This window comes from Rhodococcus sp. (in: high G+C Gram-positive bacteria), from assembly GCF_049299235.1.
Lineage (GTDB): Bacteria > Actinomycetota > Actinomycetes > Mycobacteriales > Mycobacteriaceae > Rhodococcus.
Map to the genome: position 1 here is coordinate 1 of NZ_JBAQXC010000311.1, position 48,631 is coordinate 48,631.

A 48,631-nucleotide genomic window follows, 5' to 3' on the forward strand; every position below is an offset into this window, starting at 1 on the left:
GCCCTCACCGATCCGACCGGATTCGTCGACACGGGCGCCGCCGAACAGGCCGCCCGCCCACCCACCGAACTGCTCGCCGACTGGCGCGAGCACCGCCGCGGCCGCGCCGCCGCACTCGCCGCCGTCCCGGCCGGCACCAAGATCCTCTGGTACGGCCCGCCGATGGGCGCGGCGGCGATGGCGACGGCCCGGCTGATGGAGACCTGGGCGCACGGCGGCGACGTCGCCGCGGCACTCGGCGTCACCCGCAAACCCACCGCGCGACTGCGTCATATCGCGCATCTCGGCGTCCGTACCCGCGACTTCGCCTTCACCGTGCACGATCGCACCCCCCCGGCCGAGCCGTTCCGGATCCGGCTCGACGCCCCCGACGGCACAATCTGGGAATGGGGACCGGCGGACGCGGCCCAGTCCGTCGCCGGACCGGCACTCGACTTCTGTCGCCTCGTCACCCAGCGGGTGCACCGAGCGGACACGGCGCTCGTCGCCACCGGGCATGACGCCGACGAGTGGCTCGGCCTGGCTCAGGCGTTTGCGGGTCCGCCCGGTACCGGCCGCGGCAACGAAGCAACCCGATGAACGCGCCGGTGCGGATCGGCAACTGCTCGGGCTTCTACGGTGATCGGTTCTCGGCGATGCGCGAGATGCTCGACGGCGGCGAACTCGACTACCTCACCGGCGACTATCTCGCCGAACTGACGATGCTCATCCTCGGGCGCGACCGGCTGAAGGACCCGAATCTCGGCTACGCCAAGACGTTCCTGCGCCAGGCCGAGGACTGTCTCGGTCTCGCCGTCGACAAGGGTGTCCGGATCGTCACCAACGCCGGTGGCCTGAACCCGGCGGGATTGACGACCGCACTGCGCGAACTCGCCCGGCGCGTCGGCGTCGACGCGACGATCGCGCACGTCGAAGGTGACGACCTCATCGGGTGCATCGACGACTTCGGTGCCGGCGACCTCGGTGCCGCAGCCGATCCGGCACCACTGACCGCGAATGCCTACCTCGGGGCCTGGGGGATCGTGCGGTGTCTCGATGCCGGCGCCGACATCGTCGTGACCGGACGTGTCACCGACGCCTCCGTCATCGTCGGGCCCGCAGCCGCGCACTTCGGCTGGGCCCGAGACGATCTCGATGCGCTCGCCGGCGCGGTCGTCGCGGGCCACGTCATCGAGTGCGGCACCCAGGCCACCGGCGGCAACTACGCCTTCTTCACCGAGATCGACGACCTGGACCGGCCCGGCTTTCCGATCGCGGAGATCGCCGCCGACGGGTCGTCGACCATCACCAAACATCCCGGTACCGGGGGAGCGGTCACCGTCGGGACCGTCACCGCGCAACTGCTCTACGAGGTGACCGGTGGTCGCTACGCCGGCCCGGACGTCACCGCGCGCCTCGACACCGCCCGGCTCACCCGGACCGGACCCGACCGGGTCCACATCGGTGGGGTGCGCGGCGAAGCCCCACCGTCGACCCTCAAGGTCTGCCTCAACACGCTCGCCGGATTCCGCAACGAAGCGGTGTTCGTGCTCACCGGTCTCGACATCGATGCCAAAGCGGCCCTCGCCCGGCGGCAGATGGACCAGAACCTGCCGGTCCGTCCCGCCGAACTCGACTGGACCCTGGCCCGCACGGACCATCCGGACGCCGACACCGAAGAAGCGGCGAGCGCCCTGCTGCGATGCACCGCGCGCGACCGCGACCCACATGTTGTCGGCCGAGCATTCTCTTCCGTCGCAGTCGAATTCGCACTAGCGAGCTATCCGGGATTTTCGCTCACCGCACCACCGGGCAACGGCAGCCCGTATGGTGTGTACACCGCGGGCCGGGTGGATGCGGCACTCGTCCCGCACACCGCGGTACTGCCCGACGGAACCCCGGTGGCGATCGACCCGGTGACGCCGACCCGTCCCCTCGAACCGCTCTCGGAACCCGAACTGCCGGAACCCCTTCCGGATGGTCCGATCCGGCGTGTCCCACTCGGTACCATCGCCGGTGCGCGCAGCGGCGACAAGGGCGGCGACGCCAACATCGGAGTGTGGGTCCGCACCGACGAGCAGTGGCGCTGGCTCGTCCACACACTCACCGTTGCCGCCGTGCAGGACCTGCTACCGGAGACGCGGCCACTGACCGTCACCCGGCATGTGCTGCCACACCTGCGTGCGGTGAACTTCGTCGTCGAGGGCATCCTCGGTCGCGGCGTCGCTTCGGGAGCTCGATTCGATCCGCAGGCCAAAGGGCTCGGTGAATGGCTGCGTTCCCGGCACCTCGACATTCCCGAATCCCTGCTGGAGGCCACTTCGTGAGCATCTGGACCACCCCCGAACGCATCGCGTTGCGCGACACCGTCACCGGGTTCGTGCAACGAGACATCCTGCCGTCTCTCACGGACTGGGAGCGTGACGGGGAATTGCCCCGGGACCTGCACAAGAAGGCTGCGGCGCTGGGCTTGCTCGGGGCCGGATTCCCCGAAACGGTCGGCGGGTCCGGTGGCGATGCGGCCGATGTCCTGACGATCTGTGAGGCCTTCCACGAGGCCGGTGGGTCCGGCGGCGCGTTTGCGTCGCTGCTCACGTGCGGCATCGCACTTCCGCATCTGATCGCCGCGGGTGATCCCGAACAGATACGCACCTGGGTCGCACCGACTCTTGCGGGTGATCTCATCGGCTCGCTGGCGATCACCGAACCCGGTGGCGGCTCCGACGTCGGGCACCTGACGACCCGCGCGGTCCGCGACGGTGACCACTACATCGTCAACGGCGCCAAGACGTACATCACCTCCGGATGCCGCGCCGATTTCGTCGTGATCGCCGTTCGCACCGGCGCGAGCGGTGCCGGCGGGATTTCGTTGATGGTGATCGACAAGGGCACAACGGGATTCACTGTCTCCCGCAAGCTCGACAAGATGGGCTGGCGTGCCTCCGACACGGCGGAACTGTCCTTCGTCGATGCGCGCGTCCCCGCCGCGAACCTGATCGGTGCCGAGAACACCGGGTTCGCGCAGATCGCCACGGCCTTCGTCTCGGAGCGTATCGGTCTGGCCGCGCAGGCCTATTCCGGTGCGCAGCGCTGCCTCGACCTGACCGTCGCCTGGTGTCGCGACCGCGAAACGTTCGGCCGGCCCCTCATCGCCCGGCAGTCCGTGCAGCGCACCCTCGCCGAGATGGCCCGCCGAACCGACGTGGCCCGCGTGTACTCGCGGCGCGTCGTCGAACGTGTCCTCGACGGCGACGGTGATCTCCTTGCCGAAGTGTGTTTCGCCAAGAACACTGCCGTCGAAGCCGGAGAATGGGTCGCGAACCAGGCCGTGCAGATGTTCGGGGGTCTCGGCTACATGACCGAATCCGAGGTGGAGCGTCAGTATCGTGACATGCGCATCCTCGGTATCGGCGGCGGCACCTCCGAGATTCTCATCGAACTCGCCGCGAAACGATTGGGGTACACCGGATGAGCATCCTGACCACCCGAATCGACCCGGCCTCGTCCGGCTACACCGACGCGGCCGACGCCATGACCGTCAAACTCGCCGAACTCGACACCGAACACGCGAAGGCGCTCGCCGGTGGCGGCGGCAAGTACGTCGAGCGGCACCATGCGCGCGGAAAACTGTTGCCGCGCGAACGAATCGAACTTCTTCTCGACCCGGACTCGCCGTTCCTGGAGTTGTCCCCGCTCGCCGCGTGGGGCACCGAATTCCCGGTGGGCGCGAGTGTCGTCACCGGGATCGGTGTCGTCGAGGGTGTCGAATGTGTCGTCGTCGCCAGCGACCCGACGGTCCGGGGCGGCACCAGCAACCCGTGGACGCTTCGTAAAACGCTACGTGCCAACGATATCGCCGTGCAGAACCGGCTTCCGCTGATCTCCCTCGTCGAATCGGGCGGTGCCGACCTGCCGACCCAGAAGGAAGTGTTCATTCCGGGCGGCCGGTTGTTCCGCGACCTCACACGCCTGTCCGCGGCCGGCATCCCCACCATCGCGCTGGTATTCGGGAACTCCACCGCGGGCGGCGCCTACGTCCCCGGCCTGTCCGACCACGTCGTCATGATCGAACAACGATCCAAGGTGTTCCTCGCCGGTCCACCGCTGGTGAAGATGGCCACCGGCGAGGAATCCGACGACGAGACCCTCGGTGGTGCCGACATGCACGCGCGCACTTCGGGTCTCGCCGATCATCTCGCCGTCGACGAGCGCGATGCACTGCGTATCGGGCGGGACATCGTCCGGCGGCTGAACTGGCGGAAGAAGGGTCCGGCCCCGAGTCCGGTCGTCCGGGAACCACGCCACGATCCCGAGGAACTGATCGGCATCGTCCCGGAGGATCTGCGCAGGCCGTTCGATCCGCGCGAGGTCATCGCCCGGATCGTCGACGACTCCGACTTCGACGAATTCAAACCCCTGTACGGCTCTTCGCTCGTGACCGGGTGGGCACAGGTGCACGGCTTTCCCATCGGCATTCTCGCCAACGCCCGTGGAGTGCTGTTCAACGAAGAATCGCAGAAGGCCACCCAATTCATCCAGCTCGCGAACCGCGCGAGCACACCACTGTTGTTCCTGCACAACACCACCGGATACATGGTGGGACGTGAGTACGAGGAACGCGGCATGATCAAGCACGGTGCGATGATGATCAACGCGGTGTCCAACTCGACGGTCCCGCACATCTCGATCCTGCTCGGCGCATCCTACGGCGCCGGCCACTACGGCATGTGTGGACGCGCCTACGACCCGCGCTTCCTGTTCGCCTGGCCGAGCGCGAAATCCGCGGTGATGGGCGGCGCCCAACTCGCCGGGGTCGTCTCGATCGTGGGCAGGGCCGCCGCCGAGGCACGCGGCCAGGCGTTCGATGAGGCCGCCGACGACGCGATGCGCGCCGCGATCGAACAGCAGATCGAAGCCGAATCGCTCCCGATGTTCCTGTCCGGGCGCCTCTACGACGACGGCGTCATCGACCCGAGGGACACCCGAACGGTGGTGGGAATGTGCCTGTCGGCAGTTGCCACCGCCCCGATCGACGGCGCCGAGGGCTTCGGCGTCTTCCGGATGTGAGGCCGCGATGACCGTCGAGACCGTCCTCGTCGCGAACCGCGGCGAGATCGCCCGCCGCATCTTCGCGACGTGTCGCCGTACCGGCATCGCCACCGTCGCGGTGTACTCCGACGCCGACGCACACAGCCCGCATGTCCAGGACGCCGACGTGGCGGTGCGGTTGCCCGGTCACACCCCCTCCGACACCTATCTGCGGGGCGATCTCATCGTCGCCGCCGCGATCATCGCAGGCGCCGACGCGGTGCATCCGGGATACGGATTTCTTTCGGAGAACGCGGAATTCGCACAGCAAGTCCAAGATTCGGGGCTGACCTGGATCGGTCCGCCACCCACGTCGATCGCACAGATGGGATCGAAGGTCGAGGCCAAGAAGATCATGGCAGCGGCAGGGGTCCCGATACTCACCGAACTCGATCCGGTCGCGGTCACCGCCGCGGACCTGCCGGTTCTCGTCAAGGCGTCCGCCGGAGGCGGCGGACGCGGCATGCGGATCGTGCGCGACCTCGCCGACCTCGACGACGAACTGGCCGCCGCGCGGCGTGAAGCACAGTCCGCGTTCGGTGACCCCACCGTGTTCTGCGAGCGCTATCTCGAGTCCGGCCGGCACATCGAGGTGCAGGTGCTCGCCGACCGGCACGGCACTGTCTGGGCGGTCGGGGAACGCGAATGTTCCATCCAGCGTCGGCATCAGAAGGTCGTCGAGGAAGCCCCGTCGCCTCTCGTCGAGGCCGTGCCCGGGATGCGGGAACGCCTGGTCGAGGCGGCGCGACTCGCGGCCTCGTCGATCGGCTACGAAGGCGCCGGCACCGTCGAGTTCCTCGCCACCGGCGACCGGACGGGCGACTTCTACTTCCTCGAGATGAACACCCGCCTGCAGGTCGAGCATCCGGTCACCGAATGCACCACCGGACTCGACCTCGTCGACCTGCAACTGCACATTGCAGCCGGAGGCAGACTCGATCCCGAACCACCGGCCGTCCAGGGGCATTCGATCGAGGTGCGGCTCTACGCGGAAGATCCCGCCCGCGGATGGCAGCCGCAATCCGGTACGGTGCACCGGCTCGCACTGCCCGCCACACCCGCCGAATTCGCGGTGCTGCGCGAAACCGGGGTGCGGCTGGACTCGGGTGTCACCGACGGCACCGACATCGGTGTGCACTACGACCCGATGCTGGCGAAGGTCATCTCGTACGCACCGACTCGCGCGGTCGCGACACGACTGCTCGCCGCCACCCTTTCGGCGACCGACGTGCACGGTCTGCGTACCAACCGCGACCTGCTGGTCAACGTGCTGCGGCATCCCGCATTCGTCGCCGGGGACACCGACACCGCGTTCTTCGACACGCACGGCCTGGACGTGCTGTCGGCGCCGCTGGCGGACCGGCAGGCGGAGGCGATATCGGCGGTGGCCGCTGCCCTCGCCGACGTCGCGCACCGCCGCGCCACCGCCTCCGTGAACGTGGGCCTGCCGAGCGGCTGGCGGAACCTGCCGTCCGGGCCGCAGATCAAGACGTACAGCGGCGATCACGGTGAGCACGAGGTTCGCTACCGGTTCGGCCGCACCGGTCTGGTCGTCGAGGGCCACCACGATGTCGTCCTGATCGACCTGCGTCCCGGCGCGGTGGTCCTCGAACTCGGCGGGCTGCGCCGCGAATTCCGGGTCGCACGCTACGACGACCCGGCGCGCGACGATGCCGTGTACATCGATTCGGGACTCGGACCGGTCCGGTTGCGTGAGGTTCCGCGCTTCACCGATCCGTCCACCCAGGTCGCCGCCGGGTCGCTGCTTGCGCCGATGCCGGGCGCGGTGATCCGCGTCGGCGTCGAGGTCGGCGACACCGTCACCACCGGGCAGCCGATCCTGTGGCTCGACGCGATGAAGATGGAACACACGATCACAGCACCCGCCTCGGGAGTGCTCACCGAACTCAACGTCGACGTCGGCGCGCAGGTCGCCGTCGGTGCGCTCCTGGCGGTCGTGGCCGAGACGGACCCGAACACTCCGGACGGAGACCAAGGATGAGTGTCATCGAAACCGACGAACAGCAGCAGCTTCGGTCCGCGGTCGCGGCGCTCGCCGAACGGTACAACTACATCGACTACGTGCTGCCGAAGGCTCGTCGTCGTGAACCGCTCACCGAATTATGGAGTGAAGCAGCGAAACTCGGGTTTCTGGGGGTGAACCTGCCGGAGGAGTACGGCGGAGGCGGCGCCGGCATCTACGAGCTGGCACTCGTCCAGGAAGAACTCGCCGCCAAAGGCTGTGGACTGCTGCTGGTGGTCGTGTCACCCGCGATCTGCGGCACGATCATCGCCGGATACGGCACCGACGAGCAGAAACAACGGTGGCTGCCCGGCATCGCGGACGGTTCGACCATCATGGCATTCGGGATCACCGAGGCAGACGCGGGCTCGAACTCGCACCGGATCTCCACCGTCGCCAAGCGGGACGGTGACGACTGGATCCTGCACGGCAGCAAGATCTTCATCTCGGGGGTCGACCAGGCCGACGCGGTACTCGTCGTGGCCCGCACCGAGGACGCGAAAACCGGGAAACTGAGGCCCGCCCTGTTCATCGTGCCCACCGGCACACCCGGCTTCGTCACGACACCGATGGACATGGACATCGTCGAACCCGACCGGCAGTTCACGCTGTTCCTCGACGACGTGCGACTACCCAGCGGTGCACTGGTCGGTGAACCGGAAGCGGCTCTGATGCAATTGTTCGCCGGGCTCAACCCGGAACGCATTCTCGGTGCGGCGATGGCGGTCGGACTCGGGCGCTACGCCCTCGACGTTGCCGTCCGCTACGCCGGGGAACGCACCGTGTGGAAGGAACCGATCGGCACCCACCAAGGAATCGCACATCCCTTGGCGCAGTGCAAGATCGAACTCGAACTCGCCAAGCTGATGATGCAGAAGGCTGCCGTCCTGTACGACGCCGGCGACCACGCCGGTGCCGCGGAAGCGGCGAACATGGCGAAGTACGCCGGCGCCGAAGCCAGCATCCGGTCGCTCGACCAGGCGATCCAGACCCACGGCGGCGCCGGCCTCACCGAGGAGTACGGGCTCGCGGCGCTGCTCGGCACCGCGCGCATCGCGCGCATCGCCCCGGTGAGCAGAGAGATGATCCTCAACTTCGTGGCCCAGCATTCGCTGGGTCTGCCGCGGTCCTACTGAGGAGGCCACGTGACCGATCCGGAACGCTCCGAGTCGCCGGTTCGCTACCGGGTGGCGCGCGGCGCCGCGACACTCACCCTCGATTCGCCACCGAACCGCAATGCGTTGTCCGCTCGCATGCTCGACGAGTTGCGCAGTGCACTGGACCGTGCCGCTTCCGATCCCGAGGTTCGCGCGGTCGTCCTCACCCACACCGGCGGAACATTCTGCGCCGGTGCGGACCTCGGGGAGGCATCGGACAACCCGGCCGCGGTCGCCGCGGAGCGGACCCGTGAGATGGCGGCGCTGTTGCGCGCGATCCTGGAACTGCCGAAACCGGTCGTCGCCATGATCGACGGCCACGTGCGGGCCGGGGGGATGGGTTTGGTCGGCGCATGCGACATCGTCGTCGCCGGACCGAGCTCGACATTCGCGCTGACCGAGGCACGGCTCGGCCTCGCAGCCTCGATCGTCTCGCTGACGGTATTGCCCCGGCTCACTCCACGTGCGGCAGGCCGCTACTTTCTCACCGCGGAGCGTTTCGGCCCCGACGACGCTGTCGCGATCGGGCTGGCGACGACGCAGGCCGTCGACCCCGCTGCGACAGTGCGCGAGATCCTCGACGACCTGTCCGGTTGCTCACCCCAGGGCCTGGCCGAATCGAAGCGCCTCACCACGATGCGGATGCTCGCCGACTTCGACCGTTACGGTGACGAATTGGCCGCCCAGTCCGCGCGCCTGTTCGGTTCCGAGGAGGCCGTCGAGGGCATCACCGCGTTCCTGCAGCGACGGCCCCCGTCGTGGGCGCGGATGTGAATCGGCCGGTGCCGTGCTTTTGATCGAGCGGGCTGCGGTGAGGAACAGTGCATGCATGAATACTGGGCCGGCCGACGACCGCCGACGCCGCGCGGAGCAGGAACGCAGCCGCACCACCCGCACGACCATCCTCGATGCGGCCGTCGAGGTGCTCGTCGCGCACGGCTATTCGCTGACGACCACCGTGCGCATCCAGCAGGCCGCCGGTGTGTCCCGCGGGCGGCTGCTGCACCACTACCCGAACCGTGATCTGCTGCTCGTCGCCGCCGTCCACCACCTCGCCGCGCGCGGGGTGCGTGACGTCGACCGGGACCGGCACTGGCCACCGGAGCCTGCCGAACGGATCGCGGTGGCCGTCGACCTGATGTGGCAGCATTTCCGTCAACCCTATTTCTGGGCGTCGATGGAACTGTGGCTGGCTGCGCGTTCGCACGAGGATCTGCGCGCCGAACTGCTCCCGCTGGAGCGGGCACTCGGCGGCATGATCAAGGAACAGACAGACCGGTTCTTCGGGCCCGATCTGACGGCTCACCGGCTTTATGCCGAGATCCGCGACCTCGTGTACACCAGCATGCGCGGTGTCGCCCTCGGCTACGCGATCGATCCGCGCGACGCCGAGACCGATGTCTACCTCCCCGTGTGGCGCCACCAGTTCGAGCAGGTGCTGCTCGAACATGACTGACGGGAACCGTTCGTCAGACTGCCGTTCGTCATACCGCAGTGCGCGCGGCCAGTGCGTCCGTGAACGTCCGGTTCAGCGCCCACCGCAGATGCTCGAGTGCCGGTTGCGGCAGCGTCTGCTGGTAGCCGTACAGGATGAACAGACCCATCCGAGCGAAATTCTCGGCGTCGCTGTCCGTCCCGAGGAGTCCGGTGACCGCTTCGCGAACGACCTCGAAACGCTGGTCGTCGACCACCTTCTGCACGGTTCGGACCTCGGTGTCGCTGTGTGCCCATGCCCGGATTGCGGATTCGGCGCGATGCGGCAGTCCGCACGCGAACTCGATGAGCAGTTCGAGGCGCTGATCGGACTGGCGGACCAGCCGTGCCGCGTCGACGAGTTGCAGGGTGCGTCGGTGGAGCCAGTGCTGCAGAAATTCGGTCTTGAACTGCCCCCAACTCTCGAAATAGTTGTAGAACGAACCCGTCGTGACGGACAGATGCCGACACAACGGTGCCTGTTTCAGGCCACCGTGGTCGTCCGTGGACAGAATTTCGATGGCGGCGTCGAAATAGTCTTCGCGCCGGACCGGTGTTGCCACGATGAGACCTCCCCTTCTCGGTCGTGTCGAATTCGAGTGTACGAAAAACTGCGCCGCATCCCCGGTGCCGTGTCCTGCGGTGCCATCATGGGCCTGCCGCAGGTCGCCGAAGGAGTGCCGTGGTGACGACAGGCTGCGACGGACACCGAAGCTGAGACGGGCACCGCAGCTGCGACGGACACCGAAGCTGAGACGGACACGGAAGGGGCGGCAGTGACGCGCGAGCCGAAGCAGGACCGCAGTCGCGCGACGCGCAGACGGCTGCTCGAGGCGAGCATCGACTGTCTTTCCGAACTCGGGTGGGGCGCGACCACCGTCGGGGTCGTCGCCGAGCGTGCCGGTGTTTCGCGCGGTGCTGCCCAGCATCACTTTCCGACACGCGAGGACCTCATCACCGCGGCACTCGAGTTCATGTTCGACAGCCGCATCGACCAGGTGCACAGCGAGAGCATCGACCTGCCGGACGGTCCGGCCCGCACCGAGGCCGTCGTAGCCAGGCTCGTCGACCAGTACACCGGCAGCTTGTTCCGGGCTGCGCTGCAGGTGTGGACCGCCGCGGCCGCCGACCAGGAACTGCGCGCCCGCATCGTGCCGCTCGAGGAACACTTCGGGCGTGTCGCGCACCGTGTGGCGGTGGACCAACTCGGCGTGGACGGCTCCGATCCGGTCGTGCACCGCTCGGTGCAGGCCACCCTCGACCTGGCCCGCGGTCTCGGGCTGGCGGACGTGCTCACCGACGATTCGCGGCGCCGGTCCGAGATCGTCCGGAACTGGGCCGCCCAACTCGACGCGGTCATCGAGACGGCGCGTCGGCGCCCGGCGGCAGAGCCGTCGGCTGGGTAGGGTCAGTGCTCATGCTTGCCAAGCCGGCCACATTTCTGGCGGCGGTCGCCGTCGTCGGGCTCGCCGCCACCGGGTGCGGTGCCGACGGTGATGCGCCGCCGGTGTCCCAAGTGCCGCCCGCCGCGCAGGTCACCGAGCCCGGTCCGTTCTTCGGGGAGTGCAGTTCGGTCACCGACGACGAAGTGGCCGCCGCGTTCGGCCTCGGCGCGTTTGCGACGGTCACCCGCAACTCGGTCGGATGCGAATGGGAGAGCGTGGTGGGGGGACCGAGCGTCACGTTCTCCTGGTACCGCGGCAGTCCCATCGGGCGGGAACGCGCCGGATCGGATCTGATCGGTCGGCCTGCCGCGGATGTCGAGATCGGTGGACACGAGGGGTTCATGGGCTCGGCGCAGAACGAGCTGGGGCAGACCGTGCTGTGTGAGGTCGGCCTCGGGTTCGGCGGCGACTTCGTCCACTGGTCCGTCACCTACTCGAACTTCACGCCCGCCGCGGATGCGTGCGTGGTGGCGCGTGGGCTCGCCGAACTGTCCGCAGAAAGGGCGGCGAAATGAGCACGGCGGGGTTTGTCAGGGCGGGGTTTGTCAGGGCACGGATCGTCACGACACGGGCGGCCGTGGCGATGCTGGCCTGCGTGGTCGCCGGAGGCGTGCTCGCCGGGTGCGGCCGCACCGTCGAGGGTCGAGCCGTGCAGGTGGGCGCGGGAGGCGGCGGTGCATCGACGGAGTTCACCAAGTTGCTCACCGAATGCGACGCGGTCACCGACGACCAGATCGCGCAGAGCGTCGGATCCGACTACGTGCTGAGGGGATTCTTCGGCGCCATCTGCCGCTGGGACGGCGACGGCCCGACCGGTCCGGTCAAGGTCACGTTCAACTGGTTCGAGACGGGCACGCTCGACACCGAACGCGCGACGGGGGAACGTCTCGGATACACGGTGGACAACACGACCGTCGAGGGCCGGCGGGCGATCCAGATGCGTCGACCGGCTGATCCGGCGTCGTGTGGTGTCTCGGCGAACGCGTCGACCGTGGGTATCTTCGGCTGGTGGGTGCAGTACGCGCCGGGAGCGGGACATCCCGACCCGTGCGAGGCGGCCGCAACGTTGGCTCGGCTGACCCTGAACCTGAGTAGTTGAGACCGGCGGAAGGGGCGGTGGGCGAGCCGTAGCTCACTTTGACCTGGTGGCTCGGCGCCGGGTATCGTTGTGGGTCGTGTCCGGCATGCCCGGGCCGATCTGTGTGCCTATGCGAGGTAGTGCCGTGTGCGCGGTCTGTAGACAACTGCAGTGTGCGAGCTCCGGCTGCCTGTGTGGGGGTACGCGACACGCCCGACCTCGTGTGCACACGGGGGGCGGGTGCGGGGCAGTTGCTTCCTTGTCCCAACCGATGGATCCCTAATTTCACAACAGCCGAAGTTGCTCGTGTGAGCAGCTCCAGACGACGAGAAAGCTTGTAGATGCCAACCATCAATCAGTTGGTCCGCAAGGGCCGCCGCGACAAGACCGCGAAGGTCAAGACCGCGGCCCTCAAGGGCAGCCCGCAGCGCCGTGGCGTGTGCACCCGCGTGTACACCACCACCCCGAAGAAGCCGAACTCGGCTCTTCGTAAGGTCGCGCGTGTCCGCCTGACCAGCGCTGTCGAGGTCACCGCCTACATCCCCGGTGAGGGCCACAACCTCCAGGAGCACTCGATGGTGCTCGTGCGCGGCGGTCGTGTGAAGGACCTTCCGGGTGTCCGTTACAAGATCATCCGCGGCTCGCTCGACACCCAGGGTGTCAAGAACCGCAAGCAGGCGCGTAGCCGCTACGGCGCGAAGAAGGAGAAGGGCTGATGCCACGTAAAGGTCCCGCTCCCAAGCGCCCGCTGATCGCCGATCCGGTCTACGGTTCGCCGCTGGTCACCCAGTTGGTCAACAAGATCCTGATCGACGGCAAGAAGTCCACCGCCGAGCGCATCGTCTACGAGGCACTCGAGCAGGCACGCGACAAGACCGGCACCGATCCGGTCGTCACCCTCAAGCGCGCGCTCGACAACGTCAAGCCCGCCCTCGAGGTCCGCAGCCGTCGCGTCGGTGGCGCCACCTATCAGGTTCCGGTCGAGGTCCGTCCGGTCCGGTCCACCACGCTGGCCCTCCGCTGGCTGGTCACCTTCGCGCGCCAGCGTCGCGAAAAGACCATGGTGGAGCGTCTGGCCAACGAGCTTCTCGACGCAAGCAACGGTCTCGGTGCGTCCGTGAAGCGTCGCGAGGACACGCACAAGATGGCTGAAGCCAACAAGGCGTTCGCGCACTACCGCTGGTGAGTCGTCGCCGGTCGGGAGGATCGGTCACCAACGTCCTCCCGGCCGGCCGCTCGCACAACTGTGTCGGTCCTGTAACGGCCGGCGACAACACAAGAACACGTGGTCCACACCCAAGGACCGACACGAGCTACGAGCGGGGTTACCTGTGGCACAGGAAGTGCTGACCGACCTGAACAAGGTCCGCAACATCGGCATCATGGCGCACATCGATGCCGGCAAGACCACCACCACCGAGCGCATCCTCTTCTACACCGGTGTGAACTACAAGATCGGTGAAACCCACGACGGTGCCTCGACCACCGACTGGATGGAGCAGGAGAAGGAGCGTGGTATCACCATCACCTCCGCCGCCGTCACCTGTTTCTGGAACAACAACCAGATCAACATCATCGACACCCCCGGCCACGTCGACTTCACCGTCGAGGTCGAGCGGTCCCTGCGCGTCCTCGACGGCGCGGTCGCCGTGTTCGACGGCAAGGAGGGCGTCGAGCCCCAGTCCGAGCAGGTCTGGCGCCAGGCCGCCAAGTACGACGTTCCGCGCATCTGCTTCGTCAACAAGATGGACAAGATGGGCGCGGACTTCTACTTCACCGTGCAGACCATCATCGACCGTCTCGGTGCGAAGCCGCTGGTCCTGCAGCTCCCGATCGGTGCCGAGGACGACTTCGACGGTGTCGTCGACCTCGTCGAGATGAAGGCCATCACCTGGCGCGGCGTCGTGCCGACCGGTACCGAGCCGACCATCGAGGAGATCCCCGCCGATCTCGCCGACAAGGCCGCCGAATACCGCGAGAAGCTGCTCGAGACGGTTGCCGAGTCCGACGAAGCTCTCATGGAGAAGTACTTCGGCGGCGAGGAACTCACGGTCGAGGAAATCAAGGGCGCCATCCGCAAGCTGACGGTCGCCTCCGAGCTGTACCCGGTTCTGTGTGGCTCCGCGTTCAAGAACAAGGGCGTTCAGCCCATGCTCGACGCGGTCATCGACTACCTGCCGAATCCGCTGGACATCGGCGAGGTCGAGGGCCACAAGCTGAACGACGAAGAGGTCATCCTCACGCGTAAGCCGAGCAAGGACGAGCCGTTCTCGGCGCTGGCCTTCAAGATCGCTGCGCACCCGTTCTTCGGCAAGCTGACCTTCGTGCGTGTCTACTCCGGCCGGATCGATCCGGGCGCCCAGGTTCTCAACGCGACCAAGGGCAAGAAGGAGCGCATCGGCAAGCTGTTCCAGATGCACGCCAACAAGGAGAACCCGGTCGACGAGGCCGTCGCGGGCCACATCTACGCGATGATCGGCCTGAAGGACACCACGACCGGCGACACCCTGTGCGACCAGGCGAACCCGATCGTTCTCGAGTCCATGACCTTCCCGGATCCGGTCATCCAGGTCTCCATCGAGCCCAAGACCAAGTCCGACCAGGAGAAGCTGGGCACTGCGATCCAGAAGCTGGCCGAAGAGGACCCGACGTTCTCCGTCGAGCTCGACGAGGAGACCGGCCAGACCGTCATCGGCGGCATGGGCGAGCTCCACCTCGACATCCTCGTCGACCGTATGCGTCGCGAGTTCAAGGTCGAAGCCAACGTCGGTAAGCCGCAGGTCGCGTACCGCGAGACGATCACCAAGGCCGTCGAGAAGCACGAGTTCACGCACAAGAAGCAGACCGGTGGTTCCGGCCAGTTCGCGAAGGTCATCATCGCCCTCGAACCCTTCACGGGTGAGGACGGCGCGACCTACGAGTTCCAGAACAAGGTCACCGGTGGCCGCGTGCCCCGCGAGTACATCCCGTCGGTCGACGCCGGTGCGCAGGACGCGATGCAGTACGGCGTGCTCGCCGGCTACCCGCTGGTGAACGTCAAGGTGTCGCTGCTCGACGGCGCGTACCACGACGTCGACTCGTCGGAAATGGCGTTCAAGATCGCCGGTTCGCAGGCTCTGAAGGAAGCGGCCCGCAAGGCTGCCCCGGTCATCCTCGAGCCGATCATGGCTGTCGAGGTCACCACCCCCGAGGACTACATGGGTGAAGTGATCGGCGACCTCAACTCCCGCCGTGGCCAGATTCAGGCCATGGAGGAACGCAGTGGTGCCCGTGTCGTGAAGGCGCTGGTTCCGCTCTCGGAGATGTTCGGTTACATCGGTGACCTGCGGTCGAAGACCCAGGGTCGCGCGAACTTCTCCATGGTGTTCGATTCCTACGCAGAGGTTCCGTCGAACGTCTCGAAGGAAATCATCGCCAAGGCGACCGGCGAGTAATCTGGGTTACGACCCGGTCGACTGCACGACAAAGTAATACAACCGCACTGCTGCATACTGCACGCAACAACAGTCCAGGAGGACATTCCAGTGGCGAAGGCGAAGTTCGAGCGGACCAAGCCGCACGTGAACATCGGCACCATCGGTCACGTCGACCATGGCAAGACGACCACCACGGCTGCGATCACCAAGGTGCTGGCCGACAAGTACCCGGACCTCAACGAGAGCTTCGCGTTCGACCAGATCGACAAGGCTCCCGAGGAGAAGGCTCGTGGTATCACGATCAACATCTCCCACGTCGAGTACCAGACGGAGAAGCGCCACTACGCGCACGTCGATGCTCCTGGTCACGCGGACTACATCAAGAACATGATCACCGGTGCCGCCCAGATGGACGGCGCGATCCTGGTCGTGGCCGCCACCGACGGCCCGATGCCGCAGACGCGTGAGCACGTGCTGCTCGCCCGCCAGGTCGGCGTGCCCTACATCCTCGTCGCCCTGAACAAGGCCGACATGGTCGACGACGAGGAAATCCTCGAGCTCGTCGAGATGGAGGTCCGCGAGCTGCTGGCCGCCCAGGAATTCGACGAGGACGCCCCGGTCGTCCCGATCTCGGCGCTCAAGGCGCTCGAGGGCGACGAGAAGTGGGTCAAGTCCATCGAGGCTCTGATGGACGCGGTCGACGAGTCGATCCCGGACCCGGTCCGTGAGACCGACAAGCCGTTCCTCATGCCCGTCGAGGACGTCTTCACGATCACCGGTCGTGGCACCGTCGTCACCGGCCGCATCGAGCGCGGTGTGGTCAACGTGAACGAGGAAGTCGAGATCGTCGGCATCAAGACGACCTCGACCAAGACCACGGTCACCGGCATCGAGATGTTCCGCAAGCTGCTCGACCAGGGCCAGGCCGGCGACAACGTCGGTCTGCTGGTTCGTGGCATCAAGCGTGAAGATGTCGAGCGCGGCCAGGTCGTCGTCAAGCCGGGCACCACGACTCCCCACACGGAGTTCGAGGGCCAGGCCTACATCCTCAACAAGGAAGAGGGCGGCCGCCACACGCCGTTCTTCAACAACTACCGTCCGCAGTTCTACTTCCGTACCACGGACGTGACGGGCGTTGTTACCCTTCCCGAGGGCACCGAGATGGTCATGCCGGGCGACAACACCGAGATGTCGGTCGTTCTGATCCAGCCGATCGCCATGGACGAGGGCCTGCGCTTCGCGATCCGCGAGGGTGGCCGCACCGTCGGCGCCGGTCGCGTCACGAAGATCATCAAGTGAGCTAGTTTTCACTGACGCCCGATGGCGCTCACTCCTCCGGGAGTGGGCGCCATCGCGCGCTTCGCGCCCGTGTGCCGTTTGGGCTGCTGGAGCGGCCTAAACGGCACACGGGGCCTTGACCCGCGGATTCGCCTCACATTTTCCGACGCGACGCGGCGACGAGCTGCTCGAACGACTTCTACGGCGGGCGACTACTCCCCGGGACGACACCGGCTACCGGAACAGCCGCCGTAGCCGCGTGTTCGCCTCGTTCACGTCGAACATCGTCGGATCGATCTGTTCTCCGGCCGCGACACCCAGCCACTCCCGGATCTCCTCGTAACCCTCCGACTTCGGATCGTTGGCGGTCGCGACCAGTTGCGACCAGCCCCACGGCCCGCCGGAATCCTCGACCGGGGCCATGCCGCTACCGGCGATACATGTTGCGCGCGGAGAGCTTTCGTCGATCTCACCGATCGATTCGACGATGATCTCGTGTTCCCAGCCGTCGCCGTAGTCGTACAGGTAGGTCAGTTTCGAGCCGACCTTCGGCAGAGCCTCGGCGATGGCGACAGCATCCTCGACGACCGTGTTGCTGTCGAAGAACCCGCCGTCATCGATCTGATCGGCGGGCAGATAGCTGCGTCCCTTCACCCGTGAGCGACCCGAGTCGAACCGGTGCAGGTGACTGTCGTCCCACGCGTACGCGGTCTGGATCGCGTCGTGCAGGTCGGGCAAGGTCATGCCACTGTCGACGACGAGCCGCCGCCACACCGGTGGCTGAGTGTCCAGCAGCGACACCTTCATCGTGTAGCGGGGGCCGGGCCGGGTGATGACGAGTTCCCCGGCGAGAACGCTCAACGCCCGATGCACCGCCGGTTTGAGCGCATCCGGCACCCGGTAGACGTCGGTGTTGTCGAGAAGTCCGTCGGCGACGAGCGCGTCGATACGTTCGCCGAGCGCGACCTCGAGGAGGTCGGACAGTCCCTCTGGTGCCGATTCGAGGGCGGCGCGCCGCACGTCCGGGTCGGCCGGTACGGGATGATCCCCGAATCCCATCACCATTACTTGAATGGCGGCGTCGTCGAAAATCTGGGTGAAGTCACCGCGGAGGCCGGTGTCGCTGCGGCCGAACCGCGCGGAGATCGTGGCGGCGACGACATTCCGTAGCGTCTCGAGATAGGTGTCGGGGTCGGCATCCGGGTTGCGCCACAGTTCCGCGGCAGGACCGGGTTTCGCGACCGTCGATCCGGTGCGCAGCAGGTCGGTCCTGACTGCGACGGCCCACGCCTCGGACAGGCCCGGCACCTCCCACATGGACTGCACCCGCACCGGCTCGGCATCCGAGGCGTCGGAGTCGCCGAACAAGCCGGGCTGGCTCGCCGCACGGCCCGTGGTCACCGCCTGCCCGAACAACGCGGCCGCCTCGGGTATTGCAGCGAGTTTGAGTGCCCCGGTGGGGGTGACCGGCCGGGACCTGCCGATCCAGTCGAGCAGCGCCGACATTCGGGCAATGATCGGGAGAGCGGCCAACGCGGCGCGCTCTACGTCCGGATCGATGTCGGGGACCGGCACCTCGAACGGTGGCACCTCGAGCGGCGACATCTCGTCGTCGAACTCGACGTAGTCGGTCAGAGTCTCGCCGCACGAGATGAGATCCTCGTCCGACCCGGTCCACAGGTCTGATTCACCCAGGAATGCGAAATACGCGGCTACTGCGCCGGCGATCTGAATCGCGGCATCGTCGGCTTCGTCCGGATCGTCGGGCAGTGTGGTGAAGAGGAACTCGATGTCCGACGGGCGCCACGCGGTCGCCGAGAACCCGCTCGCGCGGGGGTCGAGCATCGCCAGCGCCTCTGCGACGGCGAGAACGATGGTGGTGGCGACCTCCTCGTCGACGTGCATGTCGGAGTCGAGCAGCCAGCTGTGGAAGGAAGGAACGATCCGCTCGTACTCGTCGACCGCGGTCCGGCGGGCGCGGTCGAGTGAAATTACTGTCCCGTGCCGCTTCTGCTCACGCTTCTTGGACTTCGCGGCGCGCTTCTGCCCGCGTGAAGCGTCGTTCGTACCGGACATGGGCAGCGGTCCTTTCGCTGTGAACATTTCGTCGGCGTCGACCCTATGCGCCGGCATCGGTCGCGTCGATCGACGGGTGAGGCAATCCGACGACGACCGTGCCCGGCAGATTCGGGTGGCCGGGTGTTTCGTTACTCTGCGACGGAACGGCTGTCGAGACGAGGAAGTGCGCAGTGGTGGTTGGTTCGATCGGTGACGGCGGAGAGTCGTTCGATGCCCGGCTGCGTCGCGAGGCAATGGCCTGGCTGACCGTGCGCACCAACGACGGACTCGACTCGATCACCCGAACGGACCTCGAGGACTTCACGATCGACGGACGGCCTTTCAAACTCGTCGACCGCACCCGGGGCATCCGCAAACCGAAGGAGATCTCGGCGGCGCTGTCGATCAGCACCACCTACCGTCCCGTCGGCGCCCAGCGGCCATACGAGGACGAGGTCGGGAACGACGGTTTCCTCCGGTACAAGTGGTCGGGGACCGACCCGGACCACATGGACAACCGGGGCCTGCGCAACGCGATGAATCAGGGTGTCCCGTTGATCTGGTTCTACGGCGTCGGCGTCGGAACGTTCCAGCCCATCTATCCGGTGTACCTCGTGGCAGAGGAACCGGACAGGCATCAGTTCGTCGTCGCGACAGAGGTCGCGCGTGATCTGCACCGGCCGGACACCGCAGCCGAGTCGCAGTTGCGTCGGTACGTGATCACGGAAACCAAACGTCGCCTGCACCAGCCGGTGTTCCGGGCCACGGTGATGCGCGCCTACGAGACCCGTTGCGCGGTCTGCGCGTTGGCGCACGGGGAGTTGCTCGATGCCGCACACATCATCCCGGACTCCGACGCGGACGGCATCGCATCGGTGACGAACGGGCTCGCGATGTGCAAGATCCACCACGCCGCATACGACGTCCACATCCTCGGTGTCACACCCGACCTCGTCGTCGAGATCCGCCGGGATCTGCTCGAGGAGATCGACGGTCCGATGCTCGAACACGGGCTGAAGGAACGACACGGGCAGAAGCTGATGGTGGTGCCGGCCATCCGGTCCGAGAGGCCCGATCGGGAGCTTTTGGCAGTGAGTTACGAGAGGTTCCGCGAGGCAAGGTAGGGAGCACGTCCATGCGGCAGTCCTACTTGTGCATTGATAGACTCCGGCGCGAGGTCCGCCTCGGAATCGACCGCATCAGCCGTGTACATCCGGCGTGAGCGTTCTCGGGCCGCCACCGCATACGCTGGTAGTCGATACTGGCGGCCGAGCGTAGCGGAAGGGGAAATCGTGACGGTGAGCCTGGGTGCGAGGCCGACGGCCACGGTGTTCGAGGTTGAGGACCTGGTCGGAAAGGTCTGGTCCGGACAGATTCGAATCCCCGAGTTTCAGCGCCCGCTGCGGTGGGGCTTCGAGGACGTGCGGCGGCTGTTCGACAGCATCCTTCGAGGGTATCCGCTCGGCAGCCTGCTGCTGTGGGAGCGTCATGCGGAGCGCGAACGTCTGAGGGTCGGTGCGTTGGACATCGATGCCCCCGCCACCGACCGGGCACTGTGGGTGGTCGACGGACAGCAGCGGGTGACCGCCCTGGCGAATGTGTTGTCCGCGGCAGGCGCCGTCGATGACCGGTTTGCACTGAGCGTCAACCTGATTGACGGGCGGGTGGTCCGCACACGGCCCAACCTGGACTCCACGATTGTCCCGTTGCCCGTACTTTTCGATCTTCAGCAGCTGCTGCTGTGGTTCCGGGATCGACCGGAGGCCGCCGAGTACTTCGAGGCCGCATCTGCGATCGCGAAGACGATCCGGCAGGCAAAGGTCCCGGCGTCGGTGGTGGTGACCGACGACGAAGAGGTCCTGCGGGACATCTTCGACCGGTTGAACAACTATGGAAAGCGACTCACCCGCGCGGAGGTATTCGCCGCGCTTCACCCCGCGGGGGCGCAGGAGGAGAACACCACGGCGGGATCGATCGCGGGTATCGCGGCCGCACTCGACGACCGATTGGACTTCGGGGTTGTCGACGGTGACACGATTCTGCGGGCGGTACTCGCACGGCGCGGGGCCGACATCACCAGAGAGATCCGGATCGAGTTCTACGATCGTCGCGGCGCGGGTGAGTTCGCACGTGAAAGCGTGGAGACCGCCTACCACGAGGCGGAGGTCGCTCTCGAACACGCGGTGCGGTTCCTGCAGCAGGACGCGGGCGTACCGCATTTCGCCTTTCTTCCCTATCGCTACCTGCTGGTGGTTCTCACCAGGGTCTTCGCGCATCACGACATGTCCGGGGCGCGGGAGCGTCAACTGCTGCGGCGGTGGTTCTGGCGGGCCGCGGCCGTCGGTCCGACCGGGTCGACCACGGAGACGGTCCGGGCGTTGTGCAGTCAGGTGATTCCGAGCGATCTGGACGCCACGATGCGGCAATTGCTCCATTGGCTGCCGGGTCGCGCGGGGTATCCGGATGTCCACCGATTTCGGACAAATCACGCGGCCGGGAAGATCATCGCATGCTCGATGTGGTCGAGCGGTCCTAGATCGCTGCGCACACTGGAGTCGCTGGACCAACCTGACCTGGCGGACGCGTTGGGGGAGGCGCGGACCCCGCGACCGGCGTTGACCGCCGTGATCTCTCGGGGAGTGCTGTCCGCGGACGAGGTGGGTTCGGCGGGACGTTGGCTGTTGGCGCCGGGTCTGGATGCGGCACCGTCGGAAGTGTCCGCGATCCTCGCGGGTGGTCCTCCGCTGGGAGCGGACCCACACCTGTGGACGGCGATGCTGACCTCGCACGCGATCGACAGGGTTGCCGCCGACGCTATCGCGGCGGGCGACAACCGTGCGTTCGTGCGGGCACGCACGGTACAGATTCGGGCTGTGGTCGAAAAGTTCCTCGACACACGCTGGGAGTACGGATTCGAGGACACGGTGTCGCTCGACCGGTACGTAATGGACGACCTCGAGGTTGAGGATCCGGACGATGAGAAGTTGAACGCAGACGACACGGTATCCGGATTCGGCGGATGAATACCGGTGTGACGCGTCATGGGGTGTGGCTGTACGACACGCGTGTCGGATTTCTGCACCACCACGACAACTACACATGGTTCGAATTCTCCGATGCGTATTTGGAGGACGCGCACCGACCGGTGCTGGGTCTGCGTTTCGAGCACAACATCTACAGCCGTGTTGCAGCTAACCTTCAACTGCCACAATGGTTCTCAAACCTCTTGCCGGAAGGTGTGCTGCGGACATGGATCGCGACCGAGCGACGTGTGTCGCCGGACCGTGAAATGGAGCTGCTTGCGCAGGTTGGACAGGACTTGCCGGGAGCGGTGCGCGTCCTTCCTGCGCCGGAGGAATCCGCGGACGATCTTGCGGTACCGGATATCTCGAATGTCGTGGCAGAGGGTACGCGAGAAGGTCGCATGGGTTGGAGGTTCTCACTCGCGGGGGTCGGACTGAAGTTCTCGATGCTGCGGTCCGGCAATCGGTTCACCTGCCCCGCTTCCGGTGCGGGTGGTGACTGGATCATGAAGCTACCCGACGCGGTGTTTCGGCACGTGCCCCTGAACGAGTACACGATGATGCGGTTCGCCGGGGCAGTGGGGATCGAGGTCCCCGAAGTCGTTCTGGTCCATCGAGACGAGATCGACGAGCTACCCCCATCGGCGTGGCCCGGCACCGAGCAGTGGGCGTTCGCGGTGCGCAGGTTCGACCGGCCCGAAGGTGGGCAGCGGGTGCACATCGAAGACCTCGCACAGGTGCGGGGCGTCTATCCCGTGAGCAAGTACGAGGGGAACTACGAAACCGTTGCGGGCCTGGTGTATCGCGGCCACGACGAGGTGGCGCTGAGGGAATTCGTGCGCCGCTTGACCTTCTTCGTGCTCATCGGAAACGGTGATGCACACCTGAAGAACTGGTCGCTGATCTACCGCGATCGACGGGTACCGACCTTGTCGCCGGCGTACGACATCGTCTCGACCGAGACGTATCGTCCCGACGGGTCCGCGGAGGATCTCGGGCTGAAGTTCGCCGGGTCGCGGCGCTTCGAGTCGGTCCGGGTGCATCACTTCGACCGATTCGAGCACAAACTCGGGACCAGGCTCGATCTCGCGGACATCGCTGCGCAGACAGTGAGAAGCACGGTGGAAGCGTGGCCGCGTTTCGCGAACGAACTTGTCGCTGCGCCATCGATCCGAGACGCGATCGGCGGGGCAGTGGTCGAGAGGGCGACAAGCCTGATGGGTGGTCGGCCGCGGTAGCTTGTCTACCGCGGCGTCGCGCCCCGGCTACGCGGGAGCAGTGCCCAACAGTTCCGACTTCCTCCCGCTCCACGTCACCACCAGCTCGTCCCACGCCCGGGTTGCCGCGACGTACAGCAGCGAGCGCTCTCGCAGCACCGCCTCGCCCTGCTCCTCCTCGGGCACGGATATCGCAGGGTGGCGGCGGAGGGGACGTGGGTGGCGTCGATACCGGCGAGGACGACGCGGGAGAACTCCATGCCCTTCGACCGGTGCATGGTGAGCACCTGCACGTGCCCGCTGGTGGCGAGATTGTCGTCGAGGGCGCGGGCGTCGATGCCGCGGCCACCGAGGGTGCGAACGAACTGGGTGCGGTCGTTCTTGCCGCGAGTAAGGACGGCGATGGTGGACGGGTCGATCTCCGCGTCGAGCCAGGCACGAACTTCCTGTGTGACCTTGTCGAGTTCGTCTGCTGCATCGGTGTATTCGAGCATCCGCGGGTTCGATCCGAGGCGTACAGACCGGTAGTCGGCGGTGGATTCCTCACCCTGCTCGAGGTCCTTGTACTCGGCGCCGGACAGGATGCTGACCGCAAAGTGCAGGTTCTGCGCGGTGGTCCGGTAGTTCAATGTCAGCCGTCGCGACCGCCCGACGATCTTGATTCCGAAGTGGGACAGCGCGATCGATTGACCGTAGATCCGCTGGTGCGAATCCTCGGCGATGAACAGGTCGTTCGACCCTTCTGCGACGAGGGCCCGCAGCAGCGCCCAGTGGGTGGCGTGTAGGTCCTGCGCCTCGTCGACGATCACGTGGTCCGCCACGTGGCTGCCGCCGGATTCGCCGCGCAGCCGCATGTGTTCGGCGGCCAACGCCAAGATTTCGGGGAAGCTCAGGCTGCCGGCCATCCGGCTCTGCCGCCGGTACGCTTCGACGAGTTTCCACACGGCGATGCGCTGCGGCCGGCTCAGCCGCACCCCGCGACCGGGCCGCGCGACCTTCGCGTACTGTTCGAGAGTCGTCACCTTGTTTGCGAGAATCACTGCGACGTTCTCATTGTCGAGGAATCCGGGTGTCGCGATCCGAGCATCGAGGCCGCTCGACACCGACTGGGCGGGTTGCCCGGGCGGTCCGGTACTGTGGGTCCGTCAGCACGCCGTTCGCACCCAGCGTGATGAGCAAGCGCACCGAATGCGGTGCGCGTGCCCGGCAAGTGATCCGCCGGTTGCGTACCGACACCAACGCGGCGCCCGCAGTCATCACCACCGCGCTCTACCAATACCTGCCGCCCGTCGACGAAGATTCTGTCGAGGAGGTCGGCGAGGTTCGGAAACTGTTGATATTCTCCGACTCTCGGCAGTCCGCTGTGTTCGCCGCACCGTCCATCCAGTACGCAGTCGACCGCTTCACCCGATGCGACTGCGGCATCGAAACCTCCTGTTACGGCTGCCTGCGTTCGTTCCGCAACGAACGGCACCACGAGCAGCTCTCCCGCGAGGGGGCACTGTCGACTTTGCCGAATTCGAGGTCGAGTCGACCCGTGAGGTCGTTTACGGAGCTGGTCTGCACCTCGCAGTCCGTCGTCGAGCTGCTGCTGGAACTGTCGCTGCGCGGCGTCGTCAAGCCCGAACTCGGTGTCGACCTGGGCGTGAACTACTGGCCCGTCGACGCGGTGTGGCCGGACGTTCGGATCGTCCTCGTCGACGGGGACGACGCCGAGCGGGACGCAGACCTCACCGAGGAGGGGTGCACGGTGGTCAACGTCGACGACACCGATGCAGACCGGGTGGTGTCGCTGCTGCCGGCCGTGTGACCAGGCGCGGCGGAACGATGACGATCCCGCCCGGATCGGTGATCTGCGATGACCAGCGTGTCCGCGGTACCGATCGTCATCGCCCGAGGCGCCGATCCTCGTGGTCGACGAGGACGGGGCCGCCGCCTACCCACCGCGCACCGCATTCTGGGCAGTTCACGTACCAGTCCTCGTATCCGTCAACGAACTCGAGCTCACCTTCCGTGCCGACTGCTGGGCACTTCGTCATCTCGTGTCTCCTCTGGTGTGGCGTCAGATCGTTTGCTCGAGAAGATAGATCACGAGTACGACACGCGCCGGATGTCAGCGGTGAGGATGCGCCCACCGTCGGAGTGGTTCCAGACCAGCGCCCAGGCGCGACGACACCCGTCGGCGCAACCCAATACTGTCGTGGTGATCGGCAACACGGCACGAAATGGGGGAACGGGTGGGCGGGGACTGCAAGGCGAAGGCCGACATCGTGGCGTTTTGGCGGGCGATCGAGTTGTTCAGCCCGCAGACGGTGCCGAAGGTGGACCGGTTCGACGCCCATACACCGGTCGAGGTCGTCAGGTCGGGGGCGCCGCTGCCCTGGGAGACGGGACACCGGCTGAGCGCGCCGTCACGCCGCGGGTACGAGCGCCAGCATGTCGTCTACGTCGGGGTGTACCGGATCGACGACGTGTGGGTGGCTGTCGACGGCATCCTCGACCCCAGCACCGAGAACTTCGATCCGAGACCGGCGGGGGACTGCGCCCTCGCCGCGATCGCGCTCGACGAGCACGGCCGGTATCTTCCCGGCACGGCGATCGTGTCCGGGTTGGCGTGGGCGGCAGGCCGCACCCGCAGCCCTGGACCGAGCAACCCAGCCTGGCTGGACGGGTTCGGCGCCGCCGCGGCACTGTTCGAGGAGATCGTCGACGACGTCCAGTCCGTCGACGTCGACATGGGTGGTCGGGCACCACTGGACACCGATACCCTGCGCGTGTTGCGGGTGCGGACGGCGGACCTGCTGGGCGTCGACGATCTCGTCGACTGCACGGAGATCCGTATCCGATCCGTCGAAGTTCGTGCATCGGACGGCGTCGAGGGCACGGACTTCCTCAACAGTTTCATCGCCGCCGATCTCGACCTCGTCGCGGCGGAGGTCGCGGTCGGGAACATCGGCGCAGGCCTCGCGCAGTACCTGTCCGCGGACACCGAACTCGACCTCACCCGCCGCGTCGACGTCCGGTTGAACCCCGCTGCTTCCCTCGACGGATGTCGGCCCGGTGCCACGCCGTTCGGTCGGTGGCCGAGCAAGCCGACCCATCCGCTCGCTCTCGGGCAACAGTTCGCGGTGAATGCAATCATGGGTGAACTCGCCGCCGGCGCAGGAATCTTCGCAGTGAACGGGCCACCGGGCACCGGCAAATCGACGCTGCTGCGCGACATCGTCGCCGCGGTCGTCGTCGAACGAGCCAACCGGCTCGCAGGCTTGGAACGGCCCACCGACGCGTTCGCCGCCACCCCGCACCGGTGGAAGAGCGGCGACTACCCCCGCATCGTCCAGCGGTGGACCCCCGCATTCCACGGATTCGAGATCGTCGTCGCCTCGTCCAACAACGGTGCCGTGGAAAACATCAGCCACGAGATGCCCGCCGCAGATGCGATCGACAGGTCCGCCTTCGACGTCGACTACTTCGGTGACATCGCGACCGCCCTCCTCCCCGACGGGGAGGGCGCGTGGGCGTTGACTGCGGCTCGACTCGGCCGCAAATCGTACCGAACCCGGTTCACCGATACGTTGTGGTTCGACGGGAAGGTGCCGCGAGACGAGGACACTCCGGTGGAGCGGCGACGCGGACTCCAATCGATCCTCAAGGAACTGGAATCTACTGCACCCAAACGCTCTTGGAATGAAGAGAGATCCGAGTACATAGCTGCGCGGGCACGCGTCGAGGACCTGCTCGCGCAGCGGCAACAGGCTCACGATGCCCTGACCGAGGCGGCGACACTCCGCGCCCGGAGTGCCGCGCTTGCTCCGTGGCTCGCTGCCGCCACCGCCGCGGTCCGCGACGCCGAACGCTCCGATGAGATCGCGCGCGTGGGCGTCGACCGGATGCGGCAGGGACGAGATGGTGTCGCCGCGGAAATCGAGGACCACAACCGCACCCGACCGTCGTGGTGGCGCATCGGGCGGACAGCGCGCGCCGACCGCGAAAGGTGGCGGACACGGCATCAGCAACTTGCCGAGGCGTTCGACCGGTGGGAGGCCGCATACAGGAATGCGTGGGGCACGCACCAGCAGCGGCAGCGCACCCTCGTCGACGCGCAGGTCCGGCTCGAACCCCTCGAACGGGAACACCGGAACATCAAGGCCCGGCTCGACCACCTCGACGCCGCACTGCAGTGGTACCGCGACCGCTGGGGGACGGCAATGCCCGGCATCGACTGGCACACCGACGCGGCGGGGCGCGAGTTCACGGCACCGTGGTCGGATCCCGAGGTGGCCGAGGCACGTTCGCGGCTGTTCCTCGCGGCGCTGGCCCTGCACCGCGCATTCCTCGCACATGTACCGAAGCAGATGCGGCAGAGCCTGCACGGCGCGATCGACGTCGTCGCGGGCGGTGCGCCGACCGGCCTCGACGCGGAGGCCGTCGCGGATGCGTGGCGGGCGTTGTTCTTCGTCGTCCCACTGGTTTCGAGCACCTTCGCGTCCTTCGACCGCTGCTTCCGTGGGCTCGGACGCGAATCCCTCGGCTGGCTGCTCATCGACGAGGCTGGCCAGTCCACCCCGCAGAACCCGGTCGGTGCGATCTGGCGGGCCAGACGCACCGTCGTCGTCGGTGACCCGCTGCAGCTCGAACCCGTTGTCACGCTGCCGTTCCGGGCACAGCAAGCGGTGCGCGCCACGTTCGGAGTATCCGAACAATGGCTCCCGGCGCGCGGTTCGGCGCAGTCCGGTGCCGACCGGTTGAACCGGTGGGGCACCACCCTTCCCGGCGCGGAAGAACCGATCTGGGTCGGTGCACCACTGCGGGTGCACCGACGCTGTGACGAGCCGATGTTCTCGATCGTCAACACCATCGCCTACGACGGGACCATGCTGCACGGCGGTGACTCGACCCCGAAAGGGTCGTTGCCGTCGTCGCGGTGGATGGACGTGACGGGGCCGTCGTCCGGCCACTACGTCCGTGCCGAACACGACCTGCTCGTGGAGAGACTCGACTGGTTGCGCGAGAACGGCCACGACATGAGCGAGGTCATCGTCATCACCCCCTTCCGGCAGGTCGCAAGCAGACTCGCCGTCCTCGAACGGCAGTACAGCGGACTGTCGGCCGGCACAGTGCACAAAGCGCAGGGCAAAGAGGCCGACGTCGTGTTCCTCGTCCTCGGCGGCGATCCCGGCAAGGACGGTGCGAAACGCTGGGCGGCATCCAAACCCAATCTGGCGAACGTCGCGATCAGCCGCGCGAAACGGCGGCTCTACGTCATCGGCGACCACGCCGCATGGTCACGCCACCCCCGGTTCGATGTGCTCGCCCGGGAACTGGCACGCCACTCGGCGGTGCGCCCCGGCATGTAGCGACCCGACGCACAGTTGTGAGGTTCTGTGCGGATACGGTGCAGTCCATGTCGACACCCGTGAACCTCGAATCGGTGACCAGGCAGTCCGTGCTGCAGGCGATCGCCGAGTACGACGATGTGGGGCAGGCGGAGTTTCTGCGACGCCGCGGCTTCGGGGAGACACGCAACTTCCGGCTGGTGTACCAGGGCCGCTTCTACGACTCCACGGCGATCGTCGGTGTTGCCCACGGGTATGCGACGGGACGGTTCGTCGACAACTCCGAGTTCTCCGGTGGTCTCGCGACGGTCGTGGACTGCCTGTGCGGGTTGGGGTTCGTCGTCGACCACGGAGGTAAGCATGCGCGCGGCGGGTTGCTGTGGGACCTCGAGACACTGAAGACCTTCACCCGTGGTGGCCGCAGCGCCGCCTACAAGTTCGTCGTGCTGCGGTGGGCGGTCGGCGGCCCCGACCCGCAACGCCATCCCGTTCCGCTGTCGAAAGTTCGGGGCGAACTCGCCGCACTGCTGGCCCCGTACGCGGTCGCCGCGTCGGCCCCGCATCCCGCGGACCCCTGGGTCGCGCTGCGCAGCAGCGGGTGGTGGGCACTCGAACTGCCCGCCGGCGTCGACGAAGCCGAACTCGGCCACCACCAGTTGCGTGCGTTGGCGGTCAACGAGGATCTCGCCGCCGGTGTGAACGAGGCAGTGCGAGTGAAACTTCGCGATCCCGAATGGCAGCAGGAGGCCGTTGCGGTCCTCACTCGCCGGATCGGAGATGTGCTGACCGGTGGCAACGACGACGGTCGGTGAGGGGACGCACCGGCGCCTCCGACCCGCACGCTCCGATGATCGACCGAGCAGCATTTCTGGGGGCGGCCTTCGGTCGACGCGTCCGGCGCGAATCTCCTGCGCAACCAAGCATGTGATTGGTAGCTTCCGATCCGTCCCCAACTGGAGGTGGAATGCACCGAGTATCACGTGCTGCGGCGACCGTCCTGTCGCTGCTGGCATTGGCCTTGCCGTTCGGCGCAGGTGGAGCGCAGGCCCAGCCGCTGCCCGAGAACTACAACTTCTTCGCCGGTATCCCGAACGAGCTGAGCAACCCCGGCGGGTCGCTACCCGGATCGAACGACTTCGAGTGCACGCCGTCCGCGGAGCATCCGCGACCGGTGGTGCTCATGCACGGAACTGGAGGTGGCGCGCAAACCAATTGGGGCGCTTACGTTCCGATGCTGAAGAACGAGGGCTTCTGCGTGTTCGCGCTCACCTACGGCGCGATTCCCGGTGCGCCGTGGCCGATCTCCGCGATCGGCGGAATGGAGCCACTGGAGGACAGTGCCGCCGAGTTCGCGACCTTCGTCGACCGGGTGCGGGCGGCGACCGGATCGCCGACAGTCGACGTGATCGGGCATTCGCAGGGCACGCTGATACCCACGTACTACATGAAGCATCTCGGTGGTGAAGCGGCGATCGGCAACTATGTGTCGATCGCCCCGCCGTGGCTCGGTTTGACGGCAGGCGGCGTCGACGCACTGCCTGCGATCGCCGCGCGCCTCGGTGTGCCCGAGACGTCGCTGCCGATGTGCCGGGGTTGCGGGCAGATGGCGTTGGGCGCGGAGTTCATGGAGAAGATCAACTCCGGCGGCACCCCCTATGTCGAGGGCGTGACGTACACGAACATCTCCACCCGCTACGACGAAGCCATCGCGCTGCATCAGGGGCAGGTGCCCGGGCCTCCCGGATTCGACGTCACCAACATTGTCGTGCAGGACACGTGCGCGCAGGACTTCTCGGAGCATGCCGGCATCGCCGGATCGAAACGGGCCGCGTACATGGTCCTCAATGCACTCGACCCGGCTCATCCGCGGGACGTGCCGTGCATGTTCGTGCCTCCGTTCACCGGGTAGCCGACTGATCCGATCGTCGGGTTCGTCGGTGCGCACCGTGAGCCTTCGTTCGAGTGTGTGATCACCAGCACAGGTTATTGGAAATGAAGGTCATTACCAATAACCTGTGCTGAGTTCACCACCGAAACGAAGACAGGGCACATGACGATCAGAACCGAGCTCCGGCCACTGCTTGCCGGACTTCTCGCGTTGCCGGTGCTGCTGGCGGGCTGCACTTCCGCCGTATCGCACGAATCCCACCCCGTCGAGTCGGGCGGTCAGGAGATCAACGCGCAGCCGGTGGACTCCCTCGCCGGCAGTGGCGAGTTGCGCATCCCGGTCGATGCGCTCCCCACCAACTTCAACCCGCTCCAACTCAACGGCGCCCGCGTCGTCACCTGGCAACTCGCCGAAGCGATCCTGCCGAGCGCATTCCGGGACGGCGCCGACGGAGCGCACGAGCGAGCCGCGGACTTCTTCTCCTCGGTCGAACTCACCTCGTCCGACCCGCAGACCGTCACCTACGACATCGCCGACGGTGCGCAGTGGTCCAACGGACGGGCACTCGACTGGGAGGATCTCGCCGCACAGGTGCTGGCATTGGGCGGGGACGATCCCGCCTACGAGGGGTACAGCAACGTCGGCTACGACGCCGTGGGCTCCGTGGAGCGTGGCGCCTCCGACCAGCAGGCGGTCGTCACCTTCGACGAGCCCTTTGCCGAATGGCAGGGCCTGTTCAATCTGATTGTCCCGAAGGAAGTCTCGACCAACGCCGAGACCTTCAACAGCGGATGGCTGTCGGGGCCGACGATCACCGCGGGCCCGTTCACCGTGTCGGAGATCGACCAGACCGCGAAGACCGTGGTCGTCGAGCGCAACGACGACTGGTGGGGTGAGCGTCCGGCACTCGATCGCATCGTGTTCCGGGCTCTCGATTCCTCCGCGCGCGCCGACGCGCTCGCCAACAACGAGATCGATCTCTATCCGATCGGCGCCGACATCGACCTGTTCACCCGAGCGCAGGGCATCAGCGGGGTCGAGATCCGGCAGGCACCGGAACGCAAGGCCGGACAGTTGACCTTCAACGGCGGTGACGGCCGCCTCCTCGCGGACGAGCAACTGCGCCGGGCGATCGCACAATCGGTCGATCCGACCACGGTTTCCGAAGTCCTGCTCGGGCAGATCGTTCCGGGTGCGACGCCGCCCGGAAACCACATTCTGCCCCCGACCGACGCAGGCTGGCGGGACAATTCGTCGGCGCTGCCGTTCGACTCCGAGGCCGCCGAGGCGACCCTCGACGAACTGGGCTGGATCGCATCGGGCGACGGCACCCGATCCAAGGACGGAACGCCGCTGCAGCTCGAACTGATCGCACAGAACACGCCTGTCGGGAACGCCGTGTCCGCCGTGATCCGCAACCAGTTGTCGGAGGTGGGCGTCGACGTCCAGGTGCGATCGCTGTCCCCCGACCAGTTCTACGACCAGAACCTGATTCCCGGCCGCTTCGATCTGGCTGCGTTCGAGTGGACCAAGTCGGCGTCTCCGTTCGCACACGACCGTCCGGTGTTCGCGAAACCCGAATCCGACGACCCGGCAAGCAATTTCGGTCGCGTGTACATCCCGGAGATCGACATCCTGTACGACGAGGGTTTGGTCACGCTCGACGCCGACCGTCGTACCGAGATTGCGAACGAGATCGACGTACTGGCCTGGGAACACGCGCATCACCTGCCGCTGTACACCGACTCCGGTGCCTACGCCGTACGGGAGAACCTTGCCAACTACGGTGCCCGCGGACTGGGTGCCTACGGATTCGACAAGGCCGGCTGGCAGCAATGACGCCGACAGATGCCGTCGGTGCACGCAGACATCGCCCGTGCCGACGGCATCTCCACACCATCACCTACCTCTCCCGGAGACTCGCCGGCCGTCTCGGTCTCTGCCTCGGAGCCACCTTCCTCACGTTCGGTCTCGCGTCGTGGGCATTCGATCCACTGTCCACCTTCACCTCCCGGCAGCCGCGGCCACCGCAACACGTGGTCGACGCGCAGGCGGAACGACTCGGCCTCGACCACCCGGTGCCGGTTCGCTTCCTGATCTGGCTGTCCGGCATGGTCACCGGTGACTTCGGGACCACCGTCGGCGGGCGCCCGATCGTCGGAGAACTGATCACCCGAACCGGAACGAGTCTGCGGCTATATCTGATCGGCGCGGCCATCGCGATCGTCGTCGGCATCGTCATCGGGGTCCGCGGTGCATTGTCCACACGAAGGGGCGGCGCCGAGGTGTCCATGCTCTGGACACTGATCGTTCTCGCCGTGCCGGTGTTCGTGCTGGGCACACTACTGAAGATCATGTGGCTCCCCGTCAACGAGCTCGCGGGAACACAGATTCTGTACTTCTCCGGGGAGAAGACGGCGGGTTCCACCGCAACGGGATTCGCCTCGGTCGTGGACCGCGTGCAGCATCTGATCCTGCCCACCCTTTGTATTGCCTTGCCGCAGATCGCCTTTTTCAGTCGGTATCAGCGCGCCGCGGCGTTGGACGTCGCGGACAGCGGATACGTCCGATCGGCCCGTGCCCGCGGCCTGTCCCGTCGTGCCGCCTTTCACCGACACGGACTGAGGTCCGCTGTGGTGCCCCTGCTGGCGCTCTTCGCGTTCAGTTTCGGGGTCCACATCGCAGGCGGTGTCTTCACGGAACGGATCTTCGGTTGGTACGGGCTGGGCGACTGGATTCTCACCGCAGTCCACGACCACGACGCGATGGTGTGCGCATCGGTGACGTTGGTGCTCGGCGCGTTGGTGGTACTCGCCGGATGGGTGTCCGATATCGCCTCCGCGATCCTTGACCCCCGACTGCGAGCAGTCACGTGACCCACACTGCCGCCCGCCCGCTCGACGGCATCGGTGGCCGAACAATCGGTGGCCGAACACTTGCGCTGACGGGTGCCGCGATGCTCGGCGTCATCACGCTCGTCGCGGTGGTCGGCCCAGTTCTCCATCCGCACGAGTTCGACACCCAGAACCACACTGCGATCCTGGAACCACCGAACGGAACACACTGGCTGGGAACCGCGCGTCTGGGTGAGGACGTCCTCGCCCAGACGCTGCACGGACTCCAGAAGTCGCTGCTGATCGGGACCCTCGCGGCGGTGGTGTCCACCGCGCTGGCCGCGGTCATCGGCGGTACCGCGGGGTATCTGCGTGGCCGGCCGGACACCGCACTGATGTGGATCGTCGACACTCTGTTGATTCTGCCGTCCGTCCTGGTCATCGCGGTGCTGTCACCGCTGTTCGTGGGGCGGTCGTGGCTGTGGCTGGTGCTCGCCGTCGCGGCGCTCGGTTGGATGTTGCCGGCCAGGGTCGTCCGGACCAGGACCCTGACCCTACGTGTCAGTGGTTTCGTCCGCGCATCCCGTGCGATGGGCGCGAGCACCTGGCACATCCTCCGCGTCCATCTCATCCCGAACATGTTCGCGCTGTTGGCGATCGACTGTGCTCTCAGTGTCGCGACGGCGGTGATCGCCGAGGCGGGCCTCAGTTACTTCGGTTTCGGAATCCAGGCGCCCGACGTGTCGCTCGGCACCCTCATCGCCGCCGGGAGCACCTCCGCCGTGACCTATCCGTGGACGTTCCTCGCCCCGTCGGCCGCGCTCGTTCTCACCGTCCTGGCGGTCGGGTTCATCGGGGAAGGCGTGCGCCGACATATCGAGGAGGCGACCCGATGACCGACCTGCCCACCGGCACGCTGCTGCGGGTCCGTGGCCTCGCCGTCGCTGTTGCCGGAGCGCCCATCGTGACGGACGTCGGCTTCGATATCCGCCGGGGCGAGGTCCTCGGTCTTGTCGGAGCATCCGGGTCCGGGAAGTCGATGACCTGTTCGGCCGTCATGGGCATGACTCCGCCCGCCGCAACGGTCACCGGATCCGTGGAGTTCGACGGTATCGAACTCACCACCCTGGACGAGCCGGGGTTCTGCCGGATCAGAGGTTCCCGCATCGCGCTCGTAGCGCAGGACCCGCTCGGAGCGCTCACCCCCACCCGAACAGTGGGTTCGCTGATCGTCGAAACCGTTCGCCTGCATCGGGATCTGGATCGTGCGACGGCACGCCGTGTCGCGATCGACCTGCTTCGCCGGGTGGAACTTCCCGATCCGGGGCGTACCGTCGACGCGTATCCGCACGAACTGTCCGGTGGGATGAGGCAACGGGTGTGCATTGCGCTCGCGATCGCGGGCGAACCCGACCTGATCATCGCCGACGAACCGACCAGCGCACTGGACACCGAGGTCGGCGGCCGCATCCTCACGCTCTTCGAGAACCTGCTCGATGAACGAAACATCGCGATGCTGTTGATCTCCCACGACGACCGGGTGGTCGCACGACTCGCAGATCGGGTGGTCTCGATCGAGGATGGGCGGCTCCGGCCCCACCGCCCGGCGGCGCCCGCTGCGGTGGACACTGTCGCGGCGATCGGCACTGTCGCGGCGACGTCCCGGCGCTTCGGCCCGCCCGTCCTCGAGGTGCAGGGCCTCACCGTCACGCACGCCGCGCCTCGGGCGCTTCGTCGCCGTGACACCGTGGTCGCGTGCCGCGACGTGTCGCTGACCGTCGAGGCCGGCGAAGCGGTTGCGCTCGTCGGCCCATCCGGCAGCGGTAAGTCCTCGATCGTGAACACCGTCCTCGATCTTCGCGGACCGGAGCAGGGTCGGGTCGCCGTCTTCGGGCGGGACCTCGCCACGCTCACCCGTCGTGAACGGGCGACGGTGCGCGAACGAATGCAGGCGGTCTTCCAGGATCCCGGCGACTCGCTCGATCCGCGGATGCGGGTCGACGCTGTTGTCGCGGAACCACTCCGGGTGATGCGACGTCCCGCCACCGCATCCCGCATCGCCGAACTGCTCGGTCTCGTCGGTCTCGCACCGGACATCGCCCGCCGCTACCCGCGGCAGTTGTCCGGTGGCCAGCAGCAGCGGGTGGCGATCGCGCGGGCCCTCGCACCGGGGCCGGAACTGCTGCTCCTGGACGAACCCGTGTCGTCGCTGGATGCCCCCCTACGGACCGAGATCATGACGCTGCTCGACCGGCTTCGCGACGACCTCGGTCTCGCGTATCTCATGGTCTCGCACGACCTTCCACTGATGAAACGCCATGCCGATCGCATCGTCACCCTGCCGGGCGGTCGCGTCATGGCGCCGGCCGAGACGACCGAATCCGGCGTGGACACCGAGATTCTCGATCGCGACAACACCGACTGCAAGGAGCCGACACGGACGTGAACTCGACTACATCACCACCCGCAGTACCCGCCCCGGCACGGCCGGATGATCCGCTTCCCCTGACTCCCCTGATCTCACCGTTCATGTCGGAACTGCTCGGGGAACGTGCTCTCCTGCGTTCTCTCGTGCACGGACTCGGATCCCCACTCAACATCGTTCTTCCCCAGCAGGTCACCGAGAACGTCACCGAATTCGGTGCCGTTCTCCGGGACACGGGCGTCAGCGGCACCCTCTACTACGCGCACAAGGCAAATCGTTCCGCCGCACTGGTCAGGGCACTGGCCGCCACCGACGCACGGATCGACGTGGCGTCCACAGGGGAACTTCAGCGCGCGCTCGGCGCGGGATTCGCCCCCGGCCGCATCATGGCCACCGGCCCGAAGTCACCCGAGTTCCTGTGGCTCGCGTTGCGGTCCGGGGTGACGGTGAACGTCGACAGTATCGCCGAACTCGATCTCGTCGGCGACATTGCCACCCGGCACGGGCTCGGCCCCGTCGATGTGCTCGTCCGGCTGTCCGGGTTCACCGTGTCGGGAACGACGGTACTGTCCCGGCCGTCCCGATTCGGCGTGCCGACGGAGCGCCTGGGCGACGTGTTCGCCGCGCTCGATCGACTTCGCACGGTAGTCCGGCTCGTGGGTTTCGCCTACCACCTCGACACCATCACGATCGGCGAGAAGGCACGTGCCTTCGACGCCTGCATCCGTGCACTGCGCGAAGCCAGGCGCCACGGCCACGGCCCGCAGGTGGTCGACATCGGTGGGGGATTCGGAGTCAACTATCTCGCGGACGGGTCCGAATGGGAGGCGTTCACCAGCGCTCTTGCGGAAGCAACTTTGGGACAACGCGATCCAGTCACGTGGCAGGGGGCAGGATACGGACTGCGCAACGAATCCGGCCGGCTGCGCGGCAGCATCGGTCTCTATCCCGCTCATCGTCCGACCACCGGACCCGCCTACCTGGCCGAACTACTGGCAACCCGCGCGCCGACCCTCGGCCTCCCGCTCGGTCGAGCGATGCTCGAGAGTATGCACGAGGTATGGATCGAACCGGGCCGGGCACTGCTCGATCAATGCGGTCTGGTGCTCACCCGCGTGCTGGAGGTGCGGCCCTCCGGGGACGGTAACTCTGCCTTCGTCCGGCTCGACCTCAATGCGGGTGATGTCGGCCTCGAAGAGCACGGCGTGCACCTCGACCCGGTCGTGATTCCGGCCGACGGCAGCGCGAACGGCCCCGGATCCGCATATCTCATCGGGAACCTTTGCCTGGAAGCAGATTTCATCAGCCGCCGAAAGATCTGGTTCCGCAGTATGCCCAGCGTCGGCGATCTGCTGGCGTTCCCGAACACCGCCGGTTATTTCATGGACTTCAGCGCAGACCATGCGCTCGATCAGCCGGTCGCACGGAAGGTGGCGCTGACCCGCGAGGACACAGGATGGCACTGGCAGCTCGACGACGAGCACTGGCCGGTCCGCGCACCCGCCGCAGACAAGGAGGACAAGTGAAGTACGACAGCATCATCGACGTCATCGGCGACACGCCGCTGGTTAGGATCGCCCCGGATGTCACCGGTCTGCGAAACATCGACCTCTACGCCAAGATGGAGATGCTCAACCCCTTCGGATCGGTGAAGGACCGGGCTGCCTGGTCCATGGTCGAACCCGGTATCGCCGACGCCACCGACGGCGACCGCACCATGATCGAACTCTCCAGCGGAAACACCGCCAAGGCGCTCGCCGTCATCTCCGGCATGCACGGTCTCCGGTTCAAGTCGGTGACAAATCGAATGAAGGTGCCGGAGATCAAGGACCTGCTGTTGCTGCTCGGCGCGGACATCGAGGAGCTGCCGGGACAGGCCGAGTGCCTCGACCCCACCGACACCGACGACCCGCTCGCCCGGATCCACCGGGAGATCTCCAGGGACAGTGAGCGATACTTCCACACCGACCAATACTTCAACGAACGCAATATCGCGGCGCACGTCGACGGGACCGGTCCCGAGATCCTGCGGGATCTGAACGGGGCACCGGATCACTTCATCGCGTGCGTGGGAACCGCCGGATCATCCACCGGCGTCGCACGGGTTCTGCGCGAAGCAGATTCACGGGTCCGGGTACTCGGACTGGTCGCGCACAAGACCGACTTCATTCCCGGTATCCGCAACATCGACGAGGTCCACGAGGTGGGCCTGTTCGACCCGGACAACTACGACCGCATCGAGGCGGTCAGCGCCGACGAGGCCATCGACGGAATGCTCACCCTCGTCCGTCGTTGTGGGATGCTCGCCGGTCCGACCGGCGGCGCCGCCTACTTCGGCGCGGTACGACACCTCGCCGAATTCGACGCGGAACTCGACGGCACCGGCGAGCGGCAGAGCGCCGTCTTCATCGTGTGCGACCGGGTGGAGAGTTACATGTCGTATGTGCGGCAGCGTCGGCCCGAACTGCTGAAGCAGCCTCCCCGCCACGACGCCATGGGAACCCTCTCCGACGATGATGTGGCCGCCGCTCCATCGCTGTCGGTCCGCGAGGCCCGGCAATGGATCGACGAGGAATCGCCGTTGATCGTGGATCTGCGCAGTTCCTTCGCATTCGGCGCCCTCCACATCGAGGGCTCGGTGAACATCGTCGACGAACTGTTCGGTGAACTGCTGCGCGGCGGCCTGCCGGTGGGACCGGACCACAAGGTTCTGCTGGTATGCCCCGTTGGCGAGAAGTCGGCCAGGTACTGCGCGGCCCTGCACCGGATGGGGCATACCGATGTTCGAAGTCTGACCGGTGGGGTCATCGCCTGGCGTGACGCAGGCGCTCCCCTCGTCTGACACCACGAAAGGACTCGACGATGACCACAACTGCACTGACCGAATCACCGCACGACACCCTCACCCGGCTCGCCGAGTGGCAATCCGGGCTCCGGGAGCAGTTCCCGATCATCACCGGGAACCCGGGCCTCGTGTACCTCGACAGCTCGGCGACCGCGCAGAAGCCGCGCCCCGTACTGGACGCGGTACACCATTATCTGACCACCACCAACGCGAACGCCGGCCGCGGAACCTACGAGTGGGCGAACCGCACCACCGAGCTCATGGACATCGGCCGGGACACCGTCCGCCGGTTCCTCGGCGACGCCGGGGACGGACCGTCGACGGTCACCTTCGTGGACGGTACCTCCACCGGTCTGCGCCGGGTCGCGATGGACTGGCTGATGAGCGAGCTCCGCGACGGCGACGAGATCATCGTTCCGTTCGCGGACCATCAGGCCAACAACGCGCCGTGGCTCGAGGCGAGCGCGGAGCTGGCTCGGCGGGGAACGCACATCGTCGTCCACGCTCTGCCCTACGAGCAGTCCGGTTCCGGTGACTACGACATCGACGCTCTCGCGCAGTTGGTGACGCCGAGGACCCGGTTCGTCGCGGTCACCCACGTGCACCACGTGTACGGAAACGACATGAACGTGCACCGCATACGCCGGGTGTGCGGGCCGGACATCGTGATCTGTCTCGATGCCGCACAGAGCGTCGGGCACATGCCGGTCGACGTCGGCGCCGTCGACGTGGACTTCGTCGTGTTCTCCGGCCACAAGGCGATGGCACTGCCGGGCATCGGCGCGATCTGGGCGCGGAACACCCGCGGGGAGGCGTTCGCCCCACACGGCTGGAGCGGCAGTCCCAACACATCGGGAGTGGTCAGCGTGATCACCGCACTGGGTTGGCTCTCCGACGCCGGGCTCCGCGAGATCCACGACTGGACAGTGTCACTCGGCGCCGTCGTCACCGACGCGCTCGCCGGCTGCGAGTCCTACGAACTTCTCGGCTGTCAGGAGAGCCTGACCCTGGAATCCCGGGTGCAACGTCGGCAGGGCATCGTCACCTTCCGACATCGTCAGGTGAGCGCGAACGATCTCGGATTCGTCCTCGCCGGAGCCGGTTTCATGGTCCGTGCAGACGGCCACTGCCAGGCGGGGGACAGGGGCACCGAGTCGTCGGTCCGGGTGAGTGTCCACGCATACAACACCCTCGACGAGGTGGATCGCCTGATCACCGTGCTGCGCGACCTGGATTCGGCCCGTTGAGCCGGCCAGTGGTGATGGTCGACGTCTACGCGCCGACGATGCGACTGGCGCAGGGGTTCATCGATCGAGGGTTCCCGGTCGTCCAACTGCGCAGCACTCCCGAGATCCCTCCGGTGTACCGCGGATTCTCCGGCGACGGACTGGCCGGGTGCCTCGTACACGACGGCGGGCTGGCCGAGGCCGCCGTCGTGCGCACCGCCGCCGCTGTGTCCGCGCTGGATCCCGTGGCAGTCGTCACCGGTGGCGAGACCGGAGTCGAACTGGCCGACGCGGTAGCGAGCAGGCTCGGTCTGGCGTCCAACGGAACCGCGGCCAGCAGCATCCGGCGGGACAAGTACGCGATGATCGAGCGTCTCCGTGACAGGGGACTGCGCGTCGCCCGGCAGTTGCTCGTGCCGGACGCAGACAGTCTGGCCGTCTGGCATTCCGAACTCGGCGGACGTGTGGTGATCAAACCCACGCGCAGCGCCGGCAACGACGGCGTCCAGTTCTGTGACTCGCCGGTCGAGTCGGTCGCAGCCTACCGGTCGATCGTGAACAGCCAGAACATCTTCGGTATCACGAACGAAGGGGTGGTGGCCCAGGAATTCCTCGTCGGCGGGGAACACGTCGTCAACACGGTGAGCTGCGGCGGTCAGCATCGGGTCACCGACTGCTGGAAATACGTCAAGATTTCTGCGAACGGCGTCTCCGACCGGGTGGTCGCCGCGGTGTCGGTGGACGACGAACCCCGATCCGCCGCGCTCGTCGAGTATGCACTCGCGGTACTCGACGCCCTCGAAATCAGCTACGGACCGGCACATCTGGAAATCATGGACACACCCGACGGGCCCGCGCTGGTCGAGATCGGAGCCCGCCTCTGCGGAGCGGACACGGCCCGCTACGCCGAACTGGCCCGAGGCGAATCTCAGATCGGCTGGACGGTCAGCGCGTTCACCGATCCGGCGAGTTTCCGCCGCGATCACACCGCTGCGGGCCAGATCCGCTCGCACGCCGCGATGGCGTTCATGACCGCACCGCGGGCGGGCGTGCTGCGGGGATACCCACGGCTGCCCGACATTCGGGCGCTGCCCAGCTACGTCGATCACCAGATCGTCGTGGCACCGGGAGAAGTGCTGCACCGCACCGTCTCCGACGTGACCGAGCCGATGATGATCGGTCTTGCGCACCCGAATCGCGACATCCTCGAGCGCGACCTCTTCACCGTGCTGTACCTCGACGGCGACGGCTTCTACGACATCGACGGATTCTGCGACGTCGACGGGATCGGCACGACTGCCGAGGCTCGATCATGACCGCGCACATCGTGATCATCAACCGTTGGCAGGCCCCGTACGCGGACTATGAGAGCTATATCGATCATGCCCGCCACCACGTCAGCTATGTGACCACGGACATCGGGTCCGGCGGCGTCCCCGCAGTGGCCGCGGCGACTGCGCTCGTCGCCGCGACGGACAACCTCGACGAGGTCCGTGCCGCCGTCGCAGCCCTCGAATGCCGATTCGGACCTCCCCGGGCAATCGTCGCGTTGAAGGAGGACGATCTGCTCACCGCCGCGCAGCTCACCGCCGAACGCGGTCTGCCGGGGCGGACACCGGACCAGCTTTCCGTGTTCCGGGACAAACTCGCGATGGCCCGTGCGGTCCACGCGGCCGGACTGAACCTGCCGGACTTCGCCGCGGCGGACTCCGCGGGCACGGTGGTGGAGTTCGGCGACGAACACGGCTGGCCGGTGGTCGTCAAACCCACGCTCGGCAGCTCGAGCGAAGGGGTGCTTGTGTTCGCCACCCGGGAGGCGGTGGATCCGCAGTGGCGTCCGGACCCGGCCGGTTCACTCGTCCAGGCGTGGGTCGACGGCCGGTTGTTCCACGTCGACGGGCTGTTCGACGGCCGCGCTATCGGTCCGTGGCGGGCATCCCGCTACCTCGGTACCCCCCTCGAATTCCGGCAGGGACACTGGATCGGCTCGGTGGAGGTCGACGACGCCTCGACGCTCGCCGCGATCGAGGACTTCACTGCGCGACTGCTGCCGGCACTGACGACCGCACCCACCGTGTTCCACCTCGAGGTGTTCGTCGACCGCACATCAGCTGGTGAGCCGCAGTGCACCTTCGTCGAAATCGGCGCCCGCGCCGGGGGCGCGGAGATTCCGATCGTGTGGCGCGACGTACACCGGTTCGATCTGATGGGAGCAGCTTTCGCGCTTGCGGCGAACGGATGGGCACGAGAACCGCTGCAGGTGCCTGGCGGTGACGACTACGGCGGTCTCCTGCTGATCCCGTCCCCCACCGAGCGACCGTGCCGGGTGGCGACGGTTCGCCGCGTCCACGGCACCGCCGCGGCACCACCCGAGTTGTACGCCGAGGACACCGTCGCCGTCGGTGATGTCATCGCGTCGGCGCCGTCGTACTACGAGCACGTGGGAGGCCGTTTCCGGTTCCGAGGAGCCTCGACCGCCGTGGTCGAGGCCGCGATCCGAACGGTCGCTGCTGCCTTCTCGATCAGCGGAACAACCATCGGCGCTGTTTCGGCGGTGTCGCAGTGAATGTCTACCGGCAACTGTGGGCCATCCCAGGCGCGCGCATGCTGCTGGTGGGCGGCACCGTTGCTCGTCTCGGTCACGGGGTCACCATCGTTGCGTGGGTGCTGCTCATCCGTGCGGTCGGTGGTAGCTACACCGAAGCGGGGCTGGTGGCTGGAACTATCTCTCTCGCTACGGCGTTCGCCGCGCCCGTCGCGGGACGACTCGTGGACCGCTACTCTGCCGCACGGGTCGTTCCCCTCTACGCGCTCGTGTACACAGTCGGCCAGCTCTGCTTGCTCTGCACGGTCCTGCTCGACGGACCGACCACGGTGCTACTCGTGTTCGCCGGTGTCACCGGAGCGGGCTTCCCTCCGATGTCCCCGTCGATCCGCGCGGCATGGACCCATCTGACCGACGGCGGACCGCATGCGCCGCTCCGGTCGGCGGCGATGGCCGCCGAGTCGACGGTATTCGAGCTGGTGTTCGTCGCCGGCCCACTGATTGTCTCCCTGTGTGTGCTACTGACCGGAAGTACCTCGGGATCGGCAACATTCGGTACCGCGGTCGCGATCGGACTCGCAAGCATCAGCACATTGGTCGGAACCCTGGTGGTGTGCCGGGGCTGTGCGATCCGCGCCCTCCGCCGAGTTCCCGAGTCACCCCCGACCGTCGGGGTGGGGCCGCTGCGTATTCCGCGATTCGTACTGTTGCTGACAGTGACCGCCGGCGTTGCCCTGTCCTTCGGCGCGGCCCCGGTGGCGATCACCGCGTTCACCGAGAACGGGAGCGAGACGGGTGGAGTATCGGCCGGGGTGCTCATCGCGGTGTGGAGCGCGGGTAGCGCGGCGGGTGGCCTCGCATACGGACTTCTGTCCGGTGCGTGCACCACGCGTGAACTACTCGGTCGGCTCGTGGCCGTGTTGCTTGTCCTCGGCACCGGGTACGGACTGTGGCAACTCGCGACCGGGCCGGTGGTGATGGGTGCGTTCCTCCTGGTCACGGGTGCGGTGATCGCGCCCGCCACAACCATTCTCGCCGAACTTGTCGCGGTGACTGTGCCGAGGTTCATGCTGACCGAGGGCTACACCTGGTTCACCTGCGCGAACATGTCGAGTGCCGCGCTGGGCGCGGCGGTGGCTGGACGCCTGGTGGACACCGCGCCCGGTGTGCGCGGTGCATTCTGGGCGTGTGCGCTGGCCGTCGCCTTCAGTTGTGTGGTTGCGGTCGCCACGATGCGGCGTGCCGACCACGCGCCGGACTCCCAATCGGTGACGGAGCCTGTGTGATGATCACGCCGAGCCACGCCAGGGCCTGGTACGACAGCTGGGAACTGCAGCAGGAACGGTACGCCGGTGCGCGCACCGCACGCATGGCAGCGGTGGTCGATTCCGTCCGCAGTATCTGCCCGAACCCGATGCTGATCGTCGACATCGGTTGTGGACCGGGACGTCTCGCCGCCGACATGGTGGCTGCGTTCCCCCGGGCGCGGGTGGTGGCGGTCGATCAGGATCCGCTGCTACTCGCCCTCGGTCGTGCCGTCCACGCGGCGGTGGAATTCCGGCGCGTGGATGTCGGCTCTCCCGGATGGTCGGATGCGCTGAGGCTCCGCGCGGGGACGGTCGATGCGATCGTGTCCAGTACGGCGCTGCACTATCCGGCACCGGTCGCGCTGGAGAGGATCTACAGCGACTCCGCCGGACTGGTCCGACCCGGCGGCGTCCTCGTGAACGCGGACGAGTTCCCGCTCCCCGACGGAGCGGCCGAGGACGAGGACTCAGGCGACGCGGCTGCCAGGGCCGTCCCTTCGCAGGGCGTGCCGGACGCTGCGGGGGAGAGTTGGCAGGCGTGGTGGGAGGCTGTCGCGGCGGAGCCGGCGTTCGCCGGCCTGCTGGAGATGCGGGCAGCGCTGGTGCCCGCACACGGTCACGACAACGGACTGGGCAGCTCGGCTCATCGGGTGTTGCTGACCCGATCGGGATTCCGATCCGCAGCGGTTACCTGGAGGCGCGGAACCAGCAGCGTCATCATGGCCCAGCGGTGAGGTGATCCCAGCGATGATTCGTCATGGGCCTGTTCGCGCTCGTCCACCGGTCTAGAATCTGCAGGTCGGACATTTCCGCACACCGGTACGAATCGAGTCGAGCATGACCGAAGTCCTGGGTTCTCGTCCGCTGCGTCGGTCGCTGTTCGCCGTGTGCGGCGCATTCCTCCTCACCGCCGTCGCGGCGTGCGGTTCCGGCACCACCGATTCGGCGCGTGCTCCGACGGTGCTGACCGGAATGTCGCCGCAGACCGGGATGTCGCCGCAGACCGGGATGTCACTGCCCGCGCAGGTGGTCACCCCGGTGATCGGCACGGTGATGTTCGCACCCACCCCGTTTGCCGGATCGGACGGGCAGCGGCACCTCGTGTACGAGATCTCGCTGACGAACTTCACCGGTGGGCAGGCGACGGTGACGGGTGTCCGGGCGCTCGACGCGCAGTCGACCGCGACCCTCGCCACGTTCGATTCGGATGCGGTGGCGTCGCGGATGAAACCGACCGGAGCGCCGGCCGGGGGCACCGCTCCCGGTGCGCCGGACGGATACTCGAATATCCTGGCCGGTGGGCAGAACGGAACGTTGTTCGTGCACATCGTGATTCCACCGGACGTCGACACGCCGACGCAGCTCGTCCACGAGGTCGATATCCTCGCCGACGCCGCACCTCCCGGATCGAACCGGATGACCGAGACCATCGCCGAGGTGAGCGTCGGCGACGGTGAGGTGCCGGTATTGGGGCCACCACTCGCCGGGTCGAACTACATTGCCGCAGATGCCTGTTGCGACGCGGTCCGGCACACCCACGCGCTGCTTCCGATCAACGGCACACCGTATCTGGCGCAGCGGTACGCGGTCGATTGGGAACAGGCAGACGAACAAGGACGCATCTTCGTCGGTGATCCGAAAGACCCGGCCGGATACCACATCTTCGGCGACGACGTGGTCGCCGTCGCCGACGGCACCGTCGTCCAGAGCCGCAACGACCTGCCCGAGCAGGAACCGGGCACGTATCCGCAGGGCATCCCGATCGGCGAGGCCGACGGCAACAATCTCGTTCTCGACATCGGCAACGGCTTCTACGTCAACTACGCGCACATGCAGCCCGGTTCGGTGCGGTTCGCGGCGGGCGACACCGTGAAACGCGGGGACGTCATCGGCAGTGTCGGCAACACCGGTAACTCGGTCGCGCCGCACCTGCACGTGCATGTCATGAACGGCCCGTCGTTCCTCGCATCCCAGGGTGTCCCTTCCGTCACCGACGCGTTCACCGTGACCGGTCAGGTGGCGAGCACCGCGGACTTCGACCGGTCCGAGGGCACAGGAATCCCGTTGGTCACCAAACCCGACATCCCCGTCACCGAGCACACCGACGAAATGGTGCTCGACCAGACGCTGGTGACATTTTGACCGGTGTGCCTTTGTGGCTGCCCCAGGGGCCCCAAAGGCACACCGCGCGACCGCTGGCACACTGGGATCGGTGCACGCGGAATCCACAGCAACAGGTCCACTGAGGCCGTTCGAGACAGCAGCAGCGGCGGTGTTCGGGGCATTGACCGCCCTCGTCACCATCGTCGCCGGGCTGATCCCGGTCGGAGTCGCGCAGGTCCTCGTCACACTGCCGATCGCATTCCTCGCCGCCGGAAACCGATTGCGGTCCGCGGTCGCGGCGACCGTAGCGGCCGGTGTCGTCGCGCTCATCGCCGGCGGACCCTTCGGCGTGGCGGCGCTGCTGGTGCTGGCATGTGTCGGTGTGCTCGTCGGATACGCCGAACGCAGGTGGGGACGCAACGCGGTACTGGTCGTGTTCGCCGGTTCGATCCCGCTGGGTCTGGCGGTCGCAGCGTTCGCGGTGGGGATGCTGCTGCTGTTCGACCAGACCAGAATCTTGTTACTCGACTCCCTCGTCGCCTCGATGCAGGGCACCGCACGCGCATTCCAGGCGGCCGGAGCGGGTCAGGATTTCGTCGACACCTTCACCCGCACCACCGATTTCCTCGTCACCTACTGGTGGTTGTGGATCGGGAGCGCGATCGTGGCCGGTACCGTCGGCAGCGCGCTGCTGAGCTTCGGCATCTTCCGGACGGTCGCGTCGCGCACCCGGTGGAGCAGTCCCCCCATCGAATGGCCCGCGACCTCCGCATCGGCCCCGGCGCCCCTGCCCGTGCACCTGCGCACGATCGGATACCGCTATCCGGGCGCGACCGTGGACGCCCTCACCGGTGTCGACCTGACGATCGGAGCCGGCGAGTTCGTCGCGGTGGTCGGCGCGAACGGCTCCGGCAAATCCACCCTCGCGCGGATCCTCGCCGGCCTCGATCCGACCACCGGTTTCGTCGACCGTCCCGGCGGGATCGGCCTCGGCGCACCGGGTGGAACCGCGCTGGTCTTCCAGCATCCGGAGGTGCAGATCCTCGGGCGCACGGTCGCCGAGGACGTGCGCTGGGGACTCGACGCCGACACCGACCGCGCACTCGACGTCGAGGAGTTGCTCGCACGGGTCGGGTTGGGTGGGCTCGCGGACCGGCCCACCGAGGACCTGTCCGGCGGGCAGTTGCAGCGATTGACCGTGGCCGGTGCGCTCGCGCGCCGCCCGGCGCTGCTGATCGCCGACGAGATCACCGCGATGATCGACGACGCGAGCCGGGGCGCGTTGCTCGACCTGCTCGCAGGCATCGCCCGAGACGGCACCGCCGTCGTGCTCGTCACCCACATCGAAGGCGAAGCCGCCACCGCGCATCGAGTCGTTCACCTCGACCGCGGACGTCTCGCCGCGGCGCCCGCACCGACGACAAGGACCGTCGCCGCCGCGACCGCGCCGGTCGCCGCCGAACCGATACTCGAGATCCGCGACGCCACCCACACCTACGCCGCCCGCACGCCCTGGGCGCACACTGCGCTTCGTGGCGTCTCGCTCACGGTCCGCCGCGGCGAGGGTGTGCTCGTCGTCGGTGCGAACGGCTCCGGCAAATCGACCCTCGCCTGGGTCGTCGCCGGTCTGCACCGGCCGACCACCGGGACGTGCACCCTGAATGGCACCGCCACCGCCGACTTGCGCGGCGACATCGGGCTGGTGTTCCAGCAGGCGCGGCTGCAATTGCAGCGGCCCACCGTCGCCGAGGAGATCTGCGAGGTCGCCGGCCTCGACTACATCGACCGGCCGTACGTGGCCGCCGTCCTGCACCGGGTCGGGCTCGGCACACACCTGGTGGACCGTGCCGTCGACACGCTCAGCGGCGGTGAGATGCGGCGGGTCGCGATCGCCGCGCAGCTCACTCGGGCGCCGCGCGTGCTGGTGCTCGACGAACCGCTCGCCGGACTCGACGACGCCGGTCGCCACGACCTGGTCGCGTTGCTCGGCTACCTGCGCGCGACCGAGCACATGACGATCGTCGTCATCTCCCACGACCTGCACGGCATGGAAGCGGTGTGTTCGCGCACCGTCACGCTCGACGCGGGCACGATCGTCGACGACAGGACGGTGGCGGCATGAGACGCGGCAGCACGGAAAGCGGCAGAACCAAGAGCCGGCGCCCGCTGATCCTGCTGCGACCGGTGCCGCGTGAAACACCCGTGCACCGGCTGTGGGCGGGCACCAAACTCCTCGCGGCCACCGCGCTCGCGGTGACGATCGCGTTCGTGCCCACCTGGACGAGCCTGGCGGTGCTGTACGCGGTCCTCGCGGTCGCGATCGCCGTCGCCCGGATCCCGCGCGGCGCGGTGCCCACCGTGCCGTGGTGGGTGTTCGCGTTCGTCGTGTTCTTCGCCGCACTCAACTCGTTCGGTGGGGGACTGGACCCGTACGTACGTTCGGTGCTGGTGGGGGTGGCGCTGCTGGTCGTCGCACTGCTGGTGGGGTGGACGACCCGGCTCAGCGACATCGTCGAGGCCCTGCCGGTGCTGTTCGCGCCGCTGCGGCTGCTGCGATGCCCGGTCGACGAATGGGTGACCACCTGCACCCTCGCGCTGCGGGTCCTGCCGACGATCCGGGAGGAGTTGCGGATGGTGTTCGCCGCGCGCACGCTGCGCGGCCGTCCGGGCGTGCCGTCCCCGAAGGGACTGTGGCACGAGGTCGTCGACTCGGTGGGGGCGGTCGTGTCGGTGTCGCTGCGCCGGGTCCGCGATCTCGGTGACGCGCTGGCGGTGCGGGGGCAGCGGACGGTGGCGCGCACCCGCCCGCGCTGGGGGATCGGGGATGTCGTCACGGTGGGGGCGGTGGCCGCGGCGTGCACGGTGATGGCCGTGTGGGGTTGAGGTC

The 48,631-nt window shown here is 67.1% G+C and carries 39 protein-coding genes and 2 pseudogenes; 37 read left to right on the plus strand and 4 right to left on the minus strand.

Annotated features, from left to right (window positions below; genetic code table 11):
* From WAX14_RS19050 to WAX14_RS19085, 8 genes are all read left to right on the plus strand, one after another.
* On the plus strand, positions 1-579 hold a 579-nt coding region (locus WAX14_RS19050), incomplete at its 5' end, for a TIGR03084 family metal-binding protein (RefSeq protein ID WP_422629614.1).
* Positions 576-2,306, plus strand: coding sequence for an acyclic terpene utilization AtuA family protein (locus WAX14_RS19055; RefSeq protein ID WP_422629615.1), 1,731 nt, complete (start codon positions 576-578; stop codon positions 2,304-2,306). The genes WAX14_RS19050 and WAX14_RS19055, both read left to right, overlap by 4 nt.
* Positions 2,303-3,451, plus strand: a complete 1,149-nt coding sequence (locus WAX14_RS19060) for an acyl-CoA dehydrogenase family protein (RefSeq protein WP_422629616.1) — start codon at positions 2,303-2,305, stop codon at positions 3,449-3,451. Before WAX14_RS19055 ends, WAX14_RS19060 begins: the two co-directional genes overlap by 4 nt.
* Complete coding sequence (locus tag WAX14_RS19065; protein WP_422629617.1) at positions 3,448-5,046, plus strand: acyl-CoA carboxylase subunit beta; 1,599 nt, start codon at positions 3,448-3,450, stop codon at positions 5,044-5,046. Before WAX14_RS19060 ends, WAX14_RS19065 begins: the two co-directional genes overlap by 4 nt.
* 7 nt (positions 5,047-5,053) lie before the next feature.
* Positions 5,054-7,069: an acetyl/propionyl/methylcrotonyl-CoA carboxylase subunit alpha gene (locus WAX14_RS19070; protein WP_422629618.1), complete on the plus strand. Its 2,016-nt coding sequence runs from the start codon at positions 5,054-5,056 to the stop codon at positions 7,067-7,069.
* On the plus strand, positions 7,066-8,226 hold the full coding sequence (locus WAX14_RS19075; protein ID WP_422629619.1) for an acyl-CoA dehydrogenase family protein: 1,161 nt from the start codon (positions 7,066-7,068) through the stop codon (positions 8,224-8,226). The genes WAX14_RS19070 and WAX14_RS19075 overlap by 4 nt, the downstream gene beginning before the upstream one ends.
* 9 nt (positions 8,227-8,235) lie before the next feature.
* A complete protein-coding gene (locus WAX14_RS19080; protein WP_422629620.1) occupies positions 8,236-9,021 on the plus strand; it encodes an enoyl-CoA hydratase family protein in 786 nt (261 codons plus the stop codon).
* A 55-nt stretch (positions 9,022-9,076) separates the two neighbouring features.
* Positions 9,077-9,703: a TetR/AcrR family transcriptional regulator gene (locus tag WAX14_RS19085; protein ID WP_422629621.1), complete on the plus strand. Its 627-nt coding sequence runs from the start codon at positions 9,077-9,079 to the stop codon at positions 9,701-9,703.
* Between the two features lie 28 nt (positions 9,704-9,731).
* Here WAX14_RS19085 and WAX14_RS19090 read toward each other — a convergent pair whose 3' ends face one another.
* Complete coding sequence (locus tag WAX14_RS19090; protein ID WP_422629622.1) at positions 9,732-10,283, minus strand: TetR/AcrR family transcriptional regulator; 552 nt, start codon at positions 10,281-10,283, stop codon at positions 9,732-9,734.
* 213 nt (positions 10,284-10,496) lie between these two features.
* Between WAX14_RS19090 and WAX14_RS19095 the strand changes: the two genes are divergently transcribed.
* The 7 genes from WAX14_RS19095 (at position 10,497) to tuf (ending at position 16,958) form a co-directional block, all read left to right on the plus strand.
* Positions 10,497-11,126, plus strand: coding sequence for a TetR/AcrR family transcriptional regulator (locus WAX14_RS19095; protein WP_422629623.1), 630 nt, complete (start codon positions 10,497-10,499; stop codon positions 11,124-11,126).
* A gap of 11 nt (positions 11,127-11,137) precedes the next feature.
* The gene (locus tag WAX14_RS19100) at positions 11,138-11,680 is read left to right on the plus strand and encodes a DUF3558 domain-containing protein (protein WP_422629624.1); all 543 of its coding nucleotides are present in this window, start codon (positions 11,138-11,140) and stop codon (positions 11,678-11,680) included.
* A 68-nt stretch (positions 11,681-11,748) separates the two neighbouring features.
* On the plus strand, positions 11,749-12,264 hold the full coding sequence (locus WAX14_RS19105) for a DUF3558 domain-containing protein (protein ID WP_422629650.1): 516 nt from the start codon (positions 11,749-11,751) through the stop codon (positions 12,262-12,264).
* 320 nt (positions 12,265-12,584) lie between these two features.
* Entirely contained in the window at positions 12,585-12,959 is a 375-nt protein-coding gene (gene rpsL, locus WAX14_RS19110) for a 30S ribosomal protein S12 (RefSeq protein WP_197251459.1), read from the plus strand.
* Complete coding sequence (rpsG, locus tag WAX14_RS19115) at positions 12,959-13,429, plus strand: 30S ribosomal protein S7 (RefSeq protein ID WP_422629625.1); 471 nt, start codon at positions 12,959-12,961, stop codon at positions 13,427-13,429. Before rpsL ends, rpsG begins: the two co-directional genes overlap by 1 nt.
* Before the next feature lie 145 nt (positions 13,430-13,574).
* Positions 13,575-15,677: an elongation factor G gene (gene fusA / locus WAX14_RS19120; protein ID WP_422629626.1), complete on the plus strand. Its 2,103-nt coding sequence runs from the start codon at positions 13,575-13,577 to the stop codon at positions 15,675-15,677.
* Between the two features lie 90 nt (positions 15,678-15,767).
* Positions 15,768-16,958, plus strand: a complete 1,191-nt coding sequence (gene tuf, locus WAX14_RS19125; RefSeq protein WP_422629627.1) for an elongation factor Tu — start codon at positions 15,768-15,770, stop codon at positions 16,956-16,958.
* Between the two features lie 213 nt (positions 16,959-17,171).
* On the opposite strand, the gene WAX14_RS19130 is transcribed toward tuf, so the two are convergent.
* Complete coding sequence (locus WAX14_RS19130) at positions 17,172-19,013, minus strand: plasmid pRiA4b ORF-3 family protein (protein WP_422629628.1); 1,842 nt, start codon at positions 19,011-19,013, stop codon at positions 17,172-17,174.
* A gap of 173 nt (positions 19,014-19,186) precedes the next feature.
* On the opposite strand from WAX14_RS19130, the gene WAX14_RS19135 reads away from it, so the two are divergent.
* The 4 genes and pseudogenes from WAX14_RS19135 (at position 19,187) to WAX14_RS19150 (ending at position 23,256) form a co-directional block, all read left to right on the plus strand.
* Positions 19,187-20,119, plus strand: a complete 933-nt coding sequence (locus WAX14_RS19135; protein ID WP_422629629.1) for an HNH endonuclease — start codon at positions 19,187-19,189, stop codon at positions 20,117-20,119.
* 168 nt (positions 20,120-20,287) lie between these two features.
* Complete coding sequence (locus WAX14_RS19140; protein ID WP_422629630.1) at positions 20,288-22,018, plus strand: DUF262 domain-containing protein; 1,731 nt, start codon at positions 20,288-20,290, stop codon at positions 22,016-22,018.
* Positions 22,015-22,323, plus strand: a pseudogene (locus WAX14_RS19145) (HipA N-terminal domain-containing protein); the annotation flags it as partial. The gene WAX14_RS19140 and the pseudogene WAX14_RS19145, both read left to right, overlap by 4 nt.
* A 96-nt stretch (positions 22,324-22,419) precedes the next feature.
* The gene (locus WAX14_RS19150; RefSeq protein ID WP_422629651.1) at positions 22,420-23,256 is read left to right on the plus strand and encodes a type II toxin-antitoxin system HipA family toxin; all 837 of its coding nucleotides are present in this window, start codon (positions 22,420-22,422) and stop codon (positions 23,254-23,256) included.
* 27 nt (positions 23,257-23,283) lie between these two features.
* Here WAX14_RS19150 and WAX14_RS19155 read toward each other — a convergent pair.
* Positions 23,284-24,347: pseudogene (locus tag WAX14_RS19155) on the minus strand (3'-5' exonuclease); the annotation flags it as partial.
* 59 nt (positions 24,348-24,406) lie between these two features.
* Between WAX14_RS19155 and WAX14_RS19160 the strand changes: the two are divergent.
* Complete coding sequence (locus tag WAX14_RS19160) at positions 24,407-25,045, plus strand: hypothetical protein (protein WP_422629631.1); 639 nt, start codon at positions 24,407-24,409, stop codon at positions 25,043-25,045.
* Between the two features lie 76 nt (positions 25,046-25,121).
* On the opposite strand, the gene WAX14_RS19165 is transcribed toward WAX14_RS19160, so the two are convergent.
* Positions 25,122-25,274 carry a hypothetical protein gene (locus WAX14_RS19165; protein WP_422629632.1) on the minus strand — a complete coding sequence of 51 codons (153 nt, stop codon included), beginning with the start codon at positions 25,272-25,274 and terminating at the stop codon, positions 25,122-25,124.
* Positions 25,275-25,460: 186 nt separating this feature from the next.
* On the opposite strand from WAX14_RS19165, the gene WAX14_RS19170 reads away from it, so the two are divergent.
* The 17 genes from WAX14_RS19170 (at position 25,461) to WAX14_RS19250 (ending at position 48,627) form a co-directional block, all read left to right on the plus strand.
* Positions 25,461-28,592, plus strand: coding sequence for a DEAD/DEAH box helicase (locus WAX14_RS19170; RefSeq protein ID WP_422629633.1), 3,132 nt, complete (start codon positions 25,461-25,463; stop codon positions 28,590-28,592).
* Between the two features lie 47 nt (positions 28,593-28,639).
* The gene (locus WAX14_RS19175) at positions 28,640-29,383 is read left to right on the plus strand and encodes a hypothetical protein (RefSeq protein WP_422629634.1); all 744 of its coding nucleotides are present in this window, start codon (positions 28,640-28,642) and stop codon (positions 29,381-29,383) included.
* A 152-nt stretch (positions 29,384-29,535) separates the two neighbouring features.
* Positions 29,536-30,480, plus strand: a complete 945-nt coding sequence (locus WAX14_RS19180) for an esterase/lipase family protein (protein WP_422629635.1) — start codon at positions 29,536-29,538, stop codon at positions 30,478-30,480.
* A 141-nt stretch (positions 30,481-30,621) separates the two neighbouring features.
* Positions 30,622-32,298, plus strand: a complete 1,677-nt coding sequence (locus tag WAX14_RS19185) for an ABC transporter family substrate-binding protein (RefSeq protein WP_422629636.1) — start codon at positions 30,622-30,624, stop codon at positions 32,296-32,298.
* Positions 32,295-33,335: an ABC transporter permease gene (locus WAX14_RS19190; protein ID WP_422629637.1), complete on the plus strand. Its 1,041-nt coding sequence runs from the start codon at positions 32,295-32,297 to the stop codon at positions 33,333-33,335. The genes WAX14_RS19185 and WAX14_RS19190 overlap by 4 nt, the downstream gene beginning before the upstream one ends.
* Complete coding sequence (locus WAX14_RS19195) at positions 33,332-34,189, plus strand: ABC transporter permease (RefSeq protein WP_422629638.1); 858 nt, start codon at positions 33,332-33,334, stop codon at positions 34,187-34,189. The genes WAX14_RS19190 and WAX14_RS19195 overlap by 4 nt, the downstream gene beginning before the upstream one ends.
* On the plus strand, positions 34,186-35,739 hold the full coding sequence (locus tag WAX14_RS19200; RefSeq protein WP_422629639.1) for an ATP-binding cassette domain-containing protein: 1,554 nt from the start codon (positions 34,186-34,188) through the stop codon (positions 35,737-35,739). The genes WAX14_RS19195 and WAX14_RS19200 overlap by 4 nt, the downstream gene beginning before the upstream one ends.
* A complete protein-coding gene (locus tag WAX14_RS19205) occupies positions 35,736-37,244 on the plus strand; it encodes a Y4yA family PLP-dependent enzyme (RefSeq protein ID WP_422629640.1) in 1,509 nt (502 codons plus the stop codon). Before WAX14_RS19200 ends, WAX14_RS19205 begins: the two co-directional genes overlap by 4 nt.
* On the plus strand, positions 37,241-38,560 hold the full coding sequence (locus WAX14_RS19210) for a pyridoxal-phosphate dependent enzyme (RefSeq protein ID WP_422629641.1): 1,320 nt from the start codon (positions 37,241-37,243) through the stop codon (positions 38,558-38,560). The genes WAX14_RS19205 and WAX14_RS19210 overlap by 4 nt, the downstream gene beginning before the upstream one ends.
* A gap of 20 nt (positions 38,561-38,580) precedes the next feature.
* Positions 38,581-39,810 (plus strand): aminotransferase class V-fold PLP-dependent enzyme, encoded by a 1,230-nt coding sequence (locus WAX14_RS19215; RefSeq protein ID WP_422629642.1) that lies wholly within the window; start codon positions 38,581-38,583, stop codon positions 39,808-39,810.
* Entirely contained in the window at positions 39,807-41,105 is a 1,299-nt protein-coding gene (locus tag WAX14_RS19220; RefSeq protein ID WP_422629643.1) for an ATP-grasp domain-containing protein, read from the plus strand. Before WAX14_RS19215 ends, WAX14_RS19220 begins: the two co-directional genes overlap by 4 nt.
* A complete protein-coding gene (locus tag WAX14_RS19225) occupies positions 41,102-42,355 on the plus strand; it encodes an ATP-grasp domain-containing protein (RefSeq protein WP_422629644.1) in 1,254 nt (417 codons plus the stop codon). The genes WAX14_RS19220 and WAX14_RS19225 overlap by 4 nt, the downstream gene beginning before the upstream one ends.
* Positions 42,352-43,620: an MFS transporter gene (locus tag WAX14_RS19230; RefSeq protein WP_422629645.1), complete on the plus strand. Its 1,269-nt coding sequence runs from the start codon at positions 42,352-42,354 to the stop codon at positions 43,618-43,620. The genes WAX14_RS19225 and WAX14_RS19230 overlap by 4 nt, the downstream gene beginning before the upstream one ends.
* Positions 43,620-44,375 (plus strand): class I SAM-dependent methyltransferase, encoded by a 756-nt coding sequence (locus tag WAX14_RS19235; protein ID WP_422629646.1) that lies wholly within the window; start codon positions 43,620-43,622, stop codon positions 44,373-44,375. Before WAX14_RS19230 ends, WAX14_RS19235 begins: the two co-directional genes overlap by 1 nt.
* A gap of 103 nt (positions 44,376-44,478) precedes the next feature.
* Positions 44,479-45,783 (plus strand): M23 family metallopeptidase, encoded by a 1,305-nt coding sequence (locus WAX14_RS19240; protein ID WP_422629647.1) that lies wholly within the window; start codon positions 44,479-44,481, stop codon positions 45,781-45,783.
* 70 nt (positions 45,784-45,853) lie between these two features.
* Positions 45,854-47,866 carry a DUF2232 domain-containing protein gene (locus WAX14_RS19245; protein ID WP_422629648.1) on the plus strand — a complete coding sequence of 671 codons (2,013 nt, stop codon included), beginning with the start codon at positions 45,854-45,856 and terminating at the stop codon, positions 47,864-47,866.
* Positions 47,863-48,627 carry a CbiQ family ECF transporter T component gene (locus tag WAX14_RS19250; RefSeq protein ID WP_422629649.1) on the plus strand — a complete coding sequence of 255 codons (765 nt, stop codon included), beginning with the start codon at positions 47,863-47,865 and terminating at the stop codon, positions 48,625-48,627. Before WAX14_RS19245 ends, WAX14_RS19250 begins: the two co-directional genes overlap by 4 nt.
* Positions 48,628-48,631 lie beyond the last annotated feature (4 nt).

Coding starts and splice junctions, on each gene's coding strand:
- WAX14_RS19185 (WP_422629636.1), top strand. CDS start 30,622: ATGACGATCAGAACCGAGCTCCGGCCACTGCTTGCCGGACTTCTCGCG.
- rpsG (WP_422629625.1), top strand. CDS start 12,959: ATGCCACGTAAAGGTCCCGCTCCCAAGCGCCCGCTGATCGCCGATCCG.
- WAX14_RS19085 (WP_422629621.1), top strand. CDS start 9,077: ATGAATACTGGGCCGGCCGACGACCGCCGACGCCGCGCGGAGCAGGAA.
- WAX14_RS19170 (WP_422629633.1), top strand. CDS start 25,461: ATGGGGGAACGGGTGGGCGGGGACTGCAAGGCGAAGGCCGACATCGTG.
- WAX14_RS19165 (WP_422629632.1), bottom strand. CDS start 25,274: ATGACGAAGTGCCCAGCAGTCGGCACGGAAGGTGAGCTCGAGTTCGTT.
- WAX14_RS19065 (WP_422629617.1), top strand. CDS start 3,448: ATGAGCATCCTGACCACCCGAATCGACCCGGCCTCGTCCGGCTACACC.
- rpsL (WP_197251459.1), top strand. CDS start 12,585: ATGCCAACCATCAATCAGTTGGTCCGCAAGGGCCGCCGCGACAAGACC.
- WAX14_RS19215 (WP_422629642.1), top strand. CDS start 38,581: ATGACCACAACTGCACTGACCGAATCACCGCACGACACCCTCACCCGG.
- WAX14_RS19200 (WP_422629639.1), top strand. CDS start 34,186: ATGACCGACCTGCCCACCGGCACGCTGCTGCGGGTCCGTGGCCTCGCC.
- WAX14_RS19160 (WP_422629631.1), top strand. CDS start 24,407: ATGAGCAAGCGCACCGAATGCGGTGCGCGTGCCCGGCAAGTGATCCGC.
- WAX14_RS19175 (WP_422629634.1), top strand. CDS start 28,640: ATGTCGACACCCGTGAACCTCGAATCGGTGACCAGGCAGTCCGTGCTG.
- WAX14_RS19240 (WP_422629647.1), top strand. CDS start 44,479: ATGACCGAAGTCCTGGGTTCTCGTCCGCTGCGTCGGTCGCTGTTCGCC.
- WAX14_RS19250 (WP_422629649.1), top strand. CDS start 47,863: ATGAGACGCGGCAGCACGGAAAGCGGCAGAACCAAGAGCCGGCGCCCG.
- WAX14_RS19075 (WP_422629619.1), top strand. CDS start 7,066: ATGAGTGTCATCGAAACCGACGAACAGCAGCAGCTTCGGTCCGCGGTC.
- WAX14_RS19150 (WP_422629651.1), top strand. CDS start 22,420: ATGGGTTGGAGGTTCTCACTCGCGGGGGTCGGACTGAAGTTCTCGATG.
- WAX14_RS19105 (WP_422629650.1), top strand. CDS start 11,749: ATGCTGGCCTGCGTGGTCGCCGGAGGCGTGCTCGCCGGGTGCGGCCGC.
- WAX14_RS19130 (WP_422629628.1), bottom strand. CDS start 19,013: ATGTCCGGTACGAACGACGCTTCACGCGGGCAGAAGCGCGCCGCGAAG.
- WAX14_RS19190 (WP_422629637.1), top strand. CDS start 32,295: ATGACGCCGACAGATGCCGTCGGTGCACGCAGACATCGCCCGTGCCGA.
- WAX14_RS19225 (WP_422629644.1), top strand. CDS start 41,102: ATGACCGCGCACATCGTGATCATCAACCGTTGGCAGGCCCCGTACGCG.
- WAX14_RS19070 (WP_422629618.1), top strand. CDS start 5,054: ATGACCGTCGAGACCGTCCTCGTCGCGAACCGCGGCGAGATCGCCCGC.
- WAX14_RS19180 (WP_422629635.1), top strand. CDS start 29,536: ATGCACCGAGTATCACGTGCTGCGGCGACCGTCCTGTCGCTGCTGGCA.
- WAX14_RS19100 (WP_422629624.1), top strand. CDS start 11,138: ATGCTTGCCAAGCCGGCCACATTTCTGGCGGCGGTCGCCGTCGTCGGG.
- WAX14_RS19235 (WP_422629646.1), top strand. CDS start 43,620: ATGATCACGCCGAGCCACGCCAGGGCCTGGTACGACAGCTGGGAACTG.
- WAX14_RS19055 (WP_422629615.1), top strand. CDS start 576: ATGAACGCGCCGGTGCGGATCGGCAACTGCTCGGGCTTCTACGGTGAT.